Genomic DNA, 55807 nt, shown 5'->3' with positions numbered 1-55807 from the left:
GTGCCGACCATCAACACGGCGCTGCTGCTCTCCTCGGGCGCGACGCTCACCGTTTCGCACCACGCACTGCGCGACAACCATCGCTCGAAGGCCATCGCGTGGCTCGCCGCGACGATCGTGCTGGGCGTGTGCTTCCTCTTCCTGCAAGCGTTCGAGTACATCCACGCGTACGGCGAACTGAACCTCACGCTCGCTTCGGGCATCTACGGTTCGACGTTCTTCCTGCTCACGGGCTTCCACGGCTTTCACGTGTTCCTGGGCGGCACGATGCTCACGGTCGTGATGATCCGGCTCATTCGCGGTCACTTCACGGCAGAACATCATTTCGCCTTTGAAGGTGCGGCATGGTACTGGCACTTCGTTGACGTCGTGTGGCTCGGTCTCTACGTCGTCGTGTACTGGCTGTGACGCGTGTTGCGCCGCGCAGGCCGCGGCGCTTGCACAGAGAAGGGATGAGAATGAAACAAGGCGCCGCCCGACCTCGTCGGCGCGGCGCCTTGTGTTTTGAGCAGTGGATTTGCGCTGCGGTGTCCGGTGACGGCCAGCATTGCTCAGCGGCCGTAAGGAATCCCGGTGGACTGAATCCAGCCCATCCAATGCGCGAACAGAATGAACAGAAAGAGCGAGATCGACAGGCCCACGCGCGTGGCGAGCGACCAGACCATCCGCTTGGTGCGGCCCCGGTCGTGCATCATGAAGTAGAGCGCGGAGATCATGCTCGCGATGATCAGCGCGAACGCAACGGGGACGAGTATGTGCATGAAGTTCACGGAATTTGGCATGCCTGAAAACGCCTGTCTCATTATCGCACCGCGCCACACGGCGCGGGGTTCGATCACTTGTATGTTTCGCATCGGACGTGCCCAATGAAATTCAGGCTCGTCCCCGCATTGCTCATCCTGATCGTGATGGCCGTGACGATCCGGCTCGGCTTCTGGCAGCGCGATCGCGCGCATCAGAAGGAGGCGCTGCAGGCGCAAATCACGCAGTACGAATCGTCTACGCCGCAACCGGTAGGTGCCACACCGCTCGCGCTGAAGGACATCGAGTTTCATCGCGTGCGCGCGACAGGTACATTCTTGCCCGAGCGGGTGGTGTATCTCGACAATCGTCCCTATAACGATCAGCCGGGCTTTTATGTCGTCATGCCGCTTAAACTCCAAGGCGGTGGCTACGTGCTGGTGAATCGCGGCTGGTTGCCGCGCAACATAGCAGACCGCGCCACGATCGCGCCCTATGTCACGCCGGCAGGGCCGGTCGTCGTGGAAGGCATTGCGCGCGCGGATGCCTCGCGTGCGTTCGAACTGGGTGCGGGCGGCTCTGCAGCGCATCAGAAGATACGGCAGAATCTCGGCGTCGCTTCCTACGCAGCGGAAACCGGGTTGCCGCTGCAACCGTTCGTGATCCAGCAAACCGGCTTCGTGCCGGCCTTCCAGGATGGGCTCGTGCGCGACTGGCCGGTGCCGAATACCGACGTCGAGCGCAACTACGGCTACATGCTCCAGTGGTGGGGCATGGCGCTCGCGGCGCTCGGGTTCGGTCTTTTTGCGGCCCGCAAAGCCGGCAAAAGCGCTGCGACAAAAGAGCGCACCGAAGGCGAGGTCAGCCAGGACGCCGAAGCGCCCGGAAGGCAAAACGCTGGCAGCGCGAAGGACGCCTGATGATTGGTCGGACGAATCAATTTCGTTCCGACACGATCCGGACAATGGCGCTGCGCATGCAGCACATGGACAACTGAAAGCGACAGAAGCGAGGTTCCACGAGAGTGTCGACGCAATCCCCCCGTTCCGCCGAGGTCGCACAGCCGGCCGCCACGCCCGCGCAGAAAGACGCGCACAAGGACGCAAAGCGGCGTGGCCGCTGGACGCTGCTCGCCATCGCGCTGATCTGCGGCGCGCCTATCGCAATTTCGTACTTCACGTACTACGTGATCAAACCGAAGGGCGGTACAACGAGCTATGGCGCGCTCATCGAGCCCCAGCGGCCCATTCCCGACGCGCTCATGGTGACGGGCGACGACGGTCACGAAGTGCCGCTCGCCTCGCTCAAGGGCCGCTGGCTGATGATCTCGGTGAATGGCGGCGACTGCGACGAAGCGTGCGCCACGAAGCTCTACTTCATGCGCCAGGTGCGCGCGACGCAGGGCGCGGAGCGCGAGCGCGTCGTCACGGTCTGGCTGCGCACCGACGACGCGAACGTTCCCGCGAAAGTGAAGGGCGCCTACGCCGACACGCGCATGCTGCGCGCCGATCCGGTCGCTGTCGCGGCGTGGCTGCCCGCCACGGAAGCGTCGAAAGACACCGACCACATCTATCTGGTCGATCCGAACGGCAACCTCATGATGCGATTCCCGGCGAATGCCGATCCGTCGAAAATCAAACAAGACGTCACTAAACTGCTCAAGTGGTCCCGCATCGGTTAAGGTGCGCAGCGCGAGTCTGACAGAGAAGAGTAAGAGAGATGTTTATCCTGGAGCTGGGCCTGATTGGCCTGTGCATCGCGTTGCTGCCGCTTTCGTGGGTCTGGGTGAAGGCCGACGACAACAAGTTTCGCAAGCTCGTGTGGCTTACGACGTTCATGACGCTCGACCTCGTGATGTTCGGCGGCTTTACGCGCCTGACCGACTCGGGTCTCGGCTGTCCTGACTGGCCGGGTTGCTATGGCACGTCGTCGCCGTTTATCGCGCATGCGCAAATTGCCGCAGCGCATCTCGCCATGCCGAGCGGCCCCGTGAGCATGTCGAAGGCGTGGATCGAGATGATCCACCGTTATTTCGCCATGGCGATCGGGGTCCTGATCATTGCGCAGATGGCGATTGCCTGGCGCGCGCGCATCAAGCGCCTGCCGCTGCATGTGTCGCCGTGGTGGCCCACCGCGCTGCTCGGGCTGATTCTCGTGCAGGGCGTGTTCGGCGCATGGACGGTGACGATGAAGCTGCAGCCCATCATCGTCACGACGCACCTCTTGCTCGGCCTCACGCTGCTCGGCTCGCTCGCGTGGCTCGGCGCGCGCATGACGCCACTACCCGCGTACGAACCCGACGCCGCGCGCTGGCGCGTGGCCGCGCTGGCGGCACTCGTGCTGCTCGTCGCGCAGATCGCGCTGGGCGGCTGGGTGAGCACGAACTACGCGGTGCTCGCCTGCACCGACTTCCCGACCTGCAACGGCGCATGGATTCCGCCGATGGATTTCCATCACGGCTTCCACCTCTGGCGCGCGCTCGGCATGGACGGCAACGGCGACGTGATCACCCAGGACGCGCTCGTTGCGATCCACTGGACGCATCGTACGTTCGCGTTCGTCGTCATCGCTTATCTGGTATGGTTCGCCCTCAAGTTGCGACGCTATGCCTCGCTGCGACGCCCGGCAAATTGGATCATGATCGTGATCCTCATCCAATTTCTGACAGGGCTTTCTAACATCGTGCTGCAGTGGCCGCTGCCCGTGGCAGTGGCGCACAACGGTGGCGCGGCGATCCTGCTGCTTTTGGTCGTCGTGCTAAACTTTCGAATTGCTTGTAGCCGCCCCGGCCGCGCCGTTCTCCCTGCGCGCGACACCGCTGCGGTGTGATCCCGCCCTATGGAAAGTACAACCCTATCCCAGACGCCCGGTAGCCGGATTTCCCAATATCTCGCGCTCACCAAGCCGCGCGTCACGCAACTGGCCGTGTTTTGCGCCGTCATTGGCATGTTCCTCGCCGTGCCGGGCATGGTGCCCTGGAAGCAACTGATCGGCGGCACCGTCGGTATCTGGCTCACGGCCGGCGCGGCCTTCGCGATCAACTGTCTGGTCGAGCAAAAGGTGGATGCGCGCATGCGTCGCACTGCCTGGCGTCCTTCGGCACGCGGCGAGATCACGAGCACGCAGATCCTGATCTTCTCGGCGGTGATCGGCGGCATCGGCATGTGGGTGCTGTACACGTTCGCCAATCCCCTGACCATGTGGCTCACGGTGGCGACCTTCATTGGCTACGCGATCATCTACACGCTGTTGCTCAAGCCGGCCACGCCGCAGAACATCGTGATCGGCGGCGCTTCGGGCGCCATGCCGCCGGCGCTCGGCTGGGCGGCCGTCACGGGCCACGTGCCCGGCGACGCCTGGATTCTCGTGCTGATCATTTTCGTGTGGACCCCGCCGCACTTCTGGGCACTCGCGCTCTACCGCCGCAAGGACTACGAAAACGCCGGCCTGCCGATGCTGCCCAACACGCACGGCGAGAAGTACACGCGTCTGCATATCCTGCTTTACACCGTGATCCTGTTCGCGGTCACGCTGATGCCGTACATCTCGGGCATGAGCGGCGTGGTGTATCTGGCTTCGGCCGTGCTGCTCGGCGCGGTGTTCCTCGCCTACGCGTGGAAGATCTATGTCGAGTATTCCGATGCACTGGCGCGCAAGACTTTCCGCTATTCGATCGTCTACCTCTCGTTGCTGTTCATGGCGCTGCTCGTCGACCATTACGTGCATGCGCTCATCGCTGCGTAACGATATGGCCCACCGCACGCTTGCGCGCTTCGTGCGCGCCACAGTCGTTACGCTTGCCGCCGCAGGCGCACTTGGCGGCACGCTGGTTCTGGAGGGCTGCGGCCAGCAGCCGCCCTCGTTCACGAACCTCGACATCACCGGCAACACGCAGTTCGGCAAGGACTTCGCGCTGCCCGACACGAACGGCAAGACACGCACGCTCGCCGACTTCAAGGACAAGGTGGTCGTGCTGTTCTTCGGCTACACGCACTGTCCGGACGTTTGCCCGACCACCATGGCCGAACTTTCGCAGGCGCTCCAGCAATTGGGGCCCGATGCGGCGAAGCGTGTGCAGGTGCTGTTCGTCACCGTCGATCCCGATCGTGACACGGCGCAGATCCTGGGCCAGTACGCGGCTGCGTTCAACCCGACCTTCATTGGGCTGCGCCCGGCGAGCGAGGACCAGCTCAAGCAGGTGGCGAAGGACTTCCGTGTGTACTACGCGAAGGTGCCCGGCAACACGCCTGACAGCTACACGATGGACCATACGGCCGCGAGCTACGTGTTCGACACGACCGGCAAACTGCGCCTCTTCGCGCGCGACGGGCAGGGCGTCACGCCCTGGCTGCACGATCTGAAGATCCTCCTCGGCTCGAATCCCGACTAAGGGAAGCCTCGCGCGTTCGCCTCGAAAGGGCAAACGCGCACCTCCGAGCCGCGCTGGCATACCAGTATGCGAATTCATTATTTCCAGCAACCGGCGCCATATGAGACGATTTATATCGTCCGGCAGACGGCGCATAACGCCGCGTGACCGGAGCAACAACAAAACCACGCAGGAACATCACCTCCATGCAGCGCAGAAATCTGATTAAAGCACTCCTCGCCGGCGTTGCCGCCACCACTCTCGCAGTCAGCTTCGGCGCTCGCGCCGACGACCAGGTTATCCGGGTCGGCACCGTTTCGGGTCCGGACGCACAGGTCTGGGCCGTCGTCCAGAAGGTCGCCAAGCGCGAAGGCCTGAACGTCAAGGTCATCGAATTCAACGACTATGTGCAGCCGAACGCCGCGCTCGACGCAGGCGACCTCGACGCCAACAGCTTCCAGACCGGCCCGTACCTCGACAGTCAGATCAAGCAGCGCGGCTACAAGCTCACGAACGCAGGTCTCACGTACATTTCGCCGATCGGCGTGTACTCGAAGAAGCTGAAGTCGCTGAACGACCTGCCGCAAGGCGCGAAGGTCGCCGTGCCGAATGACCCGTCGAACGAAAACCGCGCGCTGCTGCTTCTGCAGAACAAGGGTTTGATCAAGCTGCGCGCTGGCGCGGGCACGAACGGCAACAACGCGACGCCGCTCGACGTCGCCGAAAATCCGAAGAAGATCAAGCTCGTCGAGCTGGACGCCGCGCAACTGCCGCGCGCGCTCGGCGACGTGGACGCCGCTGTGATCAATACGAACTATGCGCTGGCCGCCGGCCTGCAGCCGACCACGGATGCCATCGCCATCGAGGACATCCACAGCCCGTACGCGAACCTGATCGCCGTTCGCACCCAGGACAAGGACAAGCCGTGGGTGAAGAAGCTGGTTGCCGCCTATCAGTCGGAAGACGTGCGCCAGTTCATCAAGAACGAGTTCAAGGGCTCGATGGTTCCGTCGTTCTAAGGCACATTTGAGAAGCGGCTGCCTGCGTCTCACCCGACGCGGGAGCCCAGCAGGACCCGAACGCCGTGGCGAAAGTCACGGCGTTTTTTATTGCGTGTGCCGTATCGGGATTGTTTGAAATTGAGGATCGCAGCGCGCGGGTTTGATGTGACTCAATTGAGACGCTAGGGAATCGCTCGCGTGCGCGCTATCTTTCCTGCCAAAGTCACACGCTGGTCCTACGGCGGTACTACGGTGGGCTATGTCAGATAACGTGTTGATGCCACTTTGGTCCCATTGCGGAGCCCACGATTGCTTTCCAGGGTAAATCCCGATGCTTGGTCATCACCGCCTGGAGCCTTATGTGTTCGTACAACACATTGATTTAAAATGATATTTTTCGATGCATAGCGATGGTCTTGCATCTGTTGACTGGTCTTATTGTGGTTATATAATGGGCTCGCTTTCGCACCGGACCAATCGGCATTGCTACGTAACATGCCCGTCCGGCCCCCCACGATCGTCCAACCGCTGGCGCCAAGTCCATGGAAACCCGTTGGTCTGCCCTGATGCCCGATGCGCGCAATGTGACGCCGCTCTATCTGCAGCTGGCGCGCAACCTTGCTACGGCTATTCACTGCGGCGTGTGGTCTGCCGGCGAGGCTTTGCCCTCGGAGCGCACGCTGTCGGACGCCATCGGCGTGTCGCGCATCACCGCGCGCAAGGCGATCGAGCTGCTCGTGGAGCAGGGACTGATCCGGCGCGCACGCGGCGCGGGCAGCTTCATCACGCCGCGCGTGGAAGATCCGCTTTCGCGCCTCACGGGCTTCACGAAGAAAATGGAGCAGCGTGGCTTCACACCCGACTCGGTGTGGCTCGCGCGCGAGGTACGGCCTGCGCACCGCGAGGAGATCGTGCAGCTCGGCCTTTCGCCGGGCGCCTCGGTCACGAGCCTGCGCCGGCTGCGCCGCGCCGACGGCACCGTGATGGCCGTCGAGCATTCGGCGCTGCCCGTCTCGATCGTGCCGGACCCGGAAGCAATCGAGGGCTCGCTGTATTCGTATCTGGAGCAGCGCCGCGTGCCTGTGGTGCGCGCCCTGCAACACTTTCGCGCGGTCAACGCGACGGGCGAGATCGCCACGCTGATGGGCGTCGAGCCGCGCGCGGCGCTGCTCGTCATCACACGCGTGGGCTTTTCCGCCGATCAGCGCGCCATCGAGCTGACCGACACTTATTGCCGCGACGGCTATTACGACTTCGTTGCGGAGCTGCGCCAATGAGCGCCCCGCGGGAACGGAACGCCGCCGCACACTCTCTCATGCACGTCACCGAAACGTCCTACCGCGCTTTGATGCGCCTCATCGGAAAACTCTCATGCTGAGCGGAAACATACTCACCCCTGAAGGCTGGATCCACGGCACGCTGTCGTTCGAGAACGGACGCATCACCGCGATCACGGGCGAGGCCACCGATCCGGCGAAGAACGACGCGCCCTATATCCTGCCAGGCTTCATCGACCTGCATGTGCACGGCGGCGGCGGCGCCGACGTCATGGAAGCCGGCGACGCGATCGAAACCATCGCGCGCACGCACGCCCGCTACGGCACCACGAGCTTGCTCGCCACCACCATGACCGCGCCGCGCGACGAACTGATGAACGTGGTCGCGGGCCTCGGCAACGTCACGCGCAATCGCACGGCGGGCGGCGCGCGCGTGCTGGGCGTGCACCTCGAAGGCCCGTACATCAACCCCGGCAAGCTCGGCGCGCAGCCCGACGCCGCCGTTTCGGCCGTGCTCGACGAAGTGCTCAAGTACCTCTCGATCGCGCCGATTCGCGTCGTGACGGTGGCGCCCGAGATCGCGGGCCATATCGAGATCATCGGCGAGATGGCGGCGCGCGGCGTGCGCGTGCAGATCGGCCACTCGCTCGCGACCTACGACGACGCCGTGGCCGCGCTCAAGCACGGCGCCTGCGGCTTCACGCACCTCTTCAACGCGATGTCGCCGCTGCATCATCGCAATCCGGGCGTGGTCGGCGCGGCGCTTGCGCACGCCGAGTACGCGGAGATCATTCCCGATTTGCTGCACGTGCATCCCGGTGCGATCCGCGCCGCGCTGCGCGCCATCCCGCGCCTTTATGTGGTGACCGACAGCACTTCGGCCACCGGCATGCCCGACGGCGAATACCGTCTCGGCAGCCAGCACGTGACGAAATGCCTCGGCGGCGTGCGTCTTGCCGACGGCACGCTCGCAGGCAGCACCCTCACCATGGACCAGGCGCTGCGCAACCTCGTCTCGATCGGCCTGCCGATCGCGGACGTGTCCGCGCGTCTGTCGCGCTATGCCGCCGACTACCTCGGCATCGCAGACCGTGGCCGCCTCGTGCGCGGCGCATGGGCCGATGTCAACGTGTTCGATCGCGAGCTGGCGCTCACCGCGACCTACGTCGAAGGAGAATCGATTGTCGAATATGCTTAAAGAAGCGCTGGCCTCGGCCGGCGTCGTCGCCGCGCAGCTCGCGGACACCTCGCGCGTCGAAGCGCTCGCCCGCGCGCTCGAGGCCGAGCCGCGCCACGTTGCGCTCACCGTCGCGCGCGGCAGCTCGGACCATGCGGCGAGCTACTTCGCCGCGCTCACCATGAGCCGCATCGGCGTGCCGGTGGCCACGCTGCCGATGTCGATCGCCACGCTCCAGCAGGCGCCCTTACGTGTACGCGGCCAGTTTGCCCTCGCTTTCTCCCAATCGGGTAGGAGTCCTGATCTCGTCGCGACGATCAAGGCGCTGCGCGAAGCCGGTGCGCTGACGGCGGCAATGGTCAACGTCGCGGGCTCGCCGCTCGCCGAGGCCGCCGGCACGGAACTGCCGCTGCTCGCCGGCCCCGAGCTGAGCGTGGCGGCCACCAAGAGTTATATCGCGATGCTCGCGATGTCGGCGCAGCTCGTCGGCTTCTGGCAGCGCGACGCCGCGTTCCTCGACGCCGTGCGCGCGCTCCCCGACGCGCTCGGTCGCGCGGGCACGCTCGACTGGTCGAAGGCCGTCGAGGAGTTGCGCGACGTTAAACAGATGATTGTTATCGGCCGCGGTCCGGGCCTCGCAATTGCGCAGGAAGCGGCGCTCAAGCTCAAGGAAACGTCGGGCATTCAGGCCGAGGCGTTTTCGAGCGCCGAAGTGCGGCACGGGCCGATGGAGCTGATCGACCGCGATTACCCGCTGCTCGTGTTCGCACCGCGCGGGCCGGAGCAGGCGGGCCTGATCGAGTTTGCCCGCGACATGGAAAAGCGCGGTGCGCGCGTGCTGCTCGCGGCGCCCGCCGACGTGCACGGCGCGGCGTTGCCGCTCGAAACGGCTGCCGATGCGGCGCTCGATCCCATCGCGGCCATTCTGTCGTTCTACGTGATGGCGGCGGGCCTGGCGGCCGCGCGCGGGCGTAATCCCGACGAGCCGCGTTACCTGAACAAAGTCACCGAAACCCACTAGATTGGAAAGCGAATGGAACGCATCGAGGAGTCTCGCCTGATGGATCCGCATACTCGCGTCGAGGGGCACATCGTGCTGGTTTCGCCGCTCACCGGGCCGGTCGTGCCGCTCGCGTCGGTGCCCGATCCGGTGTTCTCGGAAGGCTTGTTCGGCGACGGCATTGGCGTCGACCCGCTCATCGGCCGTGTCGTCGCGCCGTGCGACGGCATCGTCGCGCATCTCGCGCGCACCGGCCACGCGGTCACGCTGCAAACGGCCGAAGGCGCACAGGTGCTCGTGCACGTCGGCATCGACACCGTCGAGCTGAACGGCAAGGGTTTCACGACAAAAGTCGCGCAGGGCGCGCAGGTGCGCCGCGGCGACACGTTGATCGAGTTCGATCTCGACGTGGTGGCGTGCAACGCCCCGAGCCTCGTCTCGGTCGTCGCAATCGCCAACTCGGATGCGTTCGAAGTGGTCGAGCGCGCAGGCGCGGGCCACGTCGAAGCGGGCAAGTCCGCGCTGCTCGTGCTGCGCGTGCGTGACGGCGCAGAGATCAACACGGCCCACGAACTGGTTGCGAACGAAGTGCGCCGCAGCGTGACGCTCACGCATGCGGGCGGCCTTCATGCGCGACCGGCGGCACGGGCGCGCGAAGCGGTGCGCGGCATCGATGCGCGCGTCGAGGTCCGCTTTGGCGAACGCAAGTCCGCCATCGAAAGCGTCGTGGGCCTGCTGGGCCTCGGTGCGGGCGAGGGCGCAACCATTGAACTCGTCGGCATCGGCCGGGAGGCGCAACGCGCCGTGGACGCCGTAGCCAATGAACTGCTGCGCGAAGCGCCCGGCGAGGGCGGCGAAGCGCCGGCGCGGCAGCAGTCGCCCGCGCCCGTGATGCAGGAAACCGCGGCCGCTGCGGCATCTTCAGCCGAGCCGGGCGTGCTCGCGGGCGTGTGCGCGGCGCCGGGCGTCGCGGTGGGCAAGCTGGTGCGCTGGGACGAAGCCGAACTCACGCCGCCCGAACTCGCGAGCGGCTCGTCGGCCGCGGAGAGCCGCCTGCTCGACCAGGCGATCGCCGCTGTGGACGCCGAACTGAACCAGAGCGTGCGCACGGCTTCGCAGCGCGGCGCGATTGGCGAGGCGGGCATTTTCACGATGCACCGCGTGCTGCTCGAAGACCCGACGCTCGTCGACGCAGCGCGCGACGCGATCAGCCTTGGCAAGAGCGCGGGCTACGCGTGGCGCGAAGCGATTCGCGCGCAGATCGCGGTGCTCGGCCAGGTGGACGACCCGCTGCTCGCGGAGCGTGCCGCCGATCTGCGCGACCTCGAAAAGCGTGTGCTGCGCGCGCTCGGTCTTTCGAACACCGCGGCGCGCACGCTGCCCGAAGAAGCCGTGCTCGCCGCCGACGAATTCACACCTTCCGATCTCGCAACACTGGATCGCAAGCGCGTGATGGCGCTCGTGATGGCGCGCGGCGGTGCGACCTCGCACGCGGCGATCATCGCGCGCCAGGCCGGTATTCCGGCGATCGTCGCGCTCGGCGACGCGCTTCACTCGGTGCCCGAAGGCACCGAAGTCGTCATCGATGCGCTCGCAGGCCGCTTTGCCTACACGCCGAGTGCGCTCGACATCGAACGTGCACGCAGCGAGAAGCAGCGCCAGGCCGGCGTGCGCGAAGCGAATCGCCGCACGTCGCACGAGGCCGCTGCCACGCGCGACGGCCATGCAGTGGAAGTCGCCGCGAACATTGCGACGCTGGAAGATGCAAACACCGCGGTGGAAAACGGTGCGGACGCCGTGGGTCTGCTGCGCACGGAACTGCTGTTCATCCATCGCCAGGCTGCGCCTACGGTGGAAGAGCATCTTCAGAGCTACCAGGCCATCACGGACGCGCTCGCGGGCCGCACGGCGATCATTCGTACGCTCGACGTGGGCGCCGACAAGGAAGTCGACTATCTGACGCTGCCGCCCGAGCCGAACCCGGCGTTGGGTCTGCGCGGTATTCGCCTTGCGCAGGTGCGGCCCGATCTGCTGGACGACCAGCTGCGCGGCCTCCTTGCCGTGAAGCCGGTGGGCAAGGTGCGCATCCTGCTGCCGATGGTGACCGACGTGGGCGAACTCGTACGCCTGCGCGAGCGCATCGACACGTTCGCGCGCGAAGCGGGCCGCACCGAGCCGATCGAAGTGGGCGTGATGATCGAAGTGCCTTCGGCGGCGCTGCTCGCGGACCAACTCGCGCGCCATGCGGATTTCCTCTCGATCGGCACCAACGATCTCACGCAGTACACGCTCGCAATGGATCGTTGCCAGCCCGATCTCGCGGCGCAGGCCGACGGCCTGCATCCGGCCGTGCTGCGTCTCGTGGCAGCGGCGGTCGAGGGCGCGAACAAGCACGGCAAGTGGGTGGGCGTATGCGGTGCGCTGGCGGGCGATCCGCTCGCGGTGCCGCTGCTCATCGGTCTCGGTGTGACGGAACTCTCCGTCGATCCGGTTTCCGTGCCCTCGATCAAGGCGCGCGTGCGCAAGCTCGACTACAACGATTGTCGCGAGCGCGCTAAAAATGCGCTCGCGCTCGAATCGGCACAAGCCGTGCGTGCGGCAAGCCGCGAAAGCTGGCCACTCGATTGATGGTTTCTGTTTCACCCACCCTAAGCAATCCTTAAAAACACGCCGGCGTGCGCAGCGATCGCGCGCCGGCCTCTCTCACCCACACACGTCAAGCAAGAGATAGAGACTGGAGGCAGTTCAATGGATGGCAATCCGTTTCTCAAGATACAAAGCCTCGGCCGCGCGCTGATGCTTCCCATCGCAGTGCTGCCGGTCGCCGGCATCCTGCTTCGCTTCGGCCAGGCCGACATGCTCAACATCAAGATCATCGCCGACGCGGGCGGCGCGATCTTCGATAACCTGCCGTTGCTGTTTGCGATCGGCATCGCCGTGGGCTTCGCGAAGGACAACAACGGCGTAGCCGGCCTCGCGGGCGCGCTGGGCTATCTGGTTCAGACCGCCGTGATGAAGGACATCAACGACAAGCTCAACATGGGCGTGCTGTCGGGCGTGGTGGCCGGTGTCGTCGCGGGCATGCTGTACAACCGCTTCAAGGACATCAAGCTGCCCGAGTTCCTCGCGTTCTTCGGCGGCAAACGCTTCGTGCCGATCGTCACCGGGCTCACGTGTCTCGTGCTCGGCATCGTGTTCGGCTTTGTGTGGGGACCGGTGCAGGGCGTGATCGACACCGCCGGCCACTGGCTCACCACGGCGGGCGCGATCGGCACCTTCGTGTACGGCTTGCTCAACCGCCTGTTGCTTGTCACGGGTCTGCACCACATCCTCAACTCGCTCGTGTGGTTCGTGTTCGGCTCGTTCACGCCGGCAGCCGGCGGCGCTGCCGTGACGGGCGACCTGCACCGCTTCTTCGCGGGCGACCCCACGGCGGGCAGCTTCATGGCCGGCTTCTTCCCGGTGATGATGTTCGGCCTGCCGGCAGCGTGCCTCGCCATGTTGCACGAAGCGCCGAAGGACAAGCGCGCGATGGTGGGCGGCCTGCTGTTCTCGATGGCGCTCACCTCGTTCCTCACGGGCGTGACCGAGCCGATCGAGTTCACGTTCATGTTCCTCGCGCCCGTGCTCTACGCGATCCATGCGGTGCTCACGGGGCTGTCGCTGGCGATCTGCTCGCTGCTTGGCATCAAGCTCGGCTTCACGTTCTCTGCGGGCGCGATCGACTACGTGCTGAACTACGGGCTCTCCACGCATGGCTGGTATGCAATTCCGCTCGGCGTGGTCTATGCGGTCGTGTACTACGGGCTGTTCCGCTTCTTCATCCGCCGCTTCAACCTGCCCACGCCGGGCCGCGAAGCCTCGGCGGGCGATACGGCCATCGCCTCGACGATGTCGGGCGTTGCGGTCGCGGCTGGCGGCGCGGCAACGGCGGCGTCGCTCTCGCGTGCTGCGCGTTACATCGATGCGCTCGGCGGCGCGGCCAACCTCAAGGTGGTCGACGCGTGCACGACGCGTCTGCGTCTCTCGGTGGTTGATCCGGCCCATGTTTCGGAGCCGGCGTTGAAGGCAATCGGTGCGCGCGGCGTGCTCAAGCGCGGCGGCGAAAGCGTGCAGGTCATCATCGGGCCGGAGGCGGATATCATCGCCGATGAAATTCGCGGCGAGATCGCGCGTGGCGGTGCCGCGGCCAGCAAGCCGGCTGCTGCAGCGCAAGTTGTTCCGGCTGCTCATGCTGCTCAGGCTGCTCAGGCCGACGCGAGCGCTGCTGTCGCGCAGGGGCCGCTCGATCCGAATCCGTCGCGTTGGCTCGCGGTGTTCGGCGGCGTCGCCAATATCGTTTCGCTCGACGCGGTAGCGGCCACACGCCTGCGCGTGATCGTGCGCGACCCGGCGGCCGTGGATCGCGAGAAGCTCGGCACGCTCGACGTGGCGTGGATTTCGGCGGATACGCTGCACATCGTGGTCGGCGACGCCGCGCCGCGTTATGCACGTGAACTGGCGCTTCAGCCGGCGTAATCGATTCGCGGTATGCCGATGAAAAACGCCGCAGCGTATGCTGCGGCGTTTTTGTTTTCGGTGTCTCTAAACGGCATCGACGCTTAGTACAACGTATGCTGGTTGTCCCGTATGACGTCAGCGGTAATCTTGCCGCGCATGACGCGATAGACCCACGCCGTATAACCGAGCACGATCGGCAGGAAAATGATGACGGCAACGAGCATGATCTCGAGCGTCATCTTGCTCGAAGTCGCGTCCCAGACCGTCAGGCTCGAACGCGGGTCGAGCGACGAGGGCATGATGAACGGAAACATCGAGAAGCCCGCGGTGAGAATCACGCCGACGATCTGCAGCCCCGTGCTCAGGAACGCAAGCCGCTCGAAGCGTGAACCCGCGAGTGCGAACGCGAGCAAGCCGCCAAGCACGCCCAGGAGAGGGGCGAGCGCCATCCACGGATAGAGCCCGTAGTTCGCGAGCCAGAGCCCCGGCCCGGAATCGACGCTCTTGAGGAGCGGATTGGCCACCGTGTCGAGAGGCGCGGGCGACGTGATCGTATAGCCGCCGATGAGCGTCGCCACGAGCGCGCCCGCCACGAGGAACAACACGATCGTGAGCCCCGCGAACAGGCGCAGCGCCTTCGAGGCGCGCATCGCAACGACACCATCGCTCTTGAGCTTCAGGAACGCCGCGCCGTGCGCGGTGAGCATGCAAAGACTCACCAGCCCGCAGACCAGTGCGAACGGATTGAGGAGGGCAAAGAAGCTGCCGTGATACGTCACGCGCAGGTCCGTGTCATAGGCGAACGGCACGCCCTGGAGCAGATTGCCGAACGCCACGCCAAACACGAGCGCGGGCACGAAGCCGCCGATGAAGAGGCCGTAGTCCCAGCCCTGACGCCATCTCACATCCACGCGCTTGCCGCGATAGTCGAAGCCCACGGGCCGGAAAAACAGCGCGAAGAGCACGAGGAGCATGGCGAAGTAGAAGCCCGAGAACGACGCCGCGTAGGCGAGCGGCCAGGCGGCGAACATCGCGCCGCCCGCGGTGATGAACCAGACCTGGTTGCCTTCCCACGTCGCGCCCACCGTGTTGATGACGATGCGGCGTTCCTCGTCGGTCTTGCCGACGAAGGGCAGCAGCACGGCCGCGCCCATATCGAAGCCGTCTGTCACCGCAAAGCCGATCAGCAGCACACCGATCAGCACCCACCAGATCAACTTGAGCGTTGCGTAATCCATGGCGTGTTCCCTCGCGGTTTTCGTTGTGTAGCGCCGATCACGTGACCTTGCCGTCGGTCGCGAGCGTCGCCGTCTGCTCGTGGAAGTAACGACCGGTATGCAGCGACGACGGCCCGAGGCGCGCGTACTTGAACATCAACGTGATCTCGATGATGAAGAGCACCGTGTAGAAGATTACGAAGCCCGCGATGCTCAGCATCACGTCGCCGGGCGCGAGGCTCGAAGCCGAAAGGCGCGTGGGCAGCACCTCCGCGATGGTCCATGGCTGGCGCCCCGTTTCCGCGACGACCCAGCCGAACTCGGCGGCGAGCCACGGCAGTGGGATCGCCACCAGCGCCCAGCGGAGGAACCAGCGGCGGTTTTCCTTGAGCAGCGAGCGCTGCGCGCAGAACAAGAAGGCGAGCACGAAGGTCACGAGAAAAAGGATGCCAAGGCTGACCATCACGCGGAACGACCAGAACACGGGGGCAACGGGCGGGATCGCCGTTCTCGACGCGGCCCTGATCTGCTCGGAGGTCGCATCGACGACGTTCGGCGTGAACTGCTTCAGGAGCAGGCCGTAGCCGAGGTCGGCCTTGTGCGCTTCGAACACGTCGCGCGTCTCGGTGTCGGCGGTGCCTTCTTTCATCTTCTGCAGCGCGGCGTACGCGAGCATGCCGTTGCGGATGCGCACTTCGGCGCGGCCCATCAGGTCTTTCAGGCCAATCACGGGTGTGTCGATCGAGCGCGTGGCGATGATGCCCATGAGCCAGGGAATGCGGATCGCGTAGTCGGTGCGCTCTTCCTTCTGGTTGGGCAGGCCGAACAGCGTGAACGGCGCCGGGGCGGGCGCGGTCTCCCATTCGGATTCGATGGCGGCGAGCTTGACTTGCTGCACGACGCCGTCGGTGTAGCCCGATTCGTCGCCGAGGATCAGCACGCACAGCGTGGACGCAAGGCCAAAGCCCGCGGCGATCGCGTACGAGCGCAGTGCGAACTCCACATCGCGTCGGCGCAGCAGGTACCACGACGAAATGCCGAGCACGAACATTGACGCCGTCACGTAGCCGGCGGAAACCGTGTGCACGAACTTCACCTGCGCGACGGGGTTGAAAATCACATGGAACAGGCTGGTGAGTTCCATGCGCATGGTTTCGTAGTTGAACGCCGCGCCCACGGGGTTCTGCATCCAGCCGTTGGCGATCAGAATCCACAGCGCCGAAAGATTCGAGCCGAGCGCGACGAGAAACGTGGTGAACAGGTGCGCGCCTTTCGACAGGCGATTCCAGCCGAAAAAGAACAACCCGACAAAGGTCGATTCGAGGAAGAACGCGGCGAGCCCTTCCACGGCGAGCGGCACGCCGAAGATGTCGCCCACGTAGTGCGAGTAGTACGACCAGTTGGTGCCGAACTGGAACTCCATCGTGAGGCCGGTGGTGACGCCCATCGCAAAGTTGATGGCGAAGAGCTTGCCCCAAAACTGCGTCATGTCCTTGTAGATCACCTTGCCGGTCATCACGTACACAGACTCCATGATGACGAGCAGCCACGAGAGGCCGAGCGTGAGCGGCACGAAGAGGAAGTGGTAGAGCGCGGTGATGGCGAACTGAAGACGCGAGAGTTCCACCGATTCAATCGCGGGCATGACGGTCTCCTCGTTGTGGCGGCGTGGCCGGAGCTTGGGACACGGACGGCTGGGGCCTTGATGCCATGGGCACGGCCAGGATGGCCTGCGCGACAGCGGCAGGCGGCATGTTCATGTCTTCTGCCTGCGGGTGATTGAAGAATGCGTATTTGAGCGCCATCAGCAGGACAAGCTTGATGACGAGAACGAGGGCGATATCGCGCGCAAAGGTGGGGCCGCGCATCCACTGAAGGATGCGCGTGCGCAGCAACGACGGTGCGCGCTGGCGTTGACCGGATGCCGGGATCATGACGACGGGTGCCCTCGAACGCGTTACGAGGCCAGACCGCGGCGCGGCCTCTGGCTCACCACCTCGAAATCATCTTAGGGTGGAATCAGCGCGGCCGGTGCGAAGGTGCGCAGCTTTCGCAGCGCGCAAAAGAAAAACCCCGTTCGCGGGAACGGGGTTTTCGGTTTGGCTTTTAGACCTGCTGCGGCTTACGCGTACTCGGCGAGCGCGGTGCGCATCTTCTTCATGGCGCTTGCTTCGATCTGGCGAATGCGCTCAGCCGAAACGCCGAACTCGTCGGCCAGTTCGTGCAGGGTCGAGCCGCCCGAACCGTCGTCGTCGACGTTGAGCCAGCGCGCCTCGATGATGCGGCGGCTGCGCGCGTCGAGCGCTTCCAGCGCGCTCGCAATGCCGTCAGACTGCAGGCGGTCGCGCGAACGTGCGGCCAGCACGGCGCTCGGCTCGTTATGCGAGTCGGCGAGCCAGGCGATCGGGGCGTACGACTCCTCGCCGTCCTCGGTCTGGCCTTCGAGCGCGATGTCGGCGCCCGACAGGCGCGTTTCCATCTCCACGACCTCTTCGCGCTTCACGTTCAGTTCCTGCGCGAGGCCGTCGATTTCCTCCGGCGTGAACGACTGCAGGCCCTGCTTGTGGCTGCGCAGGTTGAAGAACAGCTTGCGCTGCGCCTTGGTCGTGGCGACTTTCACCATGCGCCAGTTGCGCAGGATGTATTCGTGGATCTCAGCCTTGATCCAGTGCATCGCGTACGACACGAGCCGCACGTTCTGCTCGGGGTCGAAGCGCTTCACGGCCTTCATCAGACCGATGTTGCCTTCCTGGATCAGGTCGGCGTGCGGCAGGCCGTAGCCTAGATAATTACGCGCAATCGACACGACGAGGCGCAGGTGCGACAGCACCAGGCGGCGCGCACCTTCAAGATTGTTTTGCTCGCGAAACTCGGTCGCGAACTGACGCTCTTCCTGGGGCGTCAGCATCGGGATCCGGTTCACGGCTTGAATATAGGCGTCGATGTTGCCCAGCTGGCCGGGCAACAGGGAAGCATTCGCGAGCGCCAATGAGCCCCCGGCCTTGGCCGACGACGGGCTCAGCGTACTCGGAAGGGTCATGGTCATTGCGTTGCTCACGTAGCGAACTCCTCAGGAATCTTGCAAAAGTCAGACACCGACTCCACGGTGGATGTTAGCACTCTGAATCACCGAGTGCTAATACTTGGAGTCTGTAGGGGCTTCAAGGTTCCTTGATTCCTATCGAAATTGTTGTATCGATAGATTACACTAAACGCCGGCAGTCAAGCGGGGCGGGGCTTGGCGCCCGGCGCAGGCCAGCGCACAGGGCAGGCCGAAGGAACACTCTAGAACGGGTCAGCAGTCCGGCGCGGGGGCGCGGGAGATAAAGGGTTGAATCAAGGGGGCTCTCGACGGAGCCGCGCAGCGCTCGGACTTTGCCACAGAATCCGATGAATAGACATCAGACGAAGCTGAAAGTGCTGCGCTGCGACATCAGGGCGCGGCTGCGGGGATGCAGCTGCCGCCATGCGAAGTTTTCACCGGACGCGTGGCTTATGCGCCATACATGGGGGTGTTGTCTTTGATCGCAAGTATCCTTGCGTGAAATCCTGGTATAAATTTCAGCCAGACATATGCGGAAAATCTTCGGCGTGGGGCTGCGCTCAGGCGCGGGCCGGCGCGCAAGGGGCTTGAGCGATGGCGGCAAAACTAATCGATGCGATTCGCGGACTTGAGCGCGAGCGCTTTCGCGCGATGGTTGATGGCGACGGCACGTCGCTGGACCAGTTGCTGTCCGATCACGCGACCTTCGTCCACACCAACGGCAAACGCGAGACCAAGCAGCAGTTCATCGATGCGATCACGGCGGGCCGCCGCCGCTACCGCCAGATCGAGATCCAGTCGCAGGACGTGTTTCAAGCCGGAAACGAGGCCTGCGTGGTTTCCGGGCGCGTGCTGATCGAGATGGAAGCGAACAACGGTGCGCTGCTCTTTCCTATTGCCTATACGGCGATCCAGACGCAAGAGGGTGGTCACTGGCGTCTGCTCGCATGGCAGGCGACGCGTTGCGCGATCGAGTGACGACCGGTAAGTCCACTCGCTGGAGCGCCGCTTAGGCGCTTCAGGCGCACGCCGGCGGCCCGTTTTGCCGCCGGCGCTCAACATGCCGCCGATTTCCCTGCTTGACTTCAAACTGCCTGGGTTGCTGCGCGCGGTCGGCGTCAGGCCGCCACGCGCTCTTCTATACGCGTCCAGGCCGCACGATTCACTGCGCTGACCACCGCCGCCACGCAGGCATGGACCGCGTCATCACCCACGCCCACGCCGTGGCGCAGCGGCTGGCCACCCACACGCGCACCGACGAATACGGCCGTGCCACCCTGCGCCGTACGTTCGCTCTCGAACGAGGTAATTTCGATACGCTCGCCCGCCGTTGCCGCGATTGCGGCGGCCACGGCTTGCGCATGCGCCTCGTCGGCGTTCGCGGCAGCCGGCATGGCCACGTCGCGGCCTTCCCAGCGCACCCGGCCTGAACCCACGTTGGCGGCCGGCCCGCGCGTTTCGAAGTACTCACGCGCGAACAGCGCGCAGACGGCATCGCCCGTGATTTCCTCGCCCGACGTATCGGCGACGGTCTGTACGGCGTGGCTGAACTCGATCTGCACACGGCGCGGCGGCGTGAAGCCCATGCCGCGCTCGAGCAGATACGTCGCGCCGCCCTTGCCCGACTGGCTGTTCACGCGGATCACCGCGTCATAGCTGCGGCCGAGATCGGCGGGATCGATCGGGAGATAGGGCACTTCCCAGACCGCGTCGGGCCGTTGCTGCGCGAAGCCCTTGCGGATCGCGTCCTGGTGCGAGCCCGAGAACGCCGTGAACACGAGGTCGCCTGCATACGGATGGCGCGGGTGCACGGGCAGCTGGTTGCAGCGCTCGACCACGCGGCGCACGGCGTCGATGTCGGAGAAGTCGAGGCCCGGGTCGATGCCCTGGGTGTAGAGGTTCATCGCGAGCGTGACGAGATCGACGTTGCCGGTGCGTTCGCCATTGCCGAACAGGCAGCCTTCGATGCGATCCGCGCCCGCGAGCAGCGCCATTTCGGCGGCGGCCACCGCCGTGCCGCGGTCGTTATGCGGATGTACCGAGAGGACGATGCTGTCGCGGTACGCGAGGTTGCGGTCCATCCACTCGATCTGGTCGGCGTAGACATTGGGCATCGCCGCTTCGACGGTCGCCGGGAGATTCACGATCATCTTGTGATCGCGCGTGGGGCGCCACGTCTGGGCCACCGCATCGCACACTTCGCGCGCGAAGGTCAGCTCGGTCATGCTGAACGTTTCGGGCGAATATTGGTAAATCCAGTGTGTTTGCGGGTTTTTGTCGGCATGTTCGCGGATAATGCGCGTGCCTTCGACCGCGAGCGCCTTCACTTCGTCCTTCGACTGGCCGAACACGATCTTGCGGAACGACGGGCAGATCGCGTTGTAAAGGTGGACGATCGCGCGCGGCACGCCTTCGAGCGCTTCGAACGTGCGGGCGATCAGTTCTTCGCGCGACTGCACGAGCACTTCGATCGTCACGTCCGCGGGAATGCGCTTTTCTTCGATGAGCTTGCGCACGAAATCGAAGTCGGTCTGCGAAGCCGACGGAAAGCCGACTTCGATTTCCTTGAAGCCGATCGCGACGAGCATCTCGAAAAACTCGGTCTTCTGCTCGATGCTCATCGGCTCGATCAGCGACTGGTTGCCGTCGCGCAGGTCGGTACTCATCCAGATCGGCGCGCGTTCGACGGTGCGCGTCGGCCATTTACGGCCGTTCAAGCGGATGGCGGGGAAGGGGCGGTACTTCTCGGCGGGATTACGCAACATGACGAGCCTCGTTCTTCGTGTTGTCGTATGCGATGGCGGTCGGCAGCGGGCGGCTGGCGGGCTGGCGACGGAGCACGATGCGCGAAACTTCATGCGTACGGGCGGCAACCGCGGACGCGAAGAAGACGGCCACGGTGACGGCGGTAGCCGGCGCGGCGACAGCGGACGTAAACGATGCCCATGCAACGTGCATTTTGACCTCGCGACTCGTCCGGACGGTAAGCGGACGAATGCAGACGACAGGTTGTAGAGATACAGCGGATTTGGGGTACTGCGAGAACTGCTTGGGGAGGACCGCGGTGACCGGAGAGGGGGTCGTTGCGGCGCTACACCAGCTTTAGGCTAGGCGTAGCGATAGGGCCGATAGTCGGCCGAGGGTAATTCGGAGGGTGTTCGGGTAGGAACGCATTCGTCCAATGTAAAACAGGGCGGACGCGTGTGTCAACAGGGAATTTGCAGATTGAGCGCGCGACGATGTGTGAAGATAGCCGACGAAGCGCGCCGATGCGCTTGTGCTCGTTGCGTGGATCGCCCGCTCCGCACGGCTTTCAGCGGATTGGGCGATGTGCTTTGGGTTCGAACGTTAGCGCTTCGCGATGCGCTTGATCGTCTCGATCTGACGCGCGATGGCGTCGGGCACCGGTGCTTCGCCACGCAGCACCGCTTCGATCCATGCCGCCGTAGTGGGCGCGTCGCGACCTTCCGGAAGATCGATTTCGGGCGCGCCAGGCGATGAACGCTCCGGCTCGATCAGCGTCTCGCAGATGCCGTCGTGCAGCCAGTCGACCTGCACCTGGCGGCGCGTGTCCGCCACGGCTTCGCCCTCGGTGCCGCGCGCGAGCAGCGCACCGCCAACGGCGGCTTCCGGATGCGCCACAAAGAGGGCGCTCAGGCTTTCGCGGTACGGCGGGTGCGTGTAGTTCACGAGGCGCAGGCCCGGCTCGGCGAACGGCTGAAGCAGCTTCACGAGCGTATGCGTGGAATTGCGCACGCCCATGCGCCGGCGCAGCGACAGCAGCCGCGCGAGCTTGGGCGCGAGCGTTTCGATCGATGAAAACGCCACGCGGCTCGACGCCAGTTGCGCTTCGATGTCGGCGTGATTGTGGGCTTCGGGCCGGTTCAGCGCCGCGAAGATTTCCGCGCTCGTCACGCGGCCCGCGTCGGTGGTGACGCCGTGCACGAGCGTTGGCACGCCTTCGCGCGCGAGCAGCAGGGCGAGCAGCGGCACGAGATTGGGTTGTTTGCGCGCGCCGTTGTAGCTTGGGATCGACACGGGCCGATAGTCGCCTGCTGGCACCGCGAGCGGCGCGAACGAGGCGTGCGCGGCGCGCAGCATGGCGGCCAGTTCATCGGCGGTTTCGCCCTTGAGGCGGTAGGCGAGCAGCACCGCGCCCAGCTCCAGTTCGGGCACACGGCCGTCGAGCATTGCGGCGTAGAGCGCGTGCGTGTCTTCGGACGAGAGCGAGCGCGCGCCGTTCGGTCCGCGGCCAATCTCCTTGATAAAGCGGGCGCACGGGAAGATGTCGGTCGAGTCGGCGATGGTCATGGGCGAGCGCGGTTCGTTCGACGGCGTGCGGCGCGCCGCCGTCGTATTGAAATGGGGGATGCGAGAAGTATCGCACGAGCACCCCATGCCTCGCCGGCCACGCCAGCGCCCGCTTCTGGTCAGCCCCCTCCGCGAAGGCTGCTTGAAGGCTTCGCCGCGCGTGCTCACCGTCGCGCGTTACACTCGCGATTGCTCTGGCGTGCAAGCCGCGCCTCACGCCTTACACGCCCTAAAGATCTACAGGCCCGCGTGCCTCGCGCACGCTCCATCACAAAGACGGAGAACTTCATGACGTACGTATTCGAACCGGCGGCGCTCGCCTCGGTGCCGGTGGCCGGCAGCGACTCGCGTTTCCCCGTGCGGCGCATCTACTGCGTTGGCCGCAACTACGAAGCGCATGCGCGCGAGATGGGCCACGATCCGAACCGTGAACCGCCGTTCTTCTTCTCCAAACCTGCCGACGCCGTGCTCTACGTCGCGCCCGGTTCGACCGCCGAGTTTCCGTATCCCGCGCAATCGAAGAACGTGCACTTCGAGATGGAACTGGTCGCGGCGATTGGCAAGGGCGGCAAGGATATTCCGGTCGCCAGCGCGCTCGACCATGTCTACGGCTACGCGCTCGGGCTCGACATGACGCGCCGCGACTTGCAGGCTGAAGCGAAGAAGCTCGGTCGTCCGTGGGATACCGCCAAGGGCTTCGATCATTCGGCGCCCATCGGCCCGATCCATCCGGTTTCGAAAATCGGCCAGCTCGAGAAGGGAGAAATCTGGCTCGCGGTCAACGGCGAGGAAAAGCAGCGCTCGGACATCTCGCAGATGATCTGGCCGGTTGCCGACACGATCGCGTTCCTTTCGACGCTGTTCGAGCTGAAGGCCGGTGATCTGATCTATACGGGCACGCCCGAGGGCGTGGGTGCCGTCGTGAAGGGCGACCTGATGACGGGCGGTGTGGCAGGCATCGGCGAATTCGCCGTGCGGGTCGTCTGAGCGGCGCGGTCCGCATCAGGATTCAAGAGGAGCAAGAGAGGAGCATGAAGCTTTACAGCTATTTCCGCAGTTCGGCATCGTATCGAGTGCGTATTGCGCTGAATCTGAAGAACCTGTCGTACGAGTACGTGCCGGTCCATCTCGTGCGCGATGGCGGCGAGCAGCTCAAGCCCGCCTATCGCCAGGTCAATCCCGACGCGATCGTGCCGGCGTTCGTCGACGACGAAGGGCACACGCTGCAGCAGTCGCTCGCGATCATCGAGTATCTGGAGGAGACGCATCCCGAGCCGCCGCTGCTGCCGAAGTCGCCCGCCGATCGTGCGCACGTTCGCTCGCTTGCGCTGCAGGTGGCGTGTGAGATTCATCCGGTGGACAACCTGCGCGTGCTGAAGTACCTCAAGCACAGCGTTGGCGCGGACGACGCGACGAAAGACGCGTGGTACCGCCACTGGATCGAGGCGGGCTTCGAGACGTTGGAACAGCGGCTCGCCAGCGATCCGCGCACCGGCAAGCTCTCGTTTGGCGACACGCCCACCGTTGCCGATCTTTGCATCGTGCCGCAGGTCTACAACGCGAACCGGTTCAAGATCGACACGACGCGCTACCCGACCATTCAGCGCATCAACGACTACGCGCTCACGCTCGACGCGTTCGCACGCGCCGCGCCGGGCGTGCAGCCGGATTCGGAGTGAGCGTCTGACCGGCGTACGTCGGCTGCGCCAATGAAAAAGGGCGTCGTTCGTGAGAACGACGCCCTTTGTGTATCTAAATCCACTTAAACGCGCGCTTTTAGCCGCCAAGCAGCGCGTCGGCGAATTCCTCGGCCACGAACGGCTGCAGGTCTTCGACCTTCTCGCCCACGCCGATGAAATACACGGGAATCGGGCGTTGGCGCGCGATCGCAGCGAGAATGCCGCCCTTGGCGGTGCCGTCGAGCTTCGTCACGATGAGGCCGGTGAGGCCGAGCGCGTCGTCGAACGCCTTGACCTGCGCGAGCGCGTTCTGGCCCGTGTTCGCGTCGATCACGAGCAGCACCTCGTGCGGCGCACCGTCGAACGCCTTGCCGATCACGCGCTTGACCTTCTTCAGCTCGTCCATCAGATGCAATTGCGTCGGCAGGCGGCCCGCGGTGTCGGCCATCACCACGTCGATGCGGCGCGCGCGCGCGGCGCTCACGGCGTCGAAGATCACCGCGGCCGGATCGCCGCTTTCCTGCTGCACGACCGTCACGTTGTTACGCTGGCCCCAGATGGCGAGCTGTTCGCGTGCGGCGGCGCGGAAGGTGTCGCCCGCGGCGAGCAGCACGCTTTGGTCGAAGCTCTGCAGATGCTTCGCCAGCTTGCCGATACTGGTGGTCTTGCCCGCACCATTCACGCCCGCGATCATCATCACGAGCGGCTGGGCGCGACCGAGCATGAGCGACTTTTCGAGCGGCTTGAGCAAGTCGATCAGCAGCTCGCGCAGGGCGTCCTTCACCTGTTGCGCTTCGGTCAGGCGCTCGGCGCGCACTTTCTGGCGCAGCGTTTCGAGCAGATATTCGGTGGCATCGACGCCCGCATCCGACATCAGCAGCGCGGTTTCGAGCTCCTCGTAGAGGTCGTCGTCGATCTTCGCGTTGACGAAGATGCTCTGGATGTTCGAGCCCGTTTTCGAGAGCCCCGACTTCAGGCGCTTGAGCCAGGATTGCTTGGCGGCGGCCTCGAGCGCGGGCGGCGGGACGATCTCGATGGTTTCCGGTTCGTCATCGCTGGTGGCGCTCGCTTCCTGCGCCGGGACAGGCTCGACCGGCGCGGCCTCGGCCGCAACTACAGATGGCGCGGGCGACGCTTCGCGCGCCGTGCTGGCGGGTGCTTCATCGGCCTCGTCCGGCGCCTCGAGCGTGGCTTCGTCCTGCGCGTTCTCGGCCGGCGCGTTCTCGGCGTCCTTCGAGCCGCGGAATCGTTTGAAGAAACTGAACATGGTCTGGGGTGGGTCAGGCGCGCTGCGGGTCGGACCGAGGGGCGGTCAGCGACGGCATGGGAAGAGGTAACGCGCGGAAAACATGGCATTTTATCAGGCACATTACCTGGAGTCGCGGCGGCGTCGCCGCACGGTCCTTGCGGCGTGCGCGCGGCACGTGCGCGCCCCTGTGGTAACGTGCGCGCATTGGAGGGTGCGATGTGGAAGCGTCGTGCCCGAACCCAGCAGTCGAGTTCCGCCGGCAGATTGACTGCCAGCGGTCAAATGCACGCAGCCGTACGACCCAACGCATGACCCGTTCCTCATCCTCACGTGGCCAAGGCGGCCGTTCCCATCAGTCCGATCCGCGCGCGCGTGGCGGCGGCGGAACACACACGGTCCGCATCATCGGCGGCGACTGGAAGCGCACGCCGCTGCCGGTGCTCGATCTCGATGGGCTACGCCCGACCCCCGACCGTGTGCGCGAAACGCTCTTCAACTGGCTCGGCCAGCGCCTCGACGGCCTGCGCTGCCTCGACCTGTTCGCGGGCAGCGGCGGCCTTGGCTTCGAGGCGGCTTCGCGCGGCGCCGCGCGAGTCGTGATGGTGGAGCGCAGCGCGCGCGCCGCGGCGCAGTTGCGCGCGAACCAGGCGCGCCTTGGCGCGCGCATGATCGAAGTCGCGGAAGCCGACGCGCTGCGCCTCGCGGCCAATCTCGCGCCAGGCTCGTTCGATGTAGTGTTCCTCGATCCGCCGTTCGGTGACACCGCGCTGCTCGAGCGCTCGCTCGAACTGGCCGCGCCGCTTGTTGCCCCGGGCGGATGGCTCTACGTGGAGTCCGGCGAGCCGGTCGATCCGGCTGCACGGCCCGCGCTGTCGGGCTGGAGCGTGGTGCGCGAGGGCCGGGCGGGTGCGGTTCACTATCATTTGCTGCAGCGCGAAAATGAGGAATAATGCGCGTTCGATAAGAAGCGGCGGGCGGCCTGGCCGTCACGCACGCATATGTGCAAGCATCGCCACGGCACTGCATTGCACCCCATTTCTGTTGAGAGGAGAAGCCTCATGGTAGTCGCCGTGTACCCCGGCACCTTCGACCCGCTTACGCGCGGCCACGAAGATCTCGTGCGGCGCGCGTCGAGCATTTTCGACACGCTGGTAGTCGGCGTTGCGGACAGCCGCAACAAGAAGCCTTTCTTCTCGCTCGACGAGCGGCTCGAGATTGCCCACGAGGTGCTCGGCCACTATCCGAATGTCCAGGTCATGAGCTTCAAGGGGCTTCTGAAGGACTTCGTGCGCACCAACAACGCACGCGTGATCGTGCGCGGGCTGCGTGCGGTGTCGGACTTCGAGTATGAATTTCAGATGGCGGGCATGAACCGTTATCTGCTGCCCGACGTCGAAACGATGTTCATGACGCCTTCGGACCAGTATCAGTTCATTTCGGGCACGATCGTGCGCGAAATCGCCCAGTTGGGTGGAGATGTCAGTAAGTTCGTGTTTCCTTCAGTGGAAAAGCGCCTGCAGGACAAGGTGGCCTCAATGGGCGGCCCGGTTACGAAGGCGTGAACGCGCGGCGAAAGCAGCGTAAACTATAGGGCTAAGCAACGTGTGAGCCGGCCTTCGCGCTGGCAGGAAGTGAGATAAGCATGGCCCTGATGATTACCGACGAGTGCATCAATTGCGACGTGTGCGAGCCCGAATGCCCGAACGACGCGATCTCGATGGGCCCGGAAATCTATGTGATCGACCCGGGCAAGTGCACCGAGTGTGTCGGCCATTTCGATGAGCCGCAGTGCATTCAAGTGTGCCCGGTCGAGTGCATCCCCAAGAATCCGGAGCATGTCGAGTCGCCGGAGCAATTGATGCAGAAGTACCACGCGCTGATCGCGGCGAAGAACGCCGCCTGAATCTCGCAGAATCCTTCGGGAATAAAAAACGCGCCAACAGGCGCGTTTTTTATTTCATCTTGCCGTCTTCTTACGCGACGATGGCCTTCAAGGCATCGACGAGCGTGTCGCATTCGGCATCGGTGCCGATCGAAATGCGCAGATGCTGGTTCACGCGCGGCGCGTTGAAATGGCGCACGAAGATCTCTTTTTCGCGCAGTTTGGCGGCAATTGCCGCCGCGTCGTGCGCAGGATGCTTCGCGAACACGAAGTTTGCCGCCGAAGGTACGACTTCGAAGCCGAGTGCAGCGAGCGCGGCCGTCAGACGCTCGCGGCTTGCGATCACGCGCGCGCTTGTCGTCTTGAGCCATTCGGCGTCTTCGTAAGCGGCCGTCGCGGCGGCTTGCGCCAGACGGTCGAGCGGGTACGAGTTGAAGCTGTCCTTCACGCGGTTGAGCGCGTCGATGAGATCGGGATGACCGAACGCGAAGCCCACGCGCATGCCCGCGAGCGAGCGCGACTTCGAAGTCGTGTGCACGACCAGCAAGTTGGGATAGCGGTCGATCAACGCGATGGCCGATTCGGCGCCGAAATCCACATAGGCTTCGTCGATGACCACCACCGATTCCGCACTCGCCGCGACAAGACGCTCAATTTCCGCGAGCGGCAGCGCGTGACCCGTGGGCGCATTCGGATTCGGGAAGATCACGCCGCCATTGGGCTGCAGGTAATCGTCGACGTTGATCGTGAACTGCGCGGTGAGCGGCACGGTGCGGTACTCGACCTCGTAGAGCCGCGCGTAGGTCGGGTAGAAGCTGTATGTGATGTCCGGAAAGAGGATCGGCTTGTCGTGCTTGAGCAGCGCCTGGAACGCGTGGGCCAGCACCTCGTCCGAGCCGTTGCCGACGAACACCTGTTCCGCGCGGATGCCGTGATGCGCGGCCACAGCGGCGCGCAGGCGCTTCGCGACGGGGTCGGGATAGCGGCGCAGCGACTCGCCCGTTTCGCCGAGCTCGTGGCGGATCGCCTCGAGCACGCGCGGGGAGGGCGCATAGGGGTTCTCGTTGGTGTTGAGCTTGACCGGCTTCGCGAGCGCGGGCTGTTCGCCCGGCACGTAAGGCACGAGCCGGTTGACGATGTCACTCCAGTAACGACTCAAGACGCTCTCCTTGTTTCAACCATTGCGATGCAACTGCATCACCGCGCGTTCGGCCTCGCCCTTCACGAATGTCGGCATCACGGCGAGCGCGCGCTCGATCGAGGCGTCGATCACATCCTGCTCTTCGCGGCGCGGCGGCTTGAGCACGAAGTTCGCGACATCGGGCTTGGCGCCTGCGCGCGCGCCCTCGGGAATCAGATCGCGCGGATGGCCGATGCCGATGCGCAAACGCCAGTACTGCTGCGTCGACAGATGCGCGGAAATATCCTTCAAGCCGTTGTGGCCGCCGCTGCCGCCGCCGAGCTTGAGCTTGACGGTGCCGGGCGACAGATCGAGCTCGTCGTGCGCGACGAGGATCTCATTGGGCAGGATCTTGAAGAAGTTCGCGAGCGCGACGACCGATTGCCCCGAGCGGTTCATATAGGTCTGCGGCTCGAGCAGATGCACTTCCTCGCCGTAGAGGCGCGCCTTCGCATAGTGGCCGTGGAAGCGCCGCTCGTCGCGCAGCGTCGTGCCGGCTTCGCGCGCGAGCTGGTCCACGAGCCAGAAGCCCGCGTTGTGGCGCGTCGCCGTGTATTCGGCGCCCGGATTGCCGAGCCCGACGATCAACCTGATCATTGTGGTGTTCCGCCTGCGGAAATCAGTCAGTCGACCCGCAAGTGTACGAAAAAGTGCGAAAAAAAACCCGCCGGGGCGAACCGCGGCGGGTCACGTCGTCCGTTTCAGGGAAACGGATCGAGAGGATCGGCTCGTTGAAGCCGCTGCGCTTACTCAGCAGCCGGCGCTTCTTCGCCTTCAGCAGCCGCCTGGGCGCCAGCCGGCACGGGTGCCGACGCGACGACCGGGTTTTCGCTCTCAACGTGCGGGACCAGCGTCACGCCTGCGGGCAGGGTGATGTCCTTGGCGTGCAGCGATTGGCCGGCTTCGATCTTGGCGAGGTCGACTTCGAGGAATTCCGGCAGTTGGCCCGGCAGGCACTGAATTTCGATTTCAGCCAGAACGTGCGAGATGATCGCGCCACCCAGCTTCACAGCCGGGTTGGTTTCCTGGTTCATGAAGTGCAGCGGCACCTTCGTGTGGATCTTCTTGTTCGGATCCACGCGCTGGAAGTCCACGTGCAGCACGAGCTGACGGAACGGGTGGTATTGCACGTCGCGCAGCAGAACTTGTTGCGACTTGCCGGCCACTTCGAGGTCGAGGATCGACGAGTGGAAGGCTTCCTTCTTCAGGGCGTGCCAAAGCGCGTTGTGGTCGAGTTCGACCAGTTGCGGCTCCGAACCAACACCGTACACGATGCCAGGGGTCTTGCCAGCATTGCGCAGGCGGCGGCTCGCACCCGTACCTTGCAGGTTACGCTCGAAAGCGATGACTTTCATTTGATTCTCCAATGCACTGCCCGCGACCAGGCAGTAAAACGGGGCCTTTCCAGCCATTGCCTTGTGAGGCCCCCAGCGATGCAGCGCGAACCTTCGTCCGTTCGCGCCGATTACGTGCAAAAGCGCGGCGCTCTTGCGAACACCGCGCCTTGCGCGTCAATTCTGATCAGCTTTCCGCGAAGAGCGACATCACCGAGTCGCCGCGACGGATACGCGAGAACGTTTCGGCAAGAAGTCCTGCGCTCGTGAGCGCGCGGATCTTCGCGCACGAACGCGCTTCGGCGCCCAGCGGAATCGTGTCGGTCACAACCAGTTCGTCGAGCGCCGAGGCGGCGATACGCTCGCCTGCGCCACCCGAGAGAACCGGGTGCGTGGCGTAAGCGAAGACCTGCTTCGCGCCGCGTTCCTTCAGCACTTGCGCTGCCTTGCAGAGCGTGCCGGCGGTGTCGACCATGTCGTCCATGATCACGCAGGTGCGGCCTTCGACTTCACCGATGATGTTCATCACTTCGGCGACGTTCGCCTTCGGACGACGCTTGTCGATGATCGCGAGATCGCAGCCGAGTTGCTTGGCGAGCGCACGGGCGCGCACCACGCCGCCGACGTCCGGCGAAACGACCAGCAGGTTCTCGTGATTCTGCTTGCGCAGATCGCCGAGCAGCACGGGCGTAGCGTAGATGTTGTCGACGGGAATATCGAAGAAGCCCTGAATCTGGTCGGCGTGCAGATCCATCGTGATGATCCGCTCGACGCCCGCGATTTCCAGCATGTTCGCCACGACCTTCGCCGAGATGGCGACGCGCGCCGAACGGGGGCGGCGGTCTTGACGGGCATAGCCGAAGTAGGGGATAGCGGCTGTGATCCGGCCTGCGGATGCGCGCTTGAGCGCATCGACCATGATCATCAGTTCCATCAGGTTGTCGTTGGTCGGTGCGCAAGTCGACTGAAGGACGAAGACGTCCTTGCCACGCACGTTTTCCTGGATTTCGACCTGGATTTCACCGTCGGAAAAGCGGCTAACCATAGCCTTGCCGAGGGGAATACCGAGGATCTTGACGACTTCCTGGGCAAGCGCGGGATTCGCGTTGCCAGTAAAAACCATCAGGCCGTCATGGCTGCTCATCATGCACCTGCTGCGGACTTGGGGGGCGGAGAGGAACTACTTAGGCGAACTGCCCTGGGTAACCCACAGAGCGAACTGCCTGGAATTTTTGGCAGGGGAGGAAGGACTCGAACCCTCGCATGCCGGAATCAAAATCCGGTGCCTTAACCAACTTGGCGACTCCCCTACACTCAACTTCGAGCCTGGCTGACCGGTAGGTCGATCAACCACGCAAAACTATGCCGCGAAAGCGAAGAGTGGATGTGTATTCAGACTCGAGGCTACCGCGCTTCTCCAGTCCGGTTGCTCCGTAAGCAGTTTGGCTTGTGCCGATTCTGCTTCGGACCGACTGGCGAATGCTGCAAAAACGCTGGCACCCGATCCGGTCATCCGCGCTGGTGCGATGCTATTCGAGACACTCTCAAACCATCGAAGCACCTGCGCTACTTCCGCGTATTTTCCTGCGACAACCGCTTGCATGTCGTTATGGCCGAAGCTTTCTGGCCATCCCTTTTGCGTTGCTTGCTGTGCAAGAAAGACTGCTATTGTGCAGGCCTTTGTGTCCCTTGTCAACGATTTTTCTGAAAAAATCTCGGCAGTCGGAACATGAACCCGCGGCGTCACGACCAAAAAATGACGCGGGGGCAATTGTACAGCCTCCAATGCTTCTCCAACACCCTCCGCGAATGCATTTTTCCCGAACACGAAGAAGGGTACGTCCGCGCCCAGCTTGAGTGCGAGTGCCTGCAGTTCTTCGCGCGGCAAGTTGAGTTTCCAGAGGCGGTTGAGCGCGAGCAGCGTCGTGGCCGCGTCCGAGCTGCCGCCGCCAAGACCGGCGCCCATTGGCAGCCGCTTTTCGATATCGATCTCGACGCCTTCGCTCGTGCCCGTGTGTTCCTTGAGCAGCGTCGCCGCGCGCACAGTGAGGTCATGCTCGGCCGGCACGCCTTCCACTTCAACGGTGCGCGTGATGCGGCCGTCCTGGCGGCGCGTGAAATGCAGTGTGTCGCCCCAGTCGAGCAACTGGAACACGGTCTGCAAATCGTGATAGCCATTGGGACGGCGACCCGTGATGTGCAGGAAGAGATTGAGTTTCGCGGGCGCTAGGCAGTCGCGCAGCGAGTCCTGGGTTTCGATCATGATGCTTTACGGATGCCTGAATCCTGGCCGGCGCATGCCGGCCAGATATTGCTGATGAGAGACAGTAACTGACAGTAACCGGCGCGCTTACTGGTCGAGCACGAGCTTGATCTGGAGCGGCGGATCTTCGCGCGTGAGATTGACGCGCTTCACGCCCGTGCCCGGCGTGTCTGCATAGGCGACATAATCGATGGTCCAGCCGTCCTGCTCGATCTGCGAAAGCCGCTGCGGATTCTGCGGGTCGGGCGTGGTGCGCGCGTGCGACGAGGGCGCAACCGATGGCTGCAGCCAGTAGCGCAGCCCTTCCACGGGCAGTGCGAAGCCAAGCGCCTGCTGCATGAGCGTGCTCACGTTGTCGGCCGTGAGCGGCTGGCGGTTAGGCAGTTCCAGCGTGGCTTGCGACGGCGCGGACGTGACGAGCGCGAGCGTTTGGCCGAGCGGATTGAGCAGTTGCAGCGTCACCGTGGAGTCGGTCTCGCGCCAGTCGAAGTTGCCGTACGCGTTGCGCTGCTGGCCGTTCTGGTCGACGTACTGCACAGCGAAACGGCCATGATAGGCGCGGCTCGTTTGTGTAGTCAGCGAGGTCGTGGCGTTCGAGGTGGACGGCTGGCGCGGCGGCTGTTGCGTGGCGCAGCCCGCGAGTACAAGGAGCGCTGCCGCTGCTGCGCCAAGCGACGCGCGCCGCACAAAGCGGGCGGCGCGCGCAGCGGATAGTGCCTTTGAGGAAACCGAAGTGAAAAAATCTGCCATCAGAGATCGTTGACCTGGAGGCGCTTGAGCGTCTTCAGGAGCGTGTCGTTGTCGGGTTCGAGCTTGCGGGCCTCGCGCCACGCTGCGCGTGCGCCGTCCTGGTCGCCGTTCTTCCAGAGCACTTCGCCGAGGTGCGCGCCAATTTCCGCGTTCGGCTGGAGACTGTAGGCCTTGCGCAAGAGCTTGATCGCGTCGGCATTGTCGCCCAGGCGGTATTTCACCCAGCCCACGCTGTCCATGATGAACGCGTCGTCCGGGGCGAGCGCCGAGGCTCTTTCAACCAGCTTGTCGGCTTCCTGCAGGCGCTGGTTGCGGTCCGCGAGTGAGTAGCCGAGCGCGTTGTAGGCCTGCGGATTGTCAGGCTGCGTCTTGATCAGCTTGCGCAGTTGCGCTTCCATGATGTCGTAATGGCCGTTCTTTTCCGCGGCCATCGCGTAGTCATAGGTGAGGTCCGGGTCGTCCGGGAAGTCGGCGGTCGCCTTCGCGAGGCGTGCCTCGGCTTCCGGGTAGCGCTTCGCGTCGAACAGGATCGCGGCGTCTGTGCGCGCGATCAGCGCCTGGTCGCGCGGGTCTTCGGCCTGAATGCTCGCGAGCTGGCGGCGCGCGTCGTCGGTCTTGCCTTCCTTGTCCAGGATTTGCGCACGCGTGATCTGGGCCGGCACGTACTGCTGGCTGCTCGGCTGAATCTTGTCGAGCCACTTCTGCGCACCGGCATCGTCCTTCTGCTCGACCGAGAGTTGCGCGAGATAGATATAGGCCTGACCGGGGTCCGCGGCCGGATTCTTCTCGGCCAGTTGTGCGTATTGCGTCAGATACTTCTGCGCAGCGTCGAACTTCTTCTGCTGCACGCTGATGAGCGCAAGCGCCATGAGCGGCATCAGGTCGTTCGCGTTCTCCTTGTGCAGGATCTCGAACTGCTTCTGTGCGTCGTCGAGTCGGTCGGCGGCGAGATACGTTTGCGCGAGTGCAAGACGGCCTTCGCGCGACTTCGGGTTCTGCTGGACGTACTTCTCGATCGACGCAATGCCTTCGGCACGCTCCTCCGGCCCCATCTGCGCGAGCATCAGCGCGGCGGGAAGGTAGTCGGGCTTGAGCGAGAGCGCCTGCTCGAACGACTTGCGCGCGCCGGGCACGTCGTCGGCGAGCAGTTGCTGGCGGCCGATCGCGAGCTGCGCCTCGGGGCGGTTCAAGTCGTCCTTGAGCAGCGTCTTGAGCACATTCAGGCCGCCCACGCGATTCGGGCCGCGCGACAGCAGAAGCTGCAACGAGAGGATGGCCTGGCCGCGGCTGTCAGCCGGGACTTTCGCCAGTTCGCGCGCGAGCAGCGGCTGGGCGTCGTCGGGCTTGCCGGCGAGCACGAGCAGCGAGGCGTCGAGTTGCGCGGCGCGCTCGGAGTCGGGCGCGTACTGCTGCCAGAGCTGGACCGCGGTCAGTGCGTCAGAAGGGCTTTGCGCCGCGAGCGCGATTTCGGTCGCGCGCTGCGCCATGCGCGGGTCGTGCGTGTCGCGCGCGAGCGCGAGATACGTTTGAAAGGCGGGCGCAGGCTGGTCGCGTTGCAACGCGATTTCCGCGGCGAGCACCTGGAAGACGATCTGGCTCGACAGCGGTACGCTCGGGAGATCCTTCTTCTCGTCGGGCGAGGCGGGACCGAATGCGTCCGGCATGGTGACGGAAGTGTCGTCCGTGTCGGGGGACGGATCCTGCGCATACGCGCTCGACGTGGTCAACGCCCAGGCCGCGAGAACGGCGGCCCCGACGAGGCGACGCGCAAAGGCGGCAGGCATGCTGGGCGTCGTGGGACGCTTCGCGAACAGCTTAACGAAAGACAGTTCCATGGAATTCCGTCGAATGTTTCGGTCGATTGTAACGCGCTGGCTACAATACGCGCACAACGCGCACACACGTTTACGCAAGTTGCAGACCAACCCGGACCAGCATCGGAATCAGGCCGCCAGACATGCCAGAGTTGCCAGAAGTTGAGGTTACCCGAAGGGGGATCGAACCGTGGGTCGCGGGCCGCCGCGTTGAGCGTGTGGAGGTGCGCAACCCCTCATTGCGCTGGCCTGTGCCGGCCACGCTCGCCCGTACGCTGCGCGGCCGCACGATCCGTTCCGTTGGCCGGCGCGGCAAATATTTGCTGTTCGAGGTCGACGAAGGATGGTTCATCGTGCACCTGGGCATGACCGGCACACTGCGCGTGCTGCGCAATCTGCCCAAGCCTCCGGCCGCTGAGAAGCACGACCACGTCGACTGGTTCTTCGACGACTTCACGCTGCGCTTTCGCGACCCGCGCCGTTTCGGCGCCGTGCTCTGGCATCCGCGCGAAGCGGGCGACGTGCTCGGCCATCCGCTGCTGGCGGGGCTTGGCATCGAGCCGTTCACGCCGGCCTTTGACGGCGCGCTGCTCTTTCGCGAGACACGCGGGCGCAAGGTCGCCGTCAAGCAGGCGCTGCTCGCGGGCGACATCGTGGTGGGCGTCGGGAACATTTATGCGTCGGAAAGTCTGTTCCGCGCCGGTATCCGGCCGACGACCCCAGCCGGGCGTGTTTCGCTCGCGCGCTACGAACTGCTCGCGGACGCCGTGCGCGCCGTGCTCGCCTCGGCCATCGAGAAGGGCGGAAGCACGCTGCGCGACTTCGTTGGCAGTAACGGCCAGAGCGGCTATTTCCAGCTCGAATACTTCGTTTATGACCGCGCGGGCCAACCCTGTCGCGTGTGCGGCACGCCGATCAAGCAGATCGTGCAGGGCCAGCGTTCCACTTATTTCTGTCCGCGCTGCCAGCGGTAAGCACCAAGCTTTTCCATGTACCGAACTTCGTCCACCTCCGCGCCGCTGCCGGCTGGCGCCTATCCCGCTGAACTGCTCACCGGCTTTGCGCCGCGCCTGATTGCCTGGCAGCGCGAGCACGGCCGCCACGATCTGCCGTGGCAGAACACGCGCGACCCGTATCGCATCTGGCTTTCGGAAATTATGCTGCAGCAGACCCAGGTCTCGACCGTGATTCCGTACTACGCGCGTTTTCTCGAGCGCTTTCCCACGGTCGAATCGCTCGCCGCCGCGCCCGACGACGACGTGATGGCGCTCTGGGCCGGCCTTGGCTACTACTCGCGCGCGCGTAATCTGCACCGCTGCGCGCAGGTGGTCGCGCAAACCCACGGCGGCAAATTTCCGTCGACGGTCGAGGCACTCGCAGAACTGCCCGGCATTGGCCGCTCGACGGCGGCGGCGATCGCGTCGTTCGCGTTCGGCGCGCGCGAGACGATTCTCGACGGCAACGTGAAGCGCGTGCTTGCTCGCGTGTTCGGCGTGGAAGGCTTTCCTGGCGAAAAGCGCATAGAGAACGCGATGTGGACGCTCGCCGAAACGCTCGTGCCGGGTCCCAAAGCGAGCGACGCCGATGTAAGCGCGTACACGCAAGGCTTGATGGATCTCGGCGCGACGCTGTGTGGGCGTGGCAAGCCCGATTGTGCGCGTTGCCCGTTTGCCGGCGACTGCGTGGCGAATACGACGGGACGTCAGCGCGAACTACCCGCCGCGCGCCCGAAGAAGACCGTGCCCACGCGGCGCACTTGGATGCTCGTGCTGCTCGACGGCGACGCGGTGATGCTGGAGAAGCGCCCACCATCGGGTATCTGGGGCGGTTTGTGGAGCCTGCCCGAAGCGGCCGACGAACCCGCGCTCGCCGAACGCGCGCGTGAGTTCGGCGTGACGCCTGAGCGTGCGGCCTCAAGCTCCACGCTCGCGCCGCTTACGCACACGTTCACGCACTTCAAGCTCGACATCGAGCCGCGCGTGATCGAACTGAAGCGCAGCGTCGGGCCGCTCGAAGTGAATGATGGTCAGAGCGCATGGGTGTTGCTTTCCAATATCGACGCGTATGGGGTGCCTGCGCCGGTGCGCAAGCTGCTCGACGGATTGCGTGGACCGCTGATCTGAGTCAGCGAGAAAGCAGCGTCAACGTCGCATCAAAGCAGCTGATGCTGCTGCATGTAGTGATGCACGATTTCGATACGCGCGCCCGCGTCGTTCAGCTCCATGAGCTTCTGACGCGCGCGCAGTGCGATTGGCAGCACCTCGGCGAGACGGTTCGATACCCACGAGGGATCGCCGAAGCGAAACGGCTCAGCAAACGGCAGGCTCGCGGGATCGCGCTCGCGAATCGTCGCGATGATGCGCTCGAGCACTTCCGCGCACGCGCCGAATTGCGCAAGCTGCTTGCCGCCTTCTAGCGGTATGTCTTCGGGAATCAGTTCGGCCATACCCACGAGCAGGCCGTCGGCTTCCACGCGATGCGAGAGCAGATGAAAGCGCTGCGTGCCATGTGCCTTGATGTGCAGCATGCCGACGGTTTCGACATCGCATTGCTCGATGAGCGCGAGGCAGCCAACGGACTCCGGCACGGCGGTCTCGTCGGGCTGTGCGACTTCGGCGCCGCTTTTGAGCAGACACACGCCGAACGGCGTGCGCTCGCGCAGGCACTCGCTCGCCATGTCCAGGTATCGCGCTTCGAAGATCTTGAGCGGCAGCAGGCCGCCAGGGAAGAGCACCGTATGCAGCGGGAACAGCGGCAAATCGGCAAGCACGGCAGGAGACGAGGACATGGCGCAACGCTTTCGGTTAAGGGCCGCGCGATGCGCAGCCGGTTAGGCGATCAGCCGTGACGACTCTCCGACATCGAGAGGCGCGTCGCGGTGACGCACGATAACGTTCGACTCGCCGGCAAAGCGCGTGGCGAGCGTCTGGGCGATGAACACCGAACGATGCTGTCCGCCCGTGCAGCCAATCGCAACGGTGAGATAGCTGCGGTTGTCGGCGCGAAAATGCGGCAGCCACTTCGCGACGAACGCATAAACATCGTCGATCATTTCGTGGACGGCCGGCTGCGCATTCAGAAAGTCGATCACGGGCTGATCGAGCCCGGTGAGCGGCCGCAGACGAGCGTCGTAATGCGGGTTCGGCAGCGTGCGAACATCGAACACGAGATCCGCGTCGAGCGGCACACCGCGCTTGAAGCCGAACGATTCGAACGTGAGCATGAGCGAGCCGCGCTCGCCTTCGACGAACACCTTCACCCACTGGCGCAGCGCGTTGGAACTCAAGTTGCTCGTGTCGACCTGATGGCCGAATTCGGCAAGGTTCGAGACGAGTTCGCGCTCGTGCTCGATGGCTTCTTCGAGCGACTTGAGCATGCCCACGTTCGCATCGTGTGCGGCGGAGCCTGAAAGCGGATGGCGGCGACGCGTTTCCGAGAAGCGCTGGATGAGCGACTGCGTGCTCGCATTGAGGAACAGCACGCGCACGTCGTGGCGAAGCGCCAGGTCGCGGATCATCTCCGGCATGTCGTCGAACGACGAACTCGAGCGCGCATCGATAGCAACGGCGAGGCGTTCGTAGCCGTCGTCGCTGAGATATTGCGCGAGTTGCGGAAGAAAGCGCGGCGGCAGATTGTCGACGCAGTAATAGCCGACGTCTTCGAGCGCATTGAGCGCCACTGACTTGCCGGAACCCGAAATGCCGGTGATCAGGATGATACGCATGGGAGAGTCGATGAACCCGATTGGGTCATCATAGCATCCGATCCGCGCGCCTGTATTGGCTCTCCGGGCCGCAGAGGCTTGTTTCGAGGGCGCGCGCGGCGTGAAACGCGCACCTCGCCGGTCGCGCGTCGCCGGCCACGCGTCTTCGGGCGTCAGATCAGCTTGCCGGGAAACTGGCTGTCGGGGTCCTGCATGGCAAGACGCTGGCGGTCCATGAAGTCGCGCAGCGTGTCGATGCCGCGCAATTGCAGGATCGTGTTGCGCACGGCGGCCTCGACCAGCACGGCCAGGTTGCGGCCCGCGGCCACCTGGATCGTGACCTTGCTGATGGGCAGGCCAAGGACGTCCACGGTCTGGCTTTCCAGCGGCAGACGCTGGAACTCGCCGTCCGGGCGGCGCACGAGCTGCACGATGAGCTTGAGCTTCATCTTCCGGCGCACGGCCGTTTCACCGAAGATCGTCTTGATGTCGAGCAGACCCAGGCCGCGCACTTCGAGCAGATTCTGCAAGAGCGGCGGGCAGCGGCCTTCGACGAAATCGGGGCCGAGGCGCACGAAATCCACGGCGTCGTCGGCCACGAGGCCATGGCCGCGGCTGATCAGTTCCAGACCCAGTTCGCTCTTGCCGAGACCCGAGTCGCCCGTGAGCAGCACGCCCATGCCCAGAATGTCGAGAAACACGCCGTGCAGCGTCGCGCGCGGCGCGAGAATGCGCGACATGTAAAGGCGCAGGCTGTCGATGACGGTGGCCGCCGACATCGGCGTGGTGAAGAGCGGTGTGGACGAACGCGTACAACGCAGTACCAGCTCGGGCGGCGCGGTCATGCCGTCGGCGACCACGAGGAACGGCGGCTCGAGTGCGATCAGCTCGGCCATGTGACGCGAGCGGTCTTCGTCGGTTTGGCGCTGGTAGTAATGGATTTCGGCGTCGCCGAGCACCTGGATGCGGTTCGGGTGGATGAGGTTCAAGTGGCCGACGAGGTCCGCGCTCGCCGTGGCCGTGGCCACCGTTTCGGTCGAAAAGCCGCGTTCCCAGCCTTCGTGCCCCGTCAGCCAGCTGAGTTTCAGCGTGGTGGCGTTGTCGTCGAAGATGCTTTGGGCGTTGATGCTGGAAGTGTCCATGAGTCGGTGACTCCGCGAGATGACTCGCTTAACGGCTAACTAGATTGTGTGACCCGGTTGGCTCGCGGCTGCTTGCGCCTTGCGCTTCACCCCTGCAACGAGCTTCGGGCGCGCGCTCTTCGGCCGCGCGGACCCGCGAACGCGCCCCGCAAGACGCCGCGTATTACATCAAGGTTGCCACTGGGTGAGCAGGCGATGCAACGTTTCGCGGTCTTCTTCCGTATGGAGCCGCTCACGTGTTTCGCGATCCGACAACAGTTGTGCGATCTCGGACAGGATTTCAAGGTGCTGCTGCGTGGCCTGTTCCGGCACGAGCAGGAAGATGAGGAGCGAGACGGGCTGACCGTCTGGCGCTTCGAAGGCGATCGGCTCGGCGAGGCGCACGAAGGCGGCCTGCGGCTGCTTCAGGCCCTTGATGCGGCCGTGCGGGATCGCGACGCCTTCGCCGAGGCCCGTGGAGCCGAGGCGCTCGCGTGCGAAAAGATTGTCGGTAACCGTGCTGCGGGCGATGCCGTTCTGGTTTTCGAAGATCAGGCCAGCCTGTTCGAAGACGCGTTTCTTGCTGGTAACGGACAGGCCGACGACGACGTTCTCGATGGGAAGTATTTTGGCTAAACGATTCATGTTGGCAGGCGAAAACGTGGCCTGAATGCTCCACACCCCGACCGCTGACCGCCTAGGCGGCAGCTTTGGATCTGGCGACGAAGCCCGGTGCCGGGACCGTGGGGACCTGTTGGCGCGTTAGACCCCGTAATACGACTGGATCATTATAGAACAAGCGCTCACGCCGATGGTGCGATGCGCCACGCATGAGCGCAACCCTCGTGCTCCGGTTGCACCCAGCGGTAAAACCCTGCACTGCACCCACTCACGAAAAAGCCGCCCGGTTCGGGCGGCTTGGCTTCATGGGGCGGAGGATCAACTATCGACTCCAGCCCCGGTTCATGGCGCAGATTGCCACAAGGAACACTGTGGGATCACTGCGGCGGGATTTCGATGATGGGCGCAGGCTGGTGCTTGATCGCCTCATGTTGATGTCCCTGCACGCGGTCTTTGTGACGTACGACCTGGCGATCGAGTTTGTCGACCACGAGATCAATGGCGGCGTACATGTCGCCGTTCGCGCTCTCCACAAATATGTCCTTGCCTTTCAGATGAAGGTTCACTTCAACCTTCTGTCTCTTATCCTTTTCCTTATGGTTGTCGACCGAGAGGACCACATTGCCATCGATTACCTGATCGAAATGTCTTAGCACCCTGTCCAGTTTGGTGATCACGTATTCTCGCAACGCTGGCGTTACTTCGAGATGGTGTCCACTGATCTTCAGATTCATAGTGCTTCTCCAGGCTAATGGCCGCGTAACGCGTGAAGTGCGGCAATGCCGGTCGACTGTCTGCCAGTGCGCGGCTCCCCGAAAGGCCTGCGACGGCGGGCTAACTCGGCCGGCCATGTCCGCCAACGGGCGTAGCGACCGGAAAACGCTTGCTCCGTGAAAGCCGGAACAAGCTAAAGAGACTTGCGCAGATTGACCGCTGGAATCTTCAACGCCTCACGATACTTCGCGACTGTGCGTCGCGCGACCACGAAGCCCTGTTCCGCCAGCAGTTCGGCGATGCGGCTGTCTGAAAGAGGGGATTTGGTGTTCTCGGCTCCTATGAGTTGCTTGATGAGGGCGCGGATGGCGGTGGACGATGCAGCGCCTCCGGTGTCCGTTGAAACATGCGATCCGAAGAAGTACTTAAATTCAAGTGTCCCGAATGGAGTCAGCATGTATTTACCGGTTGTCACACGCGAGACAGTTGATTCGTGTAGGCCCAGCGTATCAGCAATCTCCCTCAAAACCAAGGGGCGCATGGCGATTTCGCCGTGCACGAAAAAGTTCTTCTGACGCTCGACGATAGCCTGCGCGACACGCAGGATCGTCTCGAAGCGCTGCTGGATATTCTTGATCAGCCAGCGCGCTTCCTGCAGCTGTTGGCGCAGCGAACCGCTGCCCGGGTCGCCGCGGTTATTGCGCAGAATATTCGCGTACAGATGGTTGATGCGCAGCTTCGGCACCACTTCCGGGTTCAGTTCGGCATGCCAGTTCTGGCCGGCCTTCTTCACGATGATGTCCGGCACCACGTAATCGGCTTCGGCCTTGCCATACGACGCGCCCGGGAACGGCTCGAGCGAGCGGATCATCGCATGCGCATCGCGCAGCTCGTCGTCGCCCGTCTTCAGTTGCTTGCGCAACCGCGTGAAGTCACGCGCGGCGAGCAGTTCCAGATGGTTCGACACGATCTCGAGCGCGAGCGTGCGCGTGGGCGACGAATTGACACGCAGCAACTGCAACTTGAGGCACTCGGAGGCCGAGCGCGCGCCCACGCCCGCGGGGTCGAAGCTATGCAGCAGCGCTAGCGCCGCATTGAATTCGTCGGCGTCGACTTCGAGCTCTTCAGGGATGTCGGCAAGAATTTCCTCACAAGTCGCGCTGAGGTAGCCGTCTTCGTCGAGCGATTCGATGAGGAACGTGATGAGCGCGCGGTCGCGCTGGCTCGCGTTCGTTTCGCGCAGCTGCGCCATTAGATGGTCGCGCAGCGTGGTGGTCGATTCGTGGATTTGCAGCGGCGGCAGGTCGTCGTCGTCGGAAGCGTTGCCGGAGCGGCCGTAGTCGTCCAGGTTCCACTGGCTCGCATCGCCGTTCGAGTCGCCGCCGAGGCCGTCGTACTCATCCACGCCGCGCGGCTCGCTCTCGCTGTTTTCGCCGCTGCCGTTGGATGCCGTGGTCGACCCGGTCGCGCCCTGCATCGGCTCGGCGCCCGAAGGCGTGGGCGGCTGCGCGATGACCGAGCCGTCCGCGGCCACGCGCAGCGGGCTCGCGATCCAGTCGTCCTCGTTCTCGAGCAGCGGGTTCTGCGCGATCGCCGTCGCGACCTCCTGCTGCAGTTCGAGCGTCGACAGCTGCAGCAGCCGGATGGACTGTTGCAGTTGTGGCGTGAGCGCAAGATGCTGCGAGAGGCGGAGTTGGAGGCTGGCTTTCATGGCGGTGTGCGAACCATTGTAAAGAGTTTGCCACGCGGACGAAACCACGGGACATTCGCAAAAACGAGCGTGTGCCGCGCTGCCGTGTGCCCGGAATTTGGTGCGCAAACAGGGTCGCCGCTCGCCCTGCCGTGCACCGTTTTGGGGGCAAGGTCGATACAGCGGAGTTACACGGGGAAACGCGAAAGATAAGGCCGGAAAAACGCGAATGCGGATCGCGCGCGCGGGCGGGCGCTGCGGTACTGCGGTGAATGGGCGCGCGAGGCGCGCCCTGGAGCTTACATGCGGAAGTGTTCGCCGAGATAAACGCGGCGCACGCTTTCGTTCTCGATGATCTCGCCGGGCGCGCCGGCCGCGAGCACGGTGCCGTCGCTGATGATGTACGCGTGGTCGCAGATGCCAAGCGTCTCGCGCACGTTGTGGTCCGTGATCAGCACGCCGATGTTGCGCTGCTTGAGGAACTTCACGATCTTCTGGATTTCCAGCACGGCGATCGGGTCCACGCCCGCGAACGGCTCGTCGAGCAGGATGAAGCTCGGATCGGTTGCGAGCGCGCGCGCAATTTCAACGCGTCGGCGTTCGCCGCCCGAGAGCGACAGCGCCGCGTTCTCGCGCAGATGCGCGATCTGCAGTTCGTCGAGCAGCGCTTCGGCACGCTCGGTGATGATGTCTTTCGACAGACGTTTGCCGTTGCCGTCCACCTGCAGCTCGAGCACCGCGCGGATGTTCTCTTCAACGGTGAGCTTGCGGAACACCGAAGCTTCCTGCGGCAGATACGAAAGACCGAGCGCCGCGCGCTTGTGAATGGGCAACAGGCTGATGGACTGGCCGTCGAGGTCGATCTCGCCGGCGTCGAGCGGCACGAGGCCCACGATCATGTAGAACGACGTGGTCTTGCCGGCGCCGTTGGGGCCGAGCAGACCGACCACTTCGCCGCTCTTCACGTCGAGCGAAACGTCCTTGACGACGGTGCGCGAGCCGTAGCGCTTCTTCAGGTTGCGCACGACGAGCGTGCTCGTCTTGCCGGCCAGCTGGCGGCCGTAGCTTTGGGGGGCGGTAACGGTATTCACTGTGGCGGCGCTTCCTGCAGCTTGGTGGACGGCGTGAGCGCTGCCGGGGCGCCGGCGGTCGGCTGTGCGCCGGTGGTGTTGCGCGGCGAGAGCATGGCGCGAACGCGGCCGCCGGGGTTGCCGGGACCTGCGACGTCCTTGCCCGACTTCGCCGTGTAGAAGTCGTTCTGGCCGTCGTACGTGACGACGCTGCCGTGGACCTGATCCATCACGGTGGAGAGGCCCTGCAGGCGGCGCACGGTGGCGCGCGTCGTGAGCGTGGTCAGGTCCTGCCTGCCGTCGTAGTCGATGCGCTCAGCCGTGCCGTCGACGTATTCGTCGAGGCCTTCGCGCTTCTGGCGGAAGTAGGCGAGCTTTTCGGCGGGCGTGCCCGGCGCGACGGTGCCGGTTGCGTACTGGTAGCCCTGCGGGTCCTGCGTCACGACGAGCTTGTCGGCCTTGATGAGGATCGTGCCCTTGGTGGCGACCACGTGGCCGGTGAAGACGGTCTGCTGCTTCAGATCGTCGTACGTCATGTTGTCCGCTTCGATATTGAGCGGCTTGTCCTTGTCGGCGCGCTCAGCGTGGGCCGTGGGCGCGAAGCCGGCGAACAGCAGCGCGCTGGCGAGCGCCATCAGCGCCGCGAAGCGTGCGCGGCGCGCGTCAGGCGAACGGCCGTTCAGTGGACGGGGAAGCGAATCGTTCATGCAATCGTGCCTTGCGTGGACGGCCCGGCGTTCAGGACGAGCCGCCGGAGTCAGCCGGGGCGATGGCTCCACGGACGTTGCCGAAGAGCTGGATGACCCGGGTGACATTGTTGTAGTTCATGCCGCTGGTGGCCGTCATGACCGACTGGCCGCGTCGAAGTTTAACCGGCTTTTCGGTCAGGATCACATCGTCGTTCACGAGCACTTTGAAATGCTCGGAATCAGCCCGCATTTCCGGGTCGCCCGCGCCCGCCGCGCGCAGAATGCGCGCGTCGTCGTACAGATTGACGATCGAGGCGTCGGCGTTGACCGTGCCGCGCAGCGCGGTGGCCGTGACGATCGGCTTGCCGGGCTGGAATGCGCGCACGGCCGGGTTCGTGAGGTCGCTGTTCTCGTCGTCCTCGTAGTGAACCATGTGCGTGGCCGTGAGCCGGTACTGCGTGGAGCCCGACTGGTCGAGTTCGGACACCGAGAAGTTGTCGGCGAAATAGTCGGGCGTATGCGTGAGCGCACGCGGCGCCGCCTCTTTTTCGCGCGGCTGGACGGCCTGCAGCAGCCACCATGTGAAACCGGCGAGCGCGGCGACGCACACGAGCGGCACGAGCGAGGTGAGGCGGAACTTCTGGTTCATCGCGGCATCCCGGCCAGCGGCGCGCAGGCCTCGGCGAGCAGGGCGTCGTAACGGTTCTGCGCGCGCAGGATCAGGTCGGTGACTTCGCGCACGGCGCCGTGGCCGCCTACTTTGTCGGACACCCAGTGGGCGCGCGACAGCACGTCCGGGTGGGCGTTGGCGGGGGCGGCGGCGAAGCCGCACTGGAGCATCACACCGAGGTCGGGCCAGTCATCGCCCATGTAGCCGCACGCCTCGGGCGCAATGCCCGTTTGCGAGAGCAGTTCGGCAAACGCCACGCGCTTGTCTTCCACGCCTTGCCACAGGTGCGTGATCTTCAGCTCCTTCGCGCGCACGGCGACGATTTCCGAGCGGCGCCCGGTGATAATGGCCGTGTCGATGCCGGCTTCGCGCAGGAGCTTCGCGCCGTGGCCGTCGAGCGAGTTGAACGCCTTCATCGTGTCGCCGGCGCCGGTGAAGAGCAGGCCGCCGTCGGTCAGTACGCCGTCGATGTCGAAAATCATGAGGCGCACACGCGCGGCGCGCGCGGTTGCGTCGAGTGGGGTAGCCATCAGATCACCTTCTTGGAAAACAGGTCGTGCATGTTGAGCGCGCCGATCAGCGTGCCCTCGGCATCGACGACCAGCATCTGATTGATGCGATGGCGCTCCATCAGTTCCACGGCTTCGACGGCAAGTTGATCCGGGCCGATGGTGCGCGGGCCTTTCGTCATGACCTGCGCGATCGGCAGGTCGCGGAAATCGCCCACGCGTTCGAGCACGCGGCGCAGGTCGCCGTCGGTGAAAATGCCGGCTACGTGGCCGTCGGCGTTGACGACCGCCGTCATGCCCATGCGCTTGGCCGTGAGCTGGAAGAGGGCGTCGCGTACGGTCACGTCGTCGCCCACCTTGGGGATTTCGTCGCCGGTGCGCATCACGTCGCGCACGTAGGTCAGGAGGCGCCGGCCGAGCGCGCCGCCCGGATGCGAGCGCGCGAAGTCGTCGGCGCCGAAGCCGCGCGCGTCGAGCACCGCCACCGCAAGCGCGTCCGAGAGCGCGAGCGCCGCCGTCGTGCTGGCCGTGGGCGCGAGGTTCAGCGGGCAGGCTTCCTTCTCCACGCCGGCGTCCAGATGCACGTCGGAGAGCTGGCCGAGCGTCGACTGCGGGCGGTTGCCCGTCATGCCGATGAGCTTCGCGCCGATGCGCTTGACGAGCGGCAGGATCGCCACGAGTTCTTCGGACTCGCCGGAGTTCGACAGGCCGATGAAGACGTCGTCCGCGGTGACCATGCCGAGGTCGCCGTGGCTCGCTTCCGCCGGATGCACGAAGAACGCCGGAGTGCCCGTGGAGGCCAGCGTGGCCGCGAGCTTGCGGGCAATGTGACCCGATTTGCCGATGCCGGAAACGACCACGCGTCCGCGGCAGCTGAGGATGAGGTCGACCGCGCCGACAAAGTTGTCGTCGAGCCGGTCGCGAAGCCCGCGCACGGCGTCCGCTTCGATGTCGAGCACGTCGCGAGCGAGCTTCAGTGCCCGATCGCCATTGATTTTCGCTATCATCCGCGGAGTATAGCAAAGGCGTCTGCGCGCCGCGCCAGCGCCCCCAGCGCCCAAACCCCGTGCGCGAGCCGCCTGGCTTGTCCAGCAAGCAGTTTCTCTGAGACCTTCCCATGTAGCCGCCTTTGCGTCGATCATTGACCCGGCGCCGGGCAGAATTTGCATTGCCGCTCACGCAGACCGCGGCCGACGAACGAGGACGCTTCACACGATGATCTCCCCGCTGGAAATGACGCTGTTCCTGCTGCTCGCCTCGGTGGTTGGCGTCGTGCTCTTTCGTTACCTGAATCTGCCGCCGATGCTCGGCTACCTCACGGTCGGCATTCTCGTGGGCCCGCGCTCGCTCGGCATCGTGCCGGACACGCACGGCGCGCAGAACCTGGCCGAGTTCGGCGTCGTGTTCCTGATGTTCTCCATCGGCCTCGAGTTCTCGCTCTCGAAGCTGCGTGCCATGCGCCACGCCGTGTTCGGCCTCGGGCTCTCGCAGGTGCTCGGCACGATCGTGGTGGCGCTGTTGCTCGGGCTCGTGCTGGAGCCGTGGGTCCATATCACGTGGCAGGCGTGCGTGGCGCTGGGTGGCGCGCTCGCCATGTCGTCCACGGCCATTGTCAGCAAGATGCTTTCCGAGCGGCTCGAAATCGAATCGGAACACGGCCGCAACATTCTGGGCGTGCTGCTGTTCCAGGATCTGGCCGTGGTGCCGCTGCTCATCGTGATCGCGGCGTTCGGCGGCTCGTCGGCTTCGCTCGTCGAATCGCTTGGCACCGCCGCCGTGAAGATCGTGCTCGCGCTCGGCATTCTGCTCATCGTCGGGCAGAAGTTCATGACGCGCTGGTTCAACGTCGTTGCGCGGCGCCGCTCGCAGGAGCTGTTCGTGCTCAACGTGCTGCTGGTCACGCTGGGTGCGGCGTTCATCACCGACAAGTTCGGCCTCTCGCTCGCACTCGGCGCCTTCATCGCGGGCATGCTGATCGCCGAAACGCCGTACAAGCACCAGGTGGAAGAGGACATCAAGCCGTTTCGCGACGTGCTGCTCGGCCTCTTCTTCGTGACCACGGGCATGCTGCTCAACCCGCACGTGATCTGGCAGCACCCCATCATGGTGGCGGCATTCTTCCTTGGGCCGCTCGTGCTCAAGGCCGTGCTCATCACCGCTCTCACGCGGATTTTCGGCGCTTCGCCGGGCGTGGCCATGCGCACGGGCCTCGGCCTCGCGCAGGCCGGCGAGTTCGGCTTCGTGCTGCTGAACCTCATCCTCGACAAGCATCTCGTCGATGCCACGCTGCTCCAGGCGATCCTCGCGGCCATGCTGCTGTCGATGCTCGCCGCGCCGTTCCTGATCCAGAACGCGGACCGCATCGTGCTGCGCCTCTCCTCGACGGAATGGATGCAGCAGTCTCTGATGATGACGCGCATCGCCACGCAAAGCATCAAGCAAAGCGGCCACGTGATCGTGTGCGGCTATGGCCGCGCGGGGCAGAACCTCGCGCGCATGCTCGAATACGAAGGCCTCTCGTACGTGGCGCTGGACCTCGACCCGGACCGCGTGGCGGCTGCCGCGGCGGCGGGCGAGTCGGTGGTGTTCGGCGACGCGGCGCGCCGCGAGTCGCTCGTCGCGGCGGGCATCCATCGTGCGGCAGCCGTGGCGATCACGTATGCGAACACGCAATCGGCGTTTCGCGTGCTCCATCACATCCACGAACTGGAGCCCACCTTGCCCGTGATTGTGCGCACGGTGGACGACGCCGATCTCGAACGCCTGCTCGCCGCGGGCGCGACCGAGGTGATTCCGGAGATCGTGGAGGGGAGCCTTATGCTCGCCTCGCACATGCTGGTGCTGATGGGTGTGCCGATGCGGCGCGTGGTGCGCCGCGTGGAGGAGCTGCGCGACGAGCGCTACAGCCTCCTGCGCGGCTACTTCCACGGCACCGACGATGTGGGCGAGGACGGTCACGAGCAGGTGCGGCTACAATCCGTACCGGTCGACGAGCGCGCCGACGCCGTGGGCCGTACGCTCGCGGAACTGGGCCTGTACGAACTCGGCGTCGAGGTGACGGCGATCCGCCGCCACGGCATTCGCGGCGTGGAGCCGGACCCCTCGACCAGGTTGCGCGAGGCCGACATCGTCGTGCTGCGCGGTTTGCCCGAGCAGCTCGCGCTGGCCGAGGAGCGGCTTTCGCGCCATCGCAAGCCGGGCGCGGCCGGTGCGGGCGCGGCGGCGGCCTGATACGCCGCCGTTGCCGCGATCGCCGGCCCGTCTCGACATCGCGCTTTCGGGGTCCTGCCCCGTTTAAACCATCCTGCCGTTCTTCTTTACTAGTCATTACCCGGAGAAATCATGTCCAACGCACCTGCGAACCCGAGCGCCGAAGCCGCCCAGTTCGTGAAGAGCCTCATCCGCACGGTGCCCGACTGGCCTCAGCCGGGAGTGCAGTTCCGCGACATCACGCCGCTCATCGGCCATCCGAAGGGCCTGCGCGTGCTGATCGACCTGTTCGTCGAGCGCTATGTCGACGCGAAGCTCGACTACGTGGCGGGGCTCGATGCGCGCGGCTTCATCATCGGGCCGATCGTCGCTTACGAGCTGAACGTCGGTTTCATTCCGATCCGCAAGATCGGCAAGCTGCCGTACAAGACCGTCTCCGAAACCTACCAGCTCGAATACGGCGAAGCGACGGTCGAAATTCACGAGGACGCCTGCGGCAAGGACGACCGCGTCGTGATCGTCGACGACCTGATCGCCACCGGCGGCACCATGATGGCCGGCAAGCTGCTACTCGAACGCCTCGGCGCGAGCGTGGTGGAGGGCGCCGCGATCATCGACCTGCCGGATCTGGGCGGCTCGAAGCTGCTCACCGATGCCGGCCTGTCGCTCTTCACCGTGACCGCCTTCGGCGGCCACTGAAACCCGAACGCATCACGCCACGAGTCGATCTCATGCCGAATTTCGCGCTCTTTCTCGCCACGTCCATCGCCATTACCTTCGCGCCGGGCCCCGACAACCTTCAGGTGCTCGCGCGCGGCATTTCGCAGGGCCGCGCCGCCGGTCTCGTGGCCGCGCTCGGCTTCGCCACGGGTGTGACGTTCCACATTACGCTCGCCGCACTCGGCGTGGCCGCCGTGCTGCGCTCGTCGCCGCTCGCATTCCAGATCCTCAAGCTCGCGGGCGCCGCCTATCTCGTGTGGATCGGCGTGAAGGCGCTGCGCAGCCAGGGCCTCGCCGCCGCCGGCGACCGGCCGCGCCAGCCGCTTGCCGCGATCTTTCGCCAGAGCGTGATCGGCAACATGATGAATCCGAAGGTGACGCTGTTCTTCGTCGTGTTTCTGCCGCAGTTCGTCGACTCGCATGGCGCGCAAAGCGTCACGCTGCAGATGCTCGAACTCGGCCTCGTGTTCATGGCGCAGACGGTCGTGGTGTTCTCGCTCTTCGGGCTGTGCGCGGGCACGATCGGCGGCTGGCTCAAGCGCCGCCCGCGTGCGGGCGTGTGGCTCGATCGCCTCGCTGGCCTCACCTTCATCGCCATCGGCATTCGCATCGCCCTGCGCGACTGATCTACGGAGTCCTGATCGATGACCTTGCCTTGCATTCTCGACGCGCGGCGTTTCGACGCCGGCGCGCATCTGCCGTTTCATATCGGCGACGAGCGCGTGGGCTGGATACGCCAGAACGACGTGGCGCTGCTTGCGCGCTGGCCCGACGTGTTCGAGATCGACGGCGATGCGGGCAGCGCGCGCGTGACGCTCGCCCCGCACTTCGATAGCGTCGATGCACGCAGCGCAGCGCTTGCCTCGGTGATCGGCGCACTCGCGGGGCAAGGGCACATTCCGGGCTGGCGCAACGAAACCTACGCGATCCGCAACGCCTTCGACGCGCCGCCGCTCGCCTTTATCGAACGCGCGGCCTCGCGCTTTTTCGGCACGATGACGTACGCGGTGCATCTGAACGGCATCGTAGAATACGCAGATGCCGTGTCGCCCGGCGCGCCGCAATTGTGGATCGCGCGGCGCAGCGACACCAAGGCCACCGACCCCAGCATGCTCGATAACGTCGTGGCGGGCGGCATCGGCTGGGGCTTCGGCATCGAGGCCACGCTCGTGAAGGAATGCTGGGAAGAAGCGGGCATCGCCGAGGACCTCGCGCGCGAGGCGCGCGCGGGACGCACCGTGCACGTGCTGCAGTCGCTGCCGGAAGGCACGCAGGCCGAGCAGATCTTCATCTACGATCTCGTGCTTCCGGCCGACTTCGTGCCGCACAACCAGGACGGCGAAGTGGGCGAGCATCGCCTCGCGCGTATCGACGAAGCCGCGCGCTGGATCGAAGAAGGTGCGATGACGGTGGACGCGAGCCTCGCAACGCTCGACTGCCTGCTGCGCCGCCAATGGATAGACGAAGACGCGTGCGAGGGCATAGCCGCGATCTTCGAACCGCCGACGCTGTGAAAGGGCGCCGGTTAAGGGGCCTGTTCCCGCTAAAAACAGGCTTGCGCTGGCCGCCAGAAGGGCCGAGCGCAAGGACTGCGACGAAGCGAATACTCGACGTATTCGTGAGGAGCGTGACGCAGCGAGCGGCCCTTCTGGCGGCCAGCCCCTGGAATGAAATTGTTTGGTTTGGGGAACGTACCTTGCCGGCCGCATTGCGGCGTCGCGCGTCGCTTGTTTGGCTCGGCCAAACGGCGCTCCTTGCTCCTTGCACTGCGACCGGCAAGGCACGTTCGCAAGCCTGTTTTTAGCGGGAACAGGCCCCGGAGCAAAGCCCAAAGCCCTTTTAGAAACACCAAAGTATTGACGGGAGTTACCAAGGTCATGTCGACCGATCACAGCTTCATTCTCAAACTGTCGTGCGCCGACCGGCCGGGCATCGTGCATGCCGTGTCGGGCTTTTTGTTCGATCGCGGCAGCAATATTCTCGACTCGGCCCAGTTCGGCGACAGCCACACGGGCGAGTTCTTCATGCGCGTGCACTTCCAGCAGGTGGGCGGCGACCCGGGCCTCGACGGCCTGCGCAGCGCGTTCGAGCCGCTCGCGCAAGAGTTCGGCATGCGTTGGGAACTGCATGACGCGAACGTGAAGCCGCGCGTCGTCATCATGGTCTCGAAGATCGGCCATTGCCTGAACGACCTGCTGTTCCGCTATCGCACCGGCCAGCTGCCTATCGAAATTCCGGCGATCATTTCGAATCACAAGGACTTCTACCAGCTCGCCGCGAGCTACAACATTCCGTTCCATCATTTCCCGCTGCTCGGCGGTACGGAAGCCGACAAGGCCGCGCAGGAAGCGCGCGTGCTCGAAGTGGTGAACCGCGAAGGTGCCGATCTCGTCGTGCTCGCGCGTTACATGCAGATCCTCTCGCCGCAGCTTTGCCGGGCGCTCGAAGGTCGCGCGATCAACATCCACCATTCGTTCCTGCCGAGCTTCAAGGGCGCGAAGCCGTACTACCAGGCGTTCGACCGCGGCGTGAAGCTCATCGGCGCGACGGCGCACTATGTGACGTCCGATCTCGACGAAGGCCCGATCATCGAGCAGGAAGTGGAGCGCGTGGACCACAACATGACGCCGGACCAGCTCACCGCGATTGGCCGCGACGTGGAGTGCGTGACGCTCGCACGCGCGGTGAAGTGGCACGTCGAGCATCGCATCGTGCTCAACGGGCACAAGACGGTCGTGTTCCGCTGATCTTTCGCCAATTAAGCGCGACATCATGCCGTAGCGTGTTTTATGACGCGCTACGGCTTTTCGAATTATTCTTGTTGCTCACCGGCGCATTCGCACGCATGCGATTTTTCTTCCGCGCCAACTTATTCCCCCCGGTACTACTCCTTAAGATCTAGCGGCGCATCGTCGCGCACTCCCTGCGGAGAATAGGCCGCGCCTTTTGTCTTTCCTACGCTTGTCACGTCAACGAAACGACAAGAGGGAAAAACATGAAAGCCGCCCCATCTCCGCAGGCGGAACCCGTCGCCGATAGCCGCGCCTGGCGCGTGCTCGGTTCAAGCACGTTCGCTTTCACGATCTGTTTTGCCGTCTGGATGATGTTCGCGATCCTCGGCATCCCGCTCAAGAAGCAGCTTCACCTTACCGACACCGAATTCGGCCTGATTGCCGCGATGCCCGTGCTCACCGGCTCGCTTGCCCGCGTGCCGCTTGGCATCTGGACCGATCGCGTGGGCGGGCGCATGGTCTTCTTCATCACCATGCTCGCGACGATCGTGCCGATCTGGCTCGTCTCGTACGCGACGCAGTTGTGGCAATTCCTCGTGCTCGGCCTGTTCGTGGGGTTCGCCGGCGCGTCGTTCTCGGTCGGCACGCCTTATGTCGCACGCTGGTTCCCGAAGTCGCGCCAGGGTCTTGCTATGGGCATTTTCGGTGCGGGCAACTCGGGCGCCGCGCTAAACAAGTTCGTGGCGCCGGTGCTGATCGTCGCGGCCGGCACGTGGACCATCGTGCCGAAGGTGTATGCCGTCGCGATGCTCGTGACCGCGCTGCTGTTCTGGATGTTCTCCGCGAGCAACCCGGCGCATCGCGTGTCCGGCACGGCCACCGTGGCGAGCCAGTTGCGCGTGCTCGCCGATGCGCGCGTGATGCGCTACGCGCAGTACTACTCGGTGGTGTTCGGCGGCTATGTCGGCCTGTCGCTGTGGATGCCGCAGTACTACGTGAACCAGTATGGCTTCGGCATCGAGCAGGCCGCGTTTCTTGCCGCCTGTTTCTCGCTGCCGGGCGGCGTGCTGCGCGCGCTCGGCGGCTGGCTCTCCGACCGCTACGGCGCCTATCGCACGACGTGGGCCGTGATGTGGGTCGCGCTCGCGTGCTTCTTTTTGCTCAGCTACCCGCCGACCGATTTCACGATCCACGGCGCGCATGGCCCGATCGGTCTGCATATCAGCACGGGCCCGGTGTTCTACACGGTGCTGATGTTCGTCGTCGGCATTGCGATGGCGGTGGGCAAGGCCTCGGTCTTCAAGTTCATCGGCGACGAGTACTCCGAGAACATCGGCGCCGTGTCCGGCGTCGTGGGGCTGGCGGGCGGTCTCGCGGGGTTCGTGCTGCCGATCCTGTTCGGCCTGCTCGTCGACCTGACGGGCGTGCGCACCACCTGCTTCATGCTGATGTTCGGCGCGACCGTGGTGAGCCTGTTATTCATGCACTTCTCGTTTCGCCCCGAAGCGCTTGCGCATGGCAGCGCGAAGCTCGCGCGCAAGGTTCAGGCCGCAACGCCTGCGCTCAAGGAAACCACGTACTCCGAATGATTCCACTTGCGCCGCGCGTGCGGCGCCTACTGTACGAGCACAATCATGTCCAAATATCTCCTGACCCAATGGGAACCCGAGAACACCCGGTTCTGGCAGGCTTCCGGCGAGCAGATCGCCACCCGTAACCTCTGGATTTCGATTCCGGCGCTGATGCTGGCGTTCGTGGTGTGGTCGCTGTGGAGCGTCACGGTCGTCAATCTCGACAAGGGCGGCTTTCACTTCACGAAGAACGAACTCTTCTGGCTCACGGCGCTGCCCGCGCTCTCGGGGGCCACGCTGCGCATCTTCTATTCGTTTCTCGTGCCGATTTTCGGCGGCCGCCGCTTCACGGCGATCTCGACGGCCAGCCTTCTGATACCGGCCGTCGGCATGGGCTTCGCGCTGCGCGATCCGTCCACCTCGTATTCGACGCTGCTCGTGCTCGCCCTGCTGTGCGGTTTTGGCGGCGCGAACTTCAGCTCGTCGATGGCGAATATCAGCTTCTTCTTCCCGAAGGCGCGCAAAGGCTTCGCCACCGGGCTCAATGCCGGTATCGGCAACCTGGGTGTCTCCCTCGTGCAGTTCGTCACGCCGATCGTGATCTCGACGGCCGTGTTCGCGGGCCTGCTCGGCGGCGGCCAGACCTGGATGAAGGATGGCGTCGAGCACAGCATCTGGTTGCAGAACGCGGGCTTCGTGTGGATTCCGCTCATCGTCGTCTCCTCGATCGCGGCATGGTTCGGCATGAACGACATCGCCGATGCGAAGGCCTCGTTCAGCGAGCAGGCCGTGATCTTCCGCCGCGCGCACAACTGGATCATGTGCTTCCTGTATGTGGGCACGTTCGGCTCGTTCATCGGCTTCTCAGCGGGCCTCGCGTTGCTCACCAAGGCGGAGTTCCCCGCCATCAATCCGACTGCATGGGCGTTCCTCGGGCCGCTCGCCGGCGCGCTCACGCGCCCCGTCGGCGGCTGGATCTCGGACAAGCTCGGCGGCGCGCGCGTCACGCTCTGGAGCTTCCTCGCGATGATCGTCGCGGTCGTGGGCGTGATCGTGTTCCTGCCGGGCGGCGCGCTGGGCGGCGCACAGGGCAGCTTCTGGGGCTTTCTAGCGATGTTCGTCGTGCTGTTTGCGCTCACCGGCATTGGCAACGGCTCGACCTTTCGCATGATCCCCGTGATCTTCCTGACGCAGCATCAACGCGCCGCGAAGGGCAAGGGCGATGCGGCGCAGCACGGCGCGCTCGCCGAAGCGGGCAAGGAGTCGGCGGCGGTGCTCGGCTTCGCGGGTGCGATGGGCGCATACGGCGGCTTCTTCATTCCGAAGAGCTTCGGCACCTCGCTCGACATGACGGGCTCACCCGTTGGCGCGCTCGTGTGTTTCATCGGCTTCTATGTGGTGTGCGCGGCGGTGACGTGGCTGTTCTACGCACGCCGCAACGCGTCCATGCCTTGCTGACCCGGACGGGTTCGGACTAGTCCTTTGGAAGTAGCGCGGCGCAGGGGGACTCATCCCAAAGCGCTGCGCGAACACTCCCCTTGATGAATGGGCAGGCAAGCGCCTGCTCGCCATACTCGGAAACGATACGAGCGCGAGGCGCCACGCGTGCGACGCACGCGGACGGCGACAGGCGCGATCGATTCCAGCAGCAGTCCCGGAGGACCTGATGAGTTATTTTCTGGACCGGTTGAAGTTCATGTCGCGCGTGAAGTCGACGTTTTCGAAGGGCCACGGCGCGGTGGTGAACGAGGACCGCAAATGGGAAGACGGCTATCGCAGCCGCTGGCAGCACGACAAGATCGTGCGCTCGACCCACGGCGTGAACTGCACGGGCTCATGCTCGTGGAAGGTCTACGTGAAGAACGGCCTGATCACGTGGGAAACGCAGCAGACCGACTATCCGCGCACGCGCGCGGACTTGCCCAACCACGAGCCGCGCGGCTGCCCGCGTGGCGCATCGTATAGCTGGTACGTGTACTCGGCGCAGCGCGTGAAGTACC

At 64.6% G+C, this 55807-nt stretch carries 54 protein-coding genes and 1 tRNA gene (2 of these 55 only partly in view); 28 read left to right on the top strand and 27 right to left on the bottom strand.

Annotation, left to right across the window (positions count from 1 at the left end; translation table 11 throughout):
* Positions 1-408, top strand: the final stretch of a protein-coding gene (locus U5A58_RS00500) for a cytochrome c oxidase subunit 3 (protein WP_321907617.1). The gene continues 450 nt to the left of window position 1, outside the view; the window shows 408 of its 858 coding nt (coding positions 451-858); its start codon lies off the left edge, out of view; its stop codon occupies positions 406-408.
* A gap of 143 nt (positions 409-551) precedes the next feature.
* On the opposite strand, the gene U5A58_RS00495 is transcribed toward U5A58_RS00500, so the two are convergent.
* Positions 552-761 carry a twin transmembrane helix small protein gene (locus U5A58_RS00495; protein WP_028201826.1) on the bottom strand — a complete coding sequence of 70 codons (210 nt, stop codon included), beginning with the start codon at positions 759-761 and terminating at the stop codon, positions 552-554.
* Positions 762-866: 105 nt separating this feature from the next.
* Between U5A58_RS00495 and U5A58_RS00490 the strand changes: the two genes are divergently transcribed.
* From U5A58_RS00490 to nagE, 11 genes are all read left to right on the top strand, one after another.
* Positions 867-1661: an SURF1 family protein gene (locus tag U5A58_RS00490; protein WP_321959907.1), complete on the top strand. Its 795-nt coding sequence runs from the start codon at positions 867-869 to the stop codon at positions 1659-1661.
* 104 nt (positions 1662-1765) lie between these two features.
* Positions 1766-2422 carry a cytochrome C oxidase subunit I gene (locus U5A58_RS00485; protein ID WP_321959906.1) on the top strand — a complete coding sequence of 219 codons (657 nt, stop codon included), beginning with the start codon at positions 1766-1768 and terminating at the stop codon, positions 2420-2422.
* Between the two features lie 38 nt (positions 2423-2460).
* Positions 2461-3570: a COX15/CtaA family protein gene (locus U5A58_RS00480; protein ID WP_321907623.1), complete on the top strand. Its 1110-nt coding sequence runs from the start codon at positions 2461-2463 to the stop codon at positions 3568-3570.
* A 9-nt stretch (positions 3571-3579) separates the two neighbouring features.
* Entirely contained in the window at positions 3580-4485 is a 906-nt protein-coding gene (gene cyoE / locus U5A58_RS00475; RefSeq protein WP_321907624.1) for a heme o synthase, read from the top strand.
* 4 nt (positions 4486-4489) lie between these two features.
* Entirely contained in the window at positions 4490-5131 is a 642-nt protein-coding gene (locus U5A58_RS00470) for an SCO family protein (protein WP_321907625.1), read from the top strand.
* Between the two features lie 185 nt (positions 5132-5316).
* On the top strand, positions 5317-6129 hold the full coding sequence (locus U5A58_RS00465) for a MetQ/NlpA family ABC transporter substrate-binding protein (RefSeq protein WP_321959905.1): 813 nt from the start codon (positions 5317-5319) through the stop codon (positions 6127-6129).
* 524 nt (positions 6130-6653) lie between these two features.
* Complete coding sequence (locus U5A58_RS00460; RefSeq protein ID WP_321934353.1) at positions 6654-7388, top strand: GntR family transcriptional regulator; 735 nt, start codon at positions 6654-6656, stop codon at positions 7386-7388.
* 94 nt (positions 7389-7482) lie between these two features.
* Positions 7483-8586, top strand: a complete 1104-nt coding sequence (gene nagA, locus U5A58_RS00455) for an N-acetylglucosamine-6-phosphate deacetylase (protein ID WP_321959904.1) — start codon at positions 7483-7485, stop codon at positions 8584-8586.
* The gene (locus tag U5A58_RS00450) at positions 8579-9586 is read left to right on the top strand and encodes an SIS domain-containing protein (protein WP_321934512.1); all 1008 of its coding nucleotides are present in this window, start codon (positions 8579-8581) and stop codon (positions 9584-9586) included. Before nagA ends, U5A58_RS00450 begins: the two co-directional genes overlap by 8 nt.
* Before the next feature lie 12 nt (positions 9587-9598).
* The gene (gene ptsP, locus U5A58_RS00445; protein ID WP_321959903.1) at positions 9599-12193 is read left to right on the top strand and encodes a phosphoenolpyruvate--protein phosphotransferase; all 2595 of its coding nucleotides are present in this window, start codon (positions 9599-9601) and stop codon (positions 12191-12193) included.
* A 120-nt stretch (positions 12194-12313) separates the two neighbouring features.
* A complete protein-coding gene (gene nagE, locus U5A58_RS00440; protein ID WP_321959902.1) occupies positions 12314-14083 on the top strand; it encodes an N-acetylglucosamine-specific PTS transporter subunit IIBC in 1770 nt (589 codons plus the stop codon).
* Between the two features lie 83 nt (positions 14084-14166).
* Here the strand turns inward: nagE and cydB are convergent, their stop codons facing one another.
* From cydB to rpoH, 4 genes are all read right to left on the bottom strand, one after another.
* Complete coding sequence (gene cydB, locus U5A58_RS00435) at positions 14167-15303, bottom strand: cytochrome d ubiquinol oxidase subunit II (RefSeq protein WP_321959901.1); 1137 nt, start codon at positions 15301-15303, stop codon at positions 14167-14169.
* Between the two features lie 37 nt (positions 15304-15340).
* Positions 15341-16927 carry a cytochrome ubiquinol oxidase subunit I gene (locus tag U5A58_RS00430; protein ID WP_321959900.1) on the bottom strand — a complete coding sequence of 529 codons (1587 nt, stop codon included), beginning with the start codon at positions 16925-16927 and terminating at the stop codon, positions 15341-15343.
* Entirely contained in the window at positions 16914-17216 is a 303-nt protein-coding gene (gene cydP / locus U5A58_RS00425; RefSeq protein WP_321959899.1) for a cytochrome oxidase putative small subunit CydP, read from the bottom strand. The genes U5A58_RS00430 and cydP overlap by 14 nt, the downstream gene beginning before the upstream one ends.
* 188 nt (positions 17217-17404) lie before the next feature.
* Positions 17405-18340, bottom strand: a complete 936-nt coding sequence (gene rpoH, locus U5A58_RS00420) for an RNA polymerase sigma factor RpoH (protein ID WP_321959898.1) — start codon at positions 18338-18340, stop codon at positions 17405-17407.
* 579 nt (positions 18341-18919) lie between these two features.
* Here rpoH and U5A58_RS00415 point away from each other — a divergent pair.
* Entirely contained in the window at positions 18920-19303 is a 384-nt protein-coding gene (locus U5A58_RS00415) for a nuclear transport factor 2 family protein (RefSeq protein WP_321959897.1), read from the top strand.
* A gap of 140 nt (positions 19304-19443) precedes the next feature.
* Here the strand turns inward: U5A58_RS00415 and leuA are convergent, their stop codons facing one another.
* Together leuA and ybiB are read right to left on the bottom strand one after the other, a co-directional pair.
* A complete protein-coding gene (gene leuA / locus U5A58_RS00410) occupies positions 19444-21090 on the bottom strand; it encodes a 2-isopropylmalate synthase (RefSeq protein ID WP_321959896.1) in 1647 nt (548 codons plus the stop codon).
* A 583-nt stretch (positions 21091-21673) separates the two neighbouring features.
* Positions 21674-22636, bottom strand: a complete 963-nt coding sequence (ybiB, locus tag U5A58_RS00405) for a DNA-binding protein YbiB (RefSeq protein ID WP_321959895.1) — start codon at positions 22634-22636, stop codon at positions 21674-21676.
* 288 nt (positions 22637-22924) lie between these two features.
* Between ybiB and U5A58_RS00400 the strand changes: the two genes are divergently transcribed.
* Together U5A58_RS00400 and maiA are read left to right on the top strand one after the other, a co-directional pair.
* On the top strand, positions 22925-23623 hold the full coding sequence (locus U5A58_RS00400) for a fumarylacetoacetate hydrolase family protein (RefSeq protein ID WP_321959894.1): 699 nt from the start codon (positions 22925-22927) through the stop codon (positions 23621-23623).
* A 44-nt stretch (positions 23624-23667) separates the two neighbouring features.
* Entirely contained in the window at positions 23668-24315 is a 648-nt protein-coding gene (maiA, locus tag U5A58_RS00395) for a maleylacetoacetate isomerase (RefSeq protein ID WP_321959893.1), read from the top strand.
* Between the two features lie 97 nt (positions 24316-24412).
* Here maiA and ftsY read toward each other — a convergent pair whose 3' ends face one another.
* Complete coding sequence (ftsY, locus tag U5A58_RS00390) at positions 24413-25582, bottom strand: signal recognition particle-docking protein FtsY (RefSeq protein ID WP_321959892.1); 1170 nt, start codon at positions 25580-25582, stop codon at positions 24413-24415.
* A 290-nt stretch (positions 25583-25872) separates the two neighbouring features.
* Between ftsY and rsmD the strand changes: the two genes are divergently transcribed.
* The 3 genes from rsmD to U5A58_RS00375 all read left to right on the top strand — a co-directional run bounded on the left by rsmD (position 25873) and on the right by U5A58_RS00375 (position 27467).
* Entirely contained in the window at positions 25873-26514 is a 642-nt protein-coding gene (rsmD, locus tag U5A58_RS00385) for a 16S rRNA (guanine(966)-N(2))-methyltransferase RsmD (protein WP_321959891.1), read from the top strand.
* A 108-nt stretch (positions 26515-26622) separates the two neighbouring features.
* Complete coding sequence (gene coaD / locus U5A58_RS00380; protein WP_321907661.1) at positions 26623-27126, top strand: pantetheine-phosphate adenylyltransferase; 504 nt, start codon at positions 26623-26625, stop codon at positions 27124-27126.
* A gap of 80 nt (positions 27127-27206) precedes the next feature.
* Positions 27207-27467, top strand: coding sequence for a YfhL family 4Fe-4S dicluster ferredoxin (locus U5A58_RS00375; RefSeq protein ID WP_321907664.1), 261 nt, complete (start codon positions 27207-27209; stop codon positions 27465-27467).
* Positions 27468-27537: 70 nt separating this feature from the next.
* Here U5A58_RS00375 and hisC read toward each other — a convergent pair whose 3' ends face one another.
* The 8 genes from hisC to U5A58_RS00335 all read right to left on the bottom strand — a co-directional run bounded on the left by hisC (position 27538) and on the right by U5A58_RS00335 (position 34808).
* Positions 27538-28605 carry a histidinol-phosphate transaminase gene (hisC, locus tag U5A58_RS00370; RefSeq protein ID WP_321959890.1) on the bottom strand — a complete coding sequence of 356 codons (1068 nt, stop codon included), beginning with the start codon at positions 28603-28605 and terminating at the stop codon, positions 27538-27540.
* Positions 28606-28620: 15 nt separating this feature from the next.
* Positions 28621-29223, bottom strand: coding sequence for an aminoacyl-tRNA hydrolase (gene pth, locus U5A58_RS00365; protein WP_321934342.1), 603 nt, complete (start codon positions 29221-29223; stop codon positions 28621-28623).
* Between the two features lie 149 nt (positions 29224-29372).
* Complete coding sequence (locus U5A58_RS00360; RefSeq protein WP_321907671.1) at positions 29373-29981, bottom strand: 50S ribosomal protein L25/general stress protein Ctc; 609 nt, start codon at positions 29979-29981, stop codon at positions 29373-29375.
* Positions 29982-30147: 166 nt separating this feature from the next.
* Positions 30148-31104, bottom strand: a complete 957-nt coding sequence (locus tag U5A58_RS00355; RefSeq protein ID WP_321907823.1) for a ribose-phosphate pyrophosphokinase — start codon at positions 31102-31104, stop codon at positions 30148-30150.
* 89 nt (positions 31105-31193) lie between these two features.
* Positions 31194-31270 (bottom strand) — tRNA-Gln (locus U5A58_RS00350).
* 50 nt (positions 31271-31320) lie between these two features.
* Positions 31321-32223, bottom strand: coding sequence for a 4-(cytidine 5'-diphospho)-2-C-methyl-D-erythritol kinase (gene ispE / locus U5A58_RS00345; protein ID WP_321959889.1), 903 nt, complete (start codon positions 32221-32223; stop codon positions 31321-31323).
* An 87-nt stretch (positions 32224-32310) separates the two neighbouring features.
* Positions 32311-32973, bottom strand: coding sequence for a lipoprotein insertase outer membrane protein LolB (lolB, locus tag U5A58_RS00340; protein ID WP_321907673.1), 663 nt, complete (start codon positions 32971-32973; stop codon positions 32311-32313).
* On the bottom strand, positions 32973-34808 hold the full coding sequence (locus U5A58_RS00335; protein WP_321959888.1) for a tetratricopeptide repeat protein: 1836 nt from the start codon (positions 34806-34808) through the stop codon (positions 32973-32975). The genes lolB and U5A58_RS00335 overlap by 1 nt, the downstream gene beginning before the upstream one ends.
* Before the next feature lie 122 nt (positions 34809-34930).
* Between U5A58_RS00335 and mutM the strand changes: the two genes are divergently transcribed.
* Both mutM and mutY read left to right on the top strand, forming a co-directional pair.
* Positions 34931-35761 (top strand): bifunctional DNA-formamidopyrimidine glycosylase/DNA-(apurinic or apyrimidinic site) lyase, encoded by an 831-nt coding sequence (mutM, locus tag U5A58_RS00330; protein WP_321907677.1) that lies wholly within the window; start codon positions 34931-34933, stop codon positions 35759-35761.
* Between the two features lie 15 nt (positions 35762-35776).
* Positions 35777-36910, top strand: coding sequence for an A/G-specific adenine glycosylase (mutY, locus tag U5A58_RS00325; RefSeq protein ID WP_321959887.1), 1134 nt, complete (start codon positions 35777-35779; stop codon positions 36908-36910).
* A 29-nt stretch (positions 36911-36939) separates the two neighbouring features.
* Here the strand turns inward: mutY and U5A58_RS00320 are convergent, their stop codons facing one another.
* The 11 genes from U5A58_RS00320 to kdsD all read right to left on the bottom strand — a co-directional run bounded on the left by U5A58_RS00320 (position 36940) and on the right by kdsD (position 46581).
* Complete coding sequence (locus U5A58_RS00320; RefSeq protein WP_321907680.1) at positions 36940-37575, bottom strand: LON peptidase substrate-binding domain-containing protein; 636 nt, start codon at positions 37573-37575, stop codon at positions 36940-36942.
* Positions 37576-37617: 42 nt separating this feature from the next.
* Complete coding sequence (gene rapZ, locus U5A58_RS00315) at positions 37618-38511, bottom strand: RNase adapter RapZ (protein WP_321907682.1); 894 nt, start codon at positions 38509-38511, stop codon at positions 37618-37620.
* Positions 38512-38663: 152 nt separating this feature from the next.
* The gene (gene hprK, locus U5A58_RS00310; RefSeq protein ID WP_028201859.1) at positions 38664-39632 is read right to left on the bottom strand and encodes an HPr(Ser) kinase/phosphatase; all 969 of its coding nucleotides are present in this window, start codon (positions 39630-39632) and stop codon (positions 38664-38666) included.
* Positions 39633-39800: 168 nt separating this feature from the next.
* The gene (gene ptsN, locus U5A58_RS00305; protein ID WP_028201860.1) at positions 39801-40256 is read right to left on the bottom strand and encodes a PTS IIA-like nitrogen regulatory protein PtsN; all 456 of its coding nucleotides are present in this window, start codon (positions 40254-40256) and stop codon (positions 39801-39803) included.
* Positions 40257-40609: 353 nt separating this feature from the next.
* The gene (gene hpf / locus U5A58_RS00300) at positions 40610-40966 is read right to left on the bottom strand and encodes a ribosome hibernation-promoting factor, HPF/YfiA family (RefSeq protein ID WP_028201861.1); all 357 of its coding nucleotides are present in this window, start codon (positions 40964-40966) and stop codon (positions 40610-40612) included.
* A gap of 173 nt (positions 40967-41139) precedes the next feature.
* Positions 41140-42657 carry an RNA polymerase factor sigma-54 gene (locus tag U5A58_RS00295; protein ID WP_321959886.1) on the bottom strand — a complete coding sequence of 506 codons (1518 nt, stop codon included), beginning with the start codon at positions 42655-42657 and terminating at the stop codon, positions 41140-41142.
* 278 nt (positions 42658-42935) lie between these two features.
* On the bottom strand, positions 42936-43727 hold the full coding sequence (gene lptB, locus U5A58_RS00290) for an LPS export ABC transporter ATP-binding protein (RefSeq protein ID WP_321959885.1): 792 nt from the start codon (positions 43725-43727) through the stop codon (positions 42936-42938).
* Positions 43724-44413, bottom strand: a complete 690-nt coding sequence (gene lptA / locus U5A58_RS00285; protein ID WP_321959884.1) for a lipopolysaccharide transport periplasmic protein LptA — start codon at positions 44411-44413, stop codon at positions 43724-43726. The genes lptB and lptA overlap by 4 nt, the downstream gene beginning before the upstream one ends.
* A 31-nt stretch (positions 44414-44444) precedes the next feature.
* Positions 44445-45044: an LPS export ABC transporter periplasmic protein LptC gene (gene lptC / locus U5A58_RS00280; protein WP_321959883.1), complete on the bottom strand. Its 600-nt coding sequence runs from the start codon at positions 45042-45044 to the stop codon at positions 44445-44447.
* A complete protein-coding gene (locus U5A58_RS00275; protein WP_321959882.1) occupies positions 45041-45595 on the bottom strand; it encodes an HAD family hydrolase in 555 nt (184 codons plus the stop codon). Before U5A58_RS00275 ends, lptC begins: the two co-directional genes overlap by 4 nt.
* Complete coding sequence (gene kdsD / locus U5A58_RS00270; protein WP_321907693.1) at positions 45595-46581, bottom strand: arabinose 5-phosphate isomerase KdsD; 987 nt, start codon at positions 46579-46581, stop codon at positions 45595-45597. The genes U5A58_RS00275 and kdsD overlap by 1 nt, the downstream gene beginning before the upstream one ends.
* A 208-nt stretch (positions 46582-46789) precedes the next feature.
* Here kdsD and U5A58_RS00265 point away from each other — a divergent pair, with 208 nt between their 5' ends.
* From U5A58_RS00265 to U5A58_RS00230, 8 genes are all read left to right on the top strand, one after another.
* The gene (locus tag U5A58_RS00265) at positions 46790-48805 is read left to right on the top strand and encodes a cation:proton antiporter (protein ID WP_321959881.1); all 2016 of its coding nucleotides are present in this window, start codon (positions 46790-46792) and stop codon (positions 48803-48805) included.
* 111 nt (positions 48806-48916) lie between these two features.
* Positions 48917-49483 (top strand): adenine phosphoribosyltransferase, encoded by a 567-nt coding sequence (locus U5A58_RS00260; RefSeq protein WP_321907697.1) that lies wholly within the window; start codon positions 48917-48919, stop codon positions 49481-49483.
* A 32-nt stretch (positions 49484-49515) separates the two neighbouring features.
* Positions 49516-50130, top strand: a complete 615-nt coding sequence (locus tag U5A58_RS00255) for a LysE family translocator (protein WP_321934335.1) — start codon at positions 49516-49518, stop codon at positions 50128-50130.
* An 18-nt stretch (positions 50131-50148) separates the two neighbouring features.
* The gene (locus U5A58_RS00250) at positions 50149-51018 is read left to right on the top strand and encodes an NUDIX hydrolase (RefSeq protein WP_321959880.1); all 870 of its coding nucleotides are present in this window, start codon (positions 50149-50151) and stop codon (positions 51016-51018) included.
* A 363-nt stretch (positions 51019-51381) separates the two neighbouring features.
* Entirely contained in the window at positions 51382-52251 is an 870-nt protein-coding gene (gene purU / locus U5A58_RS00245) for a formyltetrahydrofolate deformylase (RefSeq protein ID WP_321959879.1), read from the top strand.
* Between the two features lie 248 nt (positions 52252-52499).
* Positions 52500-53825 carry a nitrate/nitrite transporter gene (locus U5A58_RS00240; RefSeq protein ID WP_321959878.1) on the top strand — a complete coding sequence of 442 codons (1326 nt, stop codon included), beginning with the start codon at positions 52500-52502 and terminating at the stop codon, positions 53823-53825.
* Positions 53826-53870: 45 nt separating this feature from the next.
* Complete coding sequence (locus U5A58_RS00235) at positions 53871-55265, top strand: NarK family nitrate/nitrite MFS transporter (RefSeq protein ID WP_321959877.1); 1395 nt, start codon at positions 53871-53873, stop codon at positions 55263-55265.
* Positions 55266-55473: 208 nt separating this feature from the next.
* Positions 55474-55807 carry the start of a nitrate reductase subunit alpha gene (locus U5A58_RS00230; RefSeq protein WP_321959876.1) on the top strand. It continues 3401 nt past the right edge of the window, so only the first 334 of its 3735 coding nucleotides appear in the window; it begins with the start codon at positions 55474-55476; its stop codon lies off the right edge, out of view.

This window comes from Paraburkholderia sp. J7 (assembly GCF_905220155.1).
Lineage (GTDB): Bacteria > Pseudomonadota > Gammaproteobacteria > Burkholderiales > Burkholderiaceae > Paraburkholderia.
Note: the sequence above shows the minus strand (reverse complement) of the source record. Positions and strands in the feature narration are given on the sequence as shown.

What these genes read in the sequence shown, in the direction of transcription:
- U5A58_RS00495 (WP_028201826.1), bottom strand. Translation starts at nt 761, where the DNA reads ATGCACATACTCGTCCCCGTTGCGTTCGCGCTGATCATCGCGAGCATG.
- U5A58_RS00490 (WP_321959907.1), top strand. Translation starts at nt 867, where the DNA reads ATGAAATTCAGGCTCGTCCCCGCATTGCTCATCCTGATCGTGATGGCC.
- U5A58_RS00480 (WP_321907623.1), top strand. Translation starts at nt 2,461, where the DNA reads ATGTTTATCCTGGAGCTGGGCCTGATTGGCCTGTGCATCGCGTTGCTG.
- cyoE (WP_321907624.1), top strand. Translation starts at nt 3,580, where the DNA reads ATGGAAAGTACAACCCTATCCCAGACGCCCGGTAGCCGGATTTCCCAA.
- U5A58_RS00470 (WP_321907625.1), top strand. Translation starts at nt 4,490, where the DNA reads ATGGCCCACCGCACGCTTGCGCGCTTCGTGCGCGCCACAGTCGTTACG.
- U5A58_RS00465 (WP_321959905.1), top strand. Translation starts at nt 5,317, where the DNA reads ATGCAGCGCAGAAATCTGATTAAAGCACTCCTCGCCGGCGTTGCCGCC.
- U5A58_RS00460 (WP_321934353.1), top strand. Translation starts at nt 6,654, where the DNA reads ATGGAAACCCGTTGGTCTGCCCTGATGCCCGATGCGCGCAATGTGACG.
- nagA (WP_321959904.1), top strand. Translation starts at nt 7,483, where the DNA reads ATGCTGAGCGGAAACATACTCACCCCTGAAGGCTGGATCCACGGCACG.
- U5A58_RS00450 (WP_321934512.1), top strand. Translation starts at nt 8,579, where the DNA reads ATGCTTAAAGAAGCGCTGGCCTCGGCCGGCGTCGTCGCCGCGCAGCTC.
- ptsP (WP_321959903.1), top strand. Translation starts at nt 9,599, where the DNA reads ATGGAACGCATCGAGGAGTCTCGCCTGATGGATCCGCATACTCGCGTC.
- nagE (WP_321959902.1), top strand. Translation starts at nt 12,314, where the DNA reads ATGGATGGCAATCCGTTTCTCAAGATACAAAGCCTCGGCCGCGCGCTG.
- cydB (WP_321959901.1), bottom strand. Translation starts at nt 15,303, where the DNA reads ATGGATTACGCAACGCTCAAGTTGATCTGGTGGGTGCTGATCGGTGTG.
- U5A58_RS00430 (WP_321959900.1), bottom strand. Translation starts at nt 16,927, where the DNA reads ATGCCCGCGATTGAATCGGTGGAACTCTCGCGTCTTCAGTTCGCCATC.
- cydP (WP_321959899.1), bottom strand. Translation starts at nt 17,216, where the DNA reads ATGATCCCGGCATCCGGTCAACGCCAGCGCGCACCGTCGTTGCTGCGC.
- U5A58_RS00415 (WP_321959897.1), top strand. Translation starts at nt 18,920, where the DNA reads ATGGCGGCAAAACTAATCGATGCGATTCGCGGACTTGAGCGCGAGCGC.
- leuA (WP_321959896.1), bottom strand. Translation starts at nt 21,090, where the DNA reads ATGTTGCGTAATCCCGCCGAGAAGTACCGCCCCTTCCCCGCCATCCGC.
- ybiB (WP_321959895.1), bottom strand. Translation starts at nt 22,636, where the DNA reads ATGACCATCGCCGACTCGACCGACATCTTCCCGTGCGCCCGCTTTATC.
- U5A58_RS00400 (WP_321959894.1), top strand. Translation starts at nt 22,925, where the DNA reads ATGACGTACGTATTCGAACCGGCGGCGCTCGCCTCGGTGCCGGTGGCC.
- maiA (WP_321959893.1), top strand. Translation starts at nt 23,668, where the DNA reads ATGAAGCTTTACAGCTATTTCCGCAGTTCGGCATCGTATCGAGTGCGT.
- ftsY (WP_321959892.1), bottom strand. Translation starts at nt 25,582, where the DNA reads ATGTTCAGTTTCTTCAAACGATTCCGCGGCTCGAAGGACGCCGAGAAC.
- rsmD (WP_321959891.1), top strand. Translation starts at nt 25,873, where the DNA reads ATGACCCGTTCCTCATCCTCACGTGGCCAAGGCGGCCGTTCCCATCAG.
- coaD (WP_321907661.1), top strand. Translation starts at nt 26,623, where the DNA reads ATGGTAGTCGCCGTGTACCCCGGCACCTTCGACCCGCTTACGCGCGGC.
- U5A58_RS00375 (WP_321907664.1), top strand. Translation starts at nt 27,207, where the DNA reads ATGGCCCTGATGATTACCGACGAGTGCATCAATTGCGACGTGTGCGAG.
- pth (WP_321934342.1), bottom strand. Translation starts at nt 29,223, where the DNA reads ATGATCAGGTTGATCGTCGGGCTCGGCAATCCGGGCGCCGAATACACG.
- U5A58_RS00360 (WP_321907671.1), bottom strand. Translation starts at nt 29,981, where the DNA reads ATGAAAGTCATCGCTTTCGAGCGTAACCTGCAAGGTACGGGTGCGAGC.
- U5A58_RS00355 (WP_321907823.1), bottom strand. Translation starts at nt 31,104, where the DNA reads ATGAGCAGCCATGACGGCCTGATGGTTTTTACTGGCAACGCGAATCCC.
- ispE (WP_321959889.1), bottom strand. Translation starts at nt 32,223, where the DNA reads ATGATCGAAACCCAGGACTCGCTGCGCGACTGCCTAGCGCCCGCGAAA.
- lolB (WP_321907673.1), bottom strand. Translation starts at nt 32,973, where the DNA reads ATGGCAGATTTTTTCACTTCGGTTTCCTCAAAGGCACTATCCGCTGCG.
- U5A58_RS00335 (WP_321959888.1), bottom strand. Translation starts at nt 34,808, where the DNA reads ATGGAACTGTCTTTCGTTAAGCTGTTCGCGAAGCGTCCCACGACGCCC.
- mutM (WP_321907677.1), top strand. Translation starts at nt 34,931, where the DNA reads ATGCCAGAGTTGCCAGAAGTTGAGGTTACCCGAAGGGGGATCGAACCG.
- mutY (WP_321959887.1), top strand. Translation starts at nt 35,777, where the DNA reads ATGTACCGAACTTCGTCCACCTCCGCGCCGCTGCCGGCTGGCGCCTAT.
- U5A58_RS00320 (WP_321907680.1), bottom strand. Translation starts at nt 37,575, where the DNA reads ATGTCCTCGTCTCCTGCCGTGCTTGCCGATTTGCCGCTGTTCCCGCTG.
- rapZ (WP_321907682.1), bottom strand. Translation starts at nt 38,511, where the DNA reads ATGCGTATCATCCTGATCACCGGCATTTCGGGTTCCGGCAAGTCAGTG.
- hprK (WP_028201859.1), bottom strand. Translation starts at nt 39,632, where the DNA reads ATGGACACTTCCAGCATCAACGCCCAAAGCATCTTCGACGACAACGCC.
- ptsN (WP_028201860.1), bottom strand. Translation starts at nt 40,256, where the DNA reads ATGAATCGTTTAGCCAAAATACTTCCCATCGAGAACGTCGTCGTCGGC.
- hpf (WP_028201861.1), bottom strand. Translation starts at nt 40,966, where the DNA reads ATGAATCTGAAGATCAGTGGACACCATCTCGAAGTAACGCCAGCGTTG.
- U5A58_RS00295 (WP_321959886.1), bottom strand. Translation starts at nt 42,657, where the DNA reads ATGAAAGCCAGCCTCCAACTCCGCCTCTCGCAGCATCTTGCGCTCACG.
- lptA (WP_321959884.1), bottom strand. Translation starts at nt 44,413, where the DNA reads ATGAACGATTCGCTTCCCCGTCCACTGAACGGCCGTTCGCCTGACGCG.
- lptC (WP_321959883.1), bottom strand. Translation starts at nt 45,044, where the DNA reads ATGAACCAGAAGTTCCGCCTCACCTCGCTCGTGCCGCTCGTGTGCGTC.
- U5A58_RS00275 (WP_321959882.1), bottom strand. Translation starts at nt 45,595, where the DNA reads ATGGCTACCCCACTCGACGCAACCGCGCGCGCCGCGCGTGTGCGCCTC.
- kdsD (WP_321907693.1), bottom strand. Translation starts at nt 46,581, where the DNA reads ATGATAGCGAAAATCAATGGCGATCGGGCACTGAAGCTCGCTCGCGAC.
- U5A58_RS00265 (WP_321959881.1), top strand. Translation starts at nt 46,790, where the DNA reads ATGATCTCCCCGCTGGAAATGACGCTGTTCCTGCTGCTCGCCTCGGTG.
- U5A58_RS00260 (WP_321907697.1), top strand. Translation starts at nt 48,917, where the DNA reads ATGTCCAACGCACCTGCGAACCCGAGCGCCGAAGCCGCCCAGTTCGTG.
- U5A58_RS00255 (WP_321934335.1), top strand. Translation starts at nt 49,516, where the DNA reads ATGCCGAATTTCGCGCTCTTTCTCGCCACGTCCATCGCCATTACCTTC.
- U5A58_RS00250 (WP_321959880.1), top strand. Translation starts at nt 50,149, where the DNA reads ATGACCTTGCCTTGCATTCTCGACGCGCGGCGTTTCGACGCCGGCGCG.
- purU (WP_321959879.1), top strand. Translation starts at nt 51,382, where the DNA reads ATGTCGACCGATCACAGCTTCATTCTCAAACTGTCGTGCGCCGACCGG.
- U5A58_RS00240 (WP_321959878.1), top strand. Translation starts at nt 52,500, where the DNA reads ATGAAAGCCGCCCCATCTCCGCAGGCGGAACCCGTCGCCGATAGCCGC.
- U5A58_RS00235 (WP_321959877.1), top strand. Translation starts at nt 53,871, where the DNA reads ATGTCCAAATATCTCCTGACCCAATGGGAACCCGAGAACACCCGGTTC.